Source organism: Butyrivibrio sp. FC2001, from assembly GCF_000424125.1.
Taxonomy (GTDB): domain Bacteria; phylum Bacillota; class Clostridia; order Lachnospirales; family Lachnospiraceae; genus Butyrivibrio.
On the sequence record NZ_KE384134.1, the window covers coordinates 156981 to 214651 of the forward strand.

Annotated in this window: 57 protein-coding genes (2 of these 57 cut by a window edge); 6 read left to right on the forward strand and 51 right to left on the reverse strand. The window is 39.6% G+C overall.

Annotation, left to right across the window (positions count from 1 at the left end; translation table 11 throughout):
• From ychF to G601_RS0119785, 11 genes are all read right to left on the reverse strand, one after another.
• Positions 1-694 carry the 5' portion of a redox-regulated ATPase YchF gene (gene ychF / locus G601_RS0119735; RefSeq protein WP_026492056.1) on the reverse strand. It extends 404 nt beyond the left edge of the window, so only the first 694 of its 1098 coding nucleotides appear in the window; its start codon is at positions 692-694; its stop codon lies beyond the left edge, outside the window.
• 115 nt (positions 695-809) lie between these two features.
• Positions 810-1940, reverse strand: a complete 1131-nt coding sequence (locus G601_RS0119740) for a tyrosine-type recombinase/integrase (RefSeq protein ID WP_026492057.1) — start codon at positions 1938-1940, stop codon at positions 810-812.
• Positions 1941-2022: 82 nt separating this feature from the next.
• A complete protein-coding gene (locus G601_RS0119745) occupies positions 2023-2226 on the reverse strand; it encodes an excisionase (RefSeq protein ID WP_026666358.1) in 204 nt (67 codons plus the stop codon).
• 61 nt (positions 2227-2287) lie between these two features.
• The gene (locus tag G601_RS0119750) at positions 2288-3043 is read right to left on the reverse strand and encodes a helix-turn-helix domain-containing protein (protein WP_026666359.1); all 756 of its coding nucleotides are present in this window, start codon (positions 3041-3043) and stop codon (positions 2288-2290) included.
• Between the two features lie 32 nt (positions 3044-3075).
• On the reverse strand, positions 3076-3396 hold the full coding sequence (locus G601_RS0119755; RefSeq protein WP_026666360.1) for a hypothetical protein: 321 nt from the start codon (positions 3394-3396) through the stop codon (positions 3076-3078).
• Positions 3397-3591: 195 nt separating this feature from the next.
• Positions 3592-4500: a plasmid recombination protein gene (locus G601_RS0119760; protein ID WP_026666361.1), complete on the reverse strand. Its 909-nt coding sequence runs from the start codon at positions 4498-4500 to the stop codon at positions 3592-3594.
• 143 nt (positions 4501-4643) lie between these two features.
• Entirely contained in the window at positions 4644-4841 is a 198-nt protein-coding gene (locus tag G601_RS0119765) for a hypothetical protein (protein WP_026666362.1), read from the reverse strand.
• Between the two features lie 286 nt (positions 4842-5127).
• Entirely contained in the window at positions 5128-5457 is a 330-nt protein-coding gene (locus G601_RS24310) for a M48 metallopeptidase family protein (protein WP_207638074.1), read from the reverse strand.
• An 85-nt stretch (positions 5458-5542) separates the two neighbouring features.
• Entirely contained in the window at positions 5543-7864 is a 2322-nt protein-coding gene (locus G601_RS24315) for an N-6 DNA methylase (RefSeq protein ID WP_081673639.1), read from the reverse strand.
• Positions 7861-10248 carry an EcoAI/FtnUII family type I restriction enzme subunit R gene (gene hsdR, locus G601_RS0119780; RefSeq protein ID WP_035791180.1) on the reverse strand — a complete coding sequence of 796 codons (2388 nt, stop codon included), beginning with the start codon at positions 10246-10248 and terminating at the stop codon, positions 7861-7863. Before hsdR ends, G601_RS24315 begins: the two co-directional genes overlap by 4 nt.
• Before the next feature lie 145 nt (positions 10249-10393).
• A complete protein-coding gene (locus G601_RS0119785; RefSeq protein WP_026666364.1) occupies positions 10394-11074 on the reverse strand; it encodes a recombinase family protein in 681 nt (226 codons plus the stop codon).
• A 698-nt stretch (positions 11075-11772) separates the two neighbouring features.
• On the opposite strand from G601_RS0119785, the gene G601_RS0119790 reads away from it, so the two are divergent.
• The 6 genes from G601_RS0119790 to G601_RS0119815 all read left to right on the forward strand — a co-directional run bounded on the left by G601_RS0119790 (position 11773) and on the right by G601_RS0119815 (position 16132).
• Positions 11773-12945: a hypothetical protein gene (locus G601_RS0119790; RefSeq protein WP_026666365.1), complete on the forward strand. Its 1173-nt coding sequence runs from the start codon at positions 11773-11775 to the stop codon at positions 12943-12945.
• 153 nt (positions 12946-13098) lie between these two features.
• On the forward strand, positions 13099-13467 hold the full coding sequence (locus G601_RS0119795; RefSeq protein ID WP_026666366.1) for a hypothetical protein: 369 nt from the start codon (positions 13099-13101) through the stop codon (positions 13465-13467).
• Between the two features lie 14 nt (positions 13468-13481).
• Positions 13482-14384: a DUF5688 family protein gene (locus G601_RS24320; RefSeq protein WP_051206092.1), complete on the forward strand. Its 903-nt coding sequence runs from the start codon at positions 13482-13484 to the stop codon at positions 14382-14384.
• A 63-nt stretch (positions 14385-14447) separates the two neighbouring features.
• Positions 14448-15389 (forward strand): AAA family ATPase, encoded by a 942-nt coding sequence (locus tag G601_RS0119805; protein WP_026666367.1) that lies wholly within the window; start codon positions 14448-14450, stop codon positions 15387-15389.
• A 9-nt stretch (positions 15390-15398) separates the two neighbouring features.
• The gene (locus G601_RS0119810; protein WP_026666368.1) at positions 15399-15758 is read left to right on the forward strand and encodes a hypothetical protein; all 360 of its coding nucleotides are present in this window, start codon (positions 15399-15401) and stop codon (positions 15756-15758) included.
• Positions 15755-16132 carry a hypothetical protein gene (locus tag G601_RS0119815; protein WP_026666369.1) on the forward strand — a complete coding sequence of 126 codons (378 nt, stop codon included), beginning with the start codon at positions 15755-15757 and terminating at the stop codon, positions 16130-16132. The genes G601_RS0119810 and G601_RS0119815 overlap by 4 nt, the downstream gene beginning before the upstream one ends.
• A gap of 519 nt (positions 16133-16651) precedes the next feature.
• Here G601_RS0119815 and G601_RS0119820 read toward each other — a convergent pair.
• The 40 genes from G601_RS0119820 to G601_RS25505 form a co-directional block, all read right to left on the reverse strand.
• Positions 16652-17158 (reverse strand): nitroreductase family protein, encoded by a 507-nt coding sequence (locus G601_RS0119820; protein ID WP_026490262.1) that lies wholly within the window; start codon positions 17156-17158, stop codon positions 16652-16654.
• A gap of 392 nt (positions 17159-17550) precedes the next feature.
• Positions 17551-19086 (reverse strand): methyl-accepting chemotaxis protein, encoded by a 1536-nt coding sequence (locus G601_RS0119825; protein ID WP_026492061.1) that lies wholly within the window; start codon positions 19084-19086, stop codon positions 17551-17553.
• 166 nt (positions 19087-19252) lie between these two features.
• A complete protein-coding gene (locus G601_RS26340) occupies positions 19253-19399 on the reverse strand; it encodes a hypothetical protein (RefSeq protein WP_155834582.1) in 147 nt (48 codons plus the stop codon).
• Between the two features lies 1 nt (position 19400).
• On the reverse strand, positions 19401-19544 hold the full coding sequence (locus G601_RS26345) for a hypothetical protein (protein WP_155834583.1): 144 nt from the start codon (positions 19542-19544) through the stop codon (positions 19401-19403).
• Positions 19544-20074, reverse strand: a complete 531-nt coding sequence (locus G601_RS24325) for a CD1107 family mobile element protein (protein ID WP_196808932.1) — start codon at positions 20072-20074, stop codon at positions 19544-19546. The genes G601_RS26345 and G601_RS24325 overlap by 1 nt, the downstream gene beginning before the upstream one ends.
• A gap of 218 nt (positions 20075-20292) precedes the next feature.
• Positions 20293-21132, reverse strand: coding sequence for a nucleotidyl transferase AbiEii/AbiGii toxin family protein (locus G601_RS0119845; RefSeq protein ID WP_026666370.1), 840 nt, complete (start codon positions 21130-21132; stop codon positions 20293-20295).
• Positions 21129-21722, reverse strand: coding sequence for a type IV toxin-antitoxin system AbiEi family antitoxin domain-containing protein (locus G601_RS0119850; RefSeq protein WP_026666371.1), 594 nt, complete (start codon positions 21720-21722; stop codon positions 21129-21131). Before G601_RS0119850 ends, G601_RS0119845 begins: the two co-directional genes overlap by 4 nt.
• Positions 21723-22407: 685 nt before the next feature.
• On the reverse strand, positions 22408-23853 hold the full coding sequence (locus G601_RS0119855) for a hypothetical protein (protein WP_026666372.1): 1446 nt from the start codon (positions 23851-23853) through the stop codon (positions 22408-22410).
• A gap of 2 nt (positions 23854-23855) precedes the next feature.
• On the reverse strand, positions 23856-25796 hold the full coding sequence (locus G601_RS25495) for a hypothetical protein (RefSeq protein WP_051206096.1): 1941 nt from the start codon (positions 25794-25796) through the stop codon (positions 23856-23858).
• A gap of 164 nt (positions 25797-25960) precedes the next feature.
• Positions 25961-26746, reverse strand: a complete 786-nt coding sequence (locus G601_RS0119865; RefSeq protein ID WP_035791182.1) for an ADP-ribosylglycohydrolase family protein — start codon at positions 26744-26746, stop codon at positions 25961-25963.
• Between the two features lie 5 nt (positions 26747-26751).
• Positions 26752-26928: a hypothetical protein gene (locus G601_RS27475; protein ID WP_330368883.1), complete on the reverse strand. Its 177-nt coding sequence runs from the start codon at positions 26926-26928 to the stop codon at positions 26752-26754.
• Positions 26913-27440 carry a vWA domain-containing protein gene (locus tag G601_RS24330; RefSeq protein ID WP_330368884.1) on the reverse strand — a complete coding sequence of 176 codons (528 nt, stop codon included), beginning with the start codon at positions 27438-27440 and terminating at the stop codon, positions 26913-26915. The genes G601_RS27475 and G601_RS24330 overlap by 16 nt, the downstream gene beginning before the upstream one ends.
• A gap of 117 nt (positions 27441-27557) precedes the next feature.
• Entirely contained in the window at positions 27558-28670 is a 1113-nt protein-coding gene (locus G601_RS0119875; protein WP_026666375.1) for a macro domain-containing protein, read from the reverse strand.
• A 15-nt stretch (positions 28671-28685) separates the two neighbouring features.
• On the reverse strand, positions 28686-29255 hold the full coding sequence (locus G601_RS0119880) for an HNH endonuclease (protein ID WP_026666376.1): 570 nt from the start codon (positions 29253-29255) through the stop codon (positions 28686-28688).
• Between the two features lie 23 nt (positions 29256-29278).
• Entirely contained in the window at positions 29279-29824 is a 546-nt protein-coding gene (locus G601_RS0119885; protein ID WP_035791184.1) for a hypothetical protein, read from the reverse strand.
• A gap of 4 nt (positions 29825-29828) precedes the next feature.
• Positions 29829-30785, reverse strand: coding sequence for a hypothetical protein (locus G601_RS0119890; RefSeq protein ID WP_026666378.1), 957 nt, complete (start codon positions 30783-30785; stop codon positions 29829-29831).
• 47 nt (positions 30786-30832) lie between these two features.
• Entirely contained in the window at positions 30833-31033 is a 201-nt protein-coding gene (locus tag G601_RS0119895; protein WP_026666379.1) for a hypothetical protein, read from the reverse strand.
• Between the two features lie 307 nt (positions 31034-31340).
• Positions 31341-32429 carry a PDDEXK nuclease domain-containing protein gene (locus G601_RS0119900; RefSeq protein WP_026666380.1) on the reverse strand — a complete coding sequence of 363 codons (1089 nt, stop codon included), beginning with the start codon at positions 32427-32429 and terminating at the stop codon, positions 31341-31343.
• Between the two features lie 654 nt (positions 32430-33083).
• Positions 33084-33623, reverse strand: a complete 540-nt coding sequence (locus G601_RS24335) for an SGNH/GDSL hydrolase family protein (RefSeq protein ID WP_051200940.1) — start codon at positions 33621-33623, stop codon at positions 33084-33086.
• A 25-nt stretch (positions 33624-33648) separates the two neighbouring features.
• Positions 33649-34227: an HD domain-containing protein gene (locus G601_RS0119910; RefSeq protein WP_026666381.1), complete on the reverse strand. Its 579-nt coding sequence runs from the start codon at positions 34225-34227 to the stop codon at positions 33649-33651.
• Positions 34228-34309: 82 nt separating this feature from the next.
• Positions 34310-36160 carry an ABC-F family ATP-binding cassette domain-containing protein gene (locus G601_RS0119915; protein WP_026666382.1) on the reverse strand — a complete coding sequence of 617 codons (1851 nt, stop codon included), beginning with the start codon at positions 36158-36160 and terminating at the stop codon, positions 34310-34312.
• A 7-nt stretch (positions 36161-36167) separates the two neighbouring features.
• Positions 36168-36851, reverse strand: coding sequence for a hypothetical protein (locus G601_RS0119920; RefSeq protein ID WP_026492065.1), 684 nt, complete (start codon positions 36849-36851; stop codon positions 36168-36170).
• Between the two features lie 202 nt (positions 36852-37053).
• Positions 37054-38730 (reverse strand): vWA domain-containing protein, encoded by a 1677-nt coding sequence (locus G601_RS0119925; RefSeq protein WP_026666383.1) that lies wholly within the window; start codon positions 38728-38730, stop codon positions 37054-37056.
• Positions 38727-39494, reverse strand: coding sequence for a hypothetical protein (locus G601_RS0119930; protein ID WP_207638075.1), 768 nt, complete (start codon positions 39492-39494; stop codon positions 38727-38729). Before G601_RS0119930 ends, G601_RS0119925 begins: the two co-directional genes overlap by 4 nt.
• 35 nt (positions 39495-39529) lie before the next feature.
• Complete coding sequence (locus G601_RS0119935) at positions 39530-39940, reverse strand: hypothetical protein (RefSeq protein ID WP_026492068.1); 411 nt, start codon at positions 39938-39940, stop codon at positions 39530-39532.
• A gap of 238 nt (positions 39941-40178) precedes the next feature.
• Entirely contained in the window at positions 40179-42758 is a 2580-nt protein-coding gene (locus G601_RS0119940; RefSeq protein ID WP_026666385.1) for a heavy metal translocating P-type ATPase, read from the reverse strand.
• 62 nt (positions 42759-42820) lie between these two features.
• A complete protein-coding gene (locus G601_RS0119945) occupies positions 42821-43129 on the reverse strand; it encodes a metal-sensing transcriptional repressor (protein WP_035791220.1) in 309 nt (102 codons plus the stop codon).
• 117 nt (positions 43130-43246) lie between these two features.
• Positions 43247-44776, reverse strand: a complete 1530-nt coding sequence (locus tag G601_RS0119950; RefSeq protein WP_207638076.1) for an extracellular solute-binding protein — start codon at positions 44774-44776, stop codon at positions 43247-43249.
• A 66-nt stretch (positions 44777-44842) separates the two neighbouring features.
• Positions 44843-45730, reverse strand: coding sequence for a carbohydrate ABC transporter permease (locus tag G601_RS0119955; protein WP_026492072.1), 888 nt, complete (start codon positions 45728-45730; stop codon positions 44843-44845).
• Between the two features lie 13 nt (positions 45731-45743).
• Positions 45744-46658, reverse strand: a complete 915-nt coding sequence (locus G601_RS0119960; protein ID WP_026666388.1) for an ABC transporter permease — start codon at positions 46656-46658, stop codon at positions 45744-45746.
• On the reverse strand, positions 46651-47757 hold the full coding sequence (locus G601_RS25500) for a GGDEF domain-containing protein (protein ID WP_051206100.1): 1107 nt from the start codon (positions 47755-47757) through the stop codon (positions 46651-46653). Before G601_RS25500 ends, G601_RS0119960 begins: the two co-directional genes overlap by 8 nt.
• Before the next feature lie 105 nt (positions 47758-47862).
• Positions 47863-48738: a sensor histidine kinase gene (locus G601_RS0119970; protein WP_026666389.1), complete on the reverse strand. Its 876-nt coding sequence runs from the start codon at positions 48736-48738 to the stop codon at positions 47863-47865.
• Positions 48739-48755: 17 nt separating this feature from the next.
• A complete protein-coding gene (locus G601_RS0119975; RefSeq protein ID WP_026666390.1) occupies positions 48756-50042 on the reverse strand; it encodes an erythromycin esterase family protein in 1287 nt (428 codons plus the stop codon).
• A 22-nt stretch (positions 50043-50064) separates the two neighbouring features.
• Complete coding sequence (locus G601_RS0119980; RefSeq protein ID WP_207638077.1) at positions 50065-50784, reverse strand: hypothetical protein; 720 nt, start codon at positions 50782-50784, stop codon at positions 50065-50067.
• Positions 50785-50830: 46 nt separating this feature from the next.
• Positions 50831-51598: a hypothetical protein gene (locus tag G601_RS0119985; RefSeq protein WP_026666392.1), complete on the reverse strand. Its 768-nt coding sequence runs from the start codon at positions 51596-51598 to the stop codon at positions 50831-50833.
• On the reverse strand, positions 51576-52505 hold the full coding sequence (locus G601_RS0119990) for an ATP-binding cassette domain-containing protein (RefSeq protein WP_026666393.1): 930 nt from the start codon (positions 52503-52505) through the stop codon (positions 51576-51578). The genes G601_RS0119985 and G601_RS0119990 overlap by 23 nt, the downstream gene beginning before the upstream one ends.
• 114 nt (positions 52506-52619) lie before the next feature.
• Complete coding sequence (locus G601_RS0119995) at positions 52620-53303, reverse strand: response regulator transcription factor (RefSeq protein ID WP_026492080.1); 684 nt, start codon at positions 53301-53303, stop codon at positions 52620-52622.
• A gap of 166 nt (positions 53304-53469) precedes the next feature.
• Positions 53470-54219: a LytR/AlgR family response regulator transcription factor gene (locus G601_RS0120000; RefSeq protein WP_051200941.1), complete on the reverse strand. Its 750-nt coding sequence runs from the start codon at positions 54217-54219 to the stop codon at positions 53470-53472.
• A 55-nt stretch (positions 54220-54274) separates the two neighbouring features.
• Entirely contained in the window at positions 54275-54481 is a 207-nt protein-coding gene (locus tag G601_RS0120005) for a hypothetical protein (RefSeq protein ID WP_051200942.1), read from the reverse strand.
• Positions 54482-54575: 94 nt separating this feature from the next.
• On the reverse strand, positions 54576-57671 hold the 3' portion of the coding sequence (locus tag G601_RS25505; RefSeq protein WP_051206102.1) for a starch-binding protein. Its footprint extends 855 nt past the window's final position; only the last 3096 of its 3951 coding nucleotides appear in the window; its start codon lies off the right edge, out of view; its stop codon occupies positions 54576-54578.

A 57671-nucleotide genomic window follows, 5' to 3' on the forward strand; every position in this document is an offset into this window, starting at 1 on the left:
CGGACTTTGCTGCAAGCTCACGAACTGCTGCCACATACTGGTTAGATGCACCATCATCTGCAAGGTCATCATCCTTGACGTTAGCTGCGTAGATAACAGGCTTCCATGTAAGAAGGTCATAGGTGTTCATAAGAGCCTTCTCGTCCTCATCATCAAGCTCAAGCTCTCTTGCCATCTTACCTGACTCAAGAACTTCCTTAATCTTATTAAGAAGCTCAAGCTCCTTAGCAGCTGTCTTGTCCATTCTTGCAGCCTTGGTGGTCTTTGCTATTCTTCTCTCAAGCACTTCGAGATCAGCAAATACAAGCTCAAGGTTGATTGTATCAATATCTCTTGCAGGATCAACGCTTCCGTCTACGTGTACAACATTAGGATCCTCGAAGCATCTTACAACGTGTACGATTGCATCTGTCTCACGGATGTTTGCAAGGAACTGGTTTCCAAGGCCTTCACCCTTGGATGCACCCTTAACAAGTCCAGCGATATCAACGAACTCGATTGTTGCAGGTGTAACCTTCTTGGAATGATAGAGGTCACCAAGGAGCTGCAGTCTCTTATCCGGTACAGCAACGATTCCCACATTAGGGTCGATTGTTGCGAAAGGATAGTTTGCAGCAAGTGCTCCTGCGTTTGTAAGTGAATTGAAAAGGGTACTCTTTCCGACATTCGGAAGTCCCACGATTCCTAGTTTCATATTTATCTTATCTCCTTTAAAAGTGTTGATTTTACAAGCATTTCGAGCCATCACCTTTTCAAGGTGTTACAATTGGTGTTACACAGAAAAATAATATATAAGCATTTTTATGAACTTATATAACTTTCAATGCTTCCTCTACAAGCTCGATTTCTTTTTGCTTTTCATCCTCTGTAGTTGTGACGTACAAATTCATAGTTATTCCAATATTAGAATGTCCAAGAAGCTTCTGAAGAGTTTTTGGCTTCATTCCCGCTTCAATGCATCTGGTCGCGAAAGTATGCCTTAGGATATGCATTCCAAATGAGTTAATGTTAGCATTTTTGCATATTTTATACAATGCAGTATCATAAGTGCTATTCTTTATCGGTGTTCCCTTCCGGCAAAGGAATACAAATTCTCTCCACTCCATCGGAATCACTTTAATTGTACTATTCTTTAACTTCTGGTCTTTTAAAATCTTTATAGCTTCACTTGTTAGCGGAATTGTTCTGTATCCAGATGCACTTTTAGGCTCTCCGATTCGCCATTCCTTTGTAGAATGCCTATACTCCATAGACCGGCTAATTGTTAGCACCTTCTTTTCAAAATCAATATCTGACCATTTTAGTCCGACAAGTTCTCCTGTTCTCAGGCCTGTCTGTAAAATGAATCTATACTGATTTTCGTAGCTCTGATCTCGTGCATACTCTAGGAAGCGTTTCTGATCAGCCTTCTCCAAGGCTCTTTTTTCTTCCGAAGGTTTTCCTATATCACTACGCACTGACTTTTTGCAAGGATTATGGATTATAATATCATTTTCCTTAGCAAACTCCAGCATATTGTATAATGCTATTCTAGTCTGATACATTGTCGATGTCTTATATCCTTCTTCAGCCATATCGCTAAATATCTTCTGGCAATGAATAGGTTTAACCTCAACAAGAAGCATTTTTCCTATAACTTTGCTGATATTATGATGATATCGTTCTCTATAATTTCTCACTGTATTGGGTCTTACCGTTTTTTCTTTTATAGAAATCCAGTAATCAAAGAAAGCATCTACCATCATTGAATTTGCTTCTGTTATGCTACTGTGCTCATCTATGTACTTCGCTTCATCAAGCCATTTCCTACATTCCTGTAGTTTCTTAAATCGCTTTACTCTCCTTTTCCCTAACTTATCTACAAAGCCTGCATTATAAAGACCATCTTTCTGCTGAGTAATACCTACACCCAGCTCTTTACCTTTTAAGTCTTTTCCCATAATAAGCTCCTTTCGTGAAAAAGAAGCCTAAATACAGTACCTTATATAATACCATAAATAAGCTCCTTTGTGTTACATTTATTCAATCTACTTCTATGTTTTCGTTTATATACTTTTCAAATGCTTCTCTTTTAACTAGTTTTTTTCGTCCAACATAGAACACGAAAGGGCAAGATGGTTTCCTTAATAGTTCTGATAATTTATTTTGACCTATATTGCTTATTAAAGCTGCTTCATCTATAGTCAATAATATTTTTTCACTAATTCTTATATCTTTATAATTCATAAATCAATATCTCCTAAATAATTTTTATTTAGTAGACAATTGATTTTTTTCATCTTAATAATTATTCTTCGTTTCCGTATATTACGTCTGCAAGTACCCCTTCATCTGCGCGAGCATTATAGTGAACATCCGGATTTGAAATCAGCATCAATTCCAAACGCTCTCGTTCACTTACACTAATTGCTTCCTCTCTAGTTACCTCTAATGAGTTCTCACAATACAAATAAATCTTAAACTGCTTTTTATCTGCATCATCCTGCTTAATATAAAGACTTCTAAATTCATTCAAATAGCTAAATTCATCCGGCAGATCCAAAAGCTCATTTTCCCATGAATATCTTGCACTCTGATACCCTCTGGATTTCGGCGGCGTGAGTAATGCTGGTATTCTCCACACATTCCCAACTCTTTCTGCGGCTCTGAGTTTTCCTCTCCTAAGCCAATTCCTTACTGCTGTTTCTCCAACCTCATAAAGAGAAGCGTATTCAGCTGTTGATAAATACTGTGCAGTTGTTGTTACCAAAACAAAACTCTGGTCAATAGGAGCACCTCTAGGCGATCCATCTTCATCAAGCGTTACGTTGTAATGATTAAGATTGAGTACAAAACCACTATAGCTGTATTCAGTTTCATACTCCCACCCTGGTTCGAGCTTTTCAAAAAGCTTTGTCTTTTCAATGTCTGCAATAAACCTGTTTGCAGTATCATCAAAAACATTAATCCAACCAATCGAGCGAGTCATGCTATGTTCTGTGCTCTTATGTACAGCATCTATCGTAGATTTCACATCAGCAATAACCTCCAACTTGCTGAGCATGTACATCGCCTCCTTTCCACTTGAATATCTTTCTAGATATCGTATTTTTCAATAATAGCCTTTTGCATCGTTCGAGTAACGTGTCTTTCGATCTCCATTATAGCTTCTTCAACCCTTCTGCGTTCATTATCCAAGTACTGAGCATAATCAATATGCAGAGGACTATTTTTTGTGTATGCTTCCTGAATTTCTTCAAGCTCATTCTTTAATTCATTAAAGAATTTGTACGTTCTTTCATGAATACCCTGAAACTGATTAGAAGTCTCGTATACATCATAAACATCACTACACAAAGGATCGTAATTTTCAATTGCCTTATTTACCTCATTAGAACTCATGTTTTCTGAACTCATCTCTGTTTCCTCCTTCCTATAATTTTTAGTTGTTACCTACACCTATACTCAATTAGCTATCCCCCTCAGAGATTGAGCACTTTGGGTATATCCAATTGGTAGGGTACCATTCCCTCTACTGTGATAATATCATCCATTTTGTGTTGTGTCAACACATTTGAATATATATTATTCTTTTCGTCAATTTTAAACTACTTAAATTACGGAAAAATCCATTTTATTCCGTTCTCTTTGTCCGACAAGCATTTCTGATCTTTTTCCATTCCGCATTACATTCTTATATTCCTGAATTGCCCTTCTTCCAATATCAGACTCCATAAATGCAGCCAGCTTCGATTCTTTTTCTCTAAATTTCTGTTCCTGTTCTTCAAAAATACGTTCCTGCTGGCGAAGGGCGGTTTCCCGACTGATTAAATCGCTTTCCATCTCCTCAGCCATTTTCTTACGTTGCTCTAGTTCAGCTTTTTCACTTTCGATTTTGAGTCTCTCCACTGTCGATAAAGACTTCTTTTTTGTTCCATCGCCATAAGGCTTCCCATAAATACTCATTGTCAAATCATCAAGTTTTTTGTTGAATTCATAAAATGATTTCTTTGATGGAAAAAACTTTTTGCTGTTAAGTTTTCCTTCGACAATTGGTACAACGAACAAATGCACATGTGGCCGGCTCATGACTCGTTCTTTAGTTTCTGCATTTACATATTCGTGTACTTCGTCATAATGAATGTATTCCTGTAATACTTCTATCTCAGGATATTCTTCCTTCAGTATTTCAACGATTCCCTTAACCCACTTATACGTTCTTTTTCTGTCCAAAATTTCATCGTCATCAATTGGCATGGGAAGAACCCCCTCTATTGCATACGCAACCACACGATCAACTCTGCGATTTGCGCCAGGGCGGCTATCAAGCCGCTCCAAGGTATCATCAAGCAATTTGCAAGTATCTTCGTAAGAGCGTCTTAATTGAGCGTTTTTATATGTCAATTCTTTGTTTATATGGATGTTACTATGAGTTCCTTGTAAACGCATATTTTTATCACAATGTCGAATCAGATGCTTCGGTTCATTTTGTTTAAGCTTCTTAAAATTCAGAGCACTCACTGTCCTCGCCCCCCTTTCTTTTTTGGTTTTGTAAAGCTATTTTATGATTCAAATAATTCATTAGGCACTATTAGTCACCTCTTATTGGTGCTCATTAGGCACCTCCGGAAGGTGTTGCATTTAACACCTTTGTACCAAAGGTATTAAATGCCGGGGTGCACCCCTGGACCCCCTTGCTCACGCTGAACAGCAAAATCATTCTCCCTAAGAACCTCAAGAACAAATTCTTTGTTCTCAAGAATCATCTTCTTAAATCTCGCTTTTTCTCTTTTCACAGTCCTCTGTTTTTTCTTCAGAGCATTCAACTGATTGATCTCTTTTTTACTCATTCCTAAAGCCATAATTCATCACTCCTTTCACTATTAATTATAGCAAAACGTCAATTCTAAGCCGTTTTCGGAATTCCCTCATATATGAGCAGATTTATTTTTTGAACTATGCAAAATTTCCTCATATATGAGAAGAACCCAATAAGTCAAGACTTTTTTCATTTTTCTTTACTTTTCTTCATAAAGTGTGGAAACGTTTTTTATATTTTTGTATCAAAAAAGCGAACACCACTTTTAGGTATTCGCTTTCTTAAATCTGATTCATTATGCTATTTTCATTTCCTTATTCCGTCGGAAGTCATGCTCCAAGTCGATCTATAATTTCATCACCATTTTTATCCAACCATCTTATAGCTTTCCTATAATCCGGCATCTCCTCCGCTATAATTTTCCAGAACTCAGTAGAATGACTCATCACTTTACGATGTGCAAGCTCATGAATAATAACATACTTTCTAACATAAGGAGGAACAACCATCAACAAACAATTTAAACTAATATTGCCTCTATCGCTACAGCTTCCCCACCTTGTTTTCTGTGCCTTTATAAAAACCCTATCAAAATCAATCCCCATTGATTTTGAATAACGAGAAACCTGTTTAGGAAGTTTATCTTTTGCTTCTTTCATAATAGATATAATCATATCTTCAGTATACCTACTATCACATAATCCAATGCAAACATTTTTATTGACATTTACATATTTTTGCATACTAAATCCTTTCGGAATTACCTTCTACAGCTGTCAAAATAGATTCGAGTTTTTCAACAATACGCACTTGTTCCTCCAAAGGCGGCAAAGGAATAATTAGATTTTCAACTTGTTTCAAATAGAATCCTTTTTGTGCTGTTCCAGTAGCATTTACTACCATATATTGCTGAATATATGGTGAATCCAAAACATATTTAAGGTACTTATTATAAATTTCAGTAGAGATAACGGATACACTTCGCTGAAAAGTAACATTAATATCTTCATCAAAAACGCAACTTCTCCCTAACGTACCTACAATAGTAAAGAAAATATCACCTTTTTGAACACGAGTACGTAAATGCTCCTTGTCATAAACTTCCTTGCTTAAGTATCTTGCATTCTCTATATCTACAATCCTATTATTGTTAATATTTTGCGCAGACAACATAAGCCATTCCGTTTTATGTCCAACACCTGCCGGTGGGTTGTGATCACCATCTACAATTTTTGTACATACATCTCGTAATCGAACCCATTTCCAGGTATTAGGTATCTCAAAAGGAATATCGTCTTCATCTATCTCTGCAAGAGGCTTTTCCTTGCGGATAATTCCTTCTTTTATTAGAGTGTTCTTTCTTTCTTGTATTCTTTCACAAAGTAAATCTACGCTTTCATCACTATCAATCTGTTCTACGAGTTTCCCCTGCATAGCATATTGTAAAATTGATTTCCTGATCTTATTAGGTAGATCAGTTACAATTTCAGATAATTTAAAGCAAGAATGTAGCATACTATTATTGCAACCAATAGAATCGCCTGTTTTTAAAGAATTTTGAATAGCTGATATCAAATTCTTTATATCTGAAAACACCGCGTCCATCGATTTCGATACACTCGATATAGTTTCTTCAGGAACTAATACTATTTCTTCATCTTCTGGGAATCCACATAAATCCAGATTAAATTCCATCCTCTCTATTTCATCAAATGTAAACCTTTTCGCCTTCCATGTCTCTGCCATAGAAGGATCTTCTTTCTCATCCTTTATTTCTCGACGATTATTCCACCACTTATCTATAATATCTAAATCATCTCTGCTAATCGGATGTGTTTTATTGAAATGTTTTCGACCTTCTGGCATATCCATACGATAAAACCATACTTCTTTTGTCTTTCCTGTTTTTTCAAAAAACAAAAGATTTGTATTAATTCCTGTATAAGGCGCAAATACCGAACCTGGGAGCCTGATGATTGTATGAAGGTTGCACTCAGTCATAAGTAGTCTCTTCAAATTAGTTTTTGATTGATCCGTGTTAAACAAAAGGCCATCTGGCAAAACAAGCCCACATCTTCCATTCTTTTTTAGGCAATATATTATTCTAGCCACAAATAAATCCGCAGACTCAGAGGAAGATATTTCATCTGGAAAATTCTTAAGATCCGCCTTATTAAATTCCCCACCAAATGGAGGATTCATTATTATACAGTCGAATAAATCATCATCCGCAAGATCTAATACATCCTTAGCAAGACCATCTCCATGAACAATATTAGGATCATCAATATTGTGAAGATACATATTGGTAACGCAGAGCATATACGGTAGTTGTTTCCATTCAATACCATAAATAGAATCCTGAATGGTCAAAGCATCATCAACTGATTTTGCTTGTTTCTGAATGTGAGATACCGCATCTGCTAGAAAACCTCCCGTACCACAAGCAAAATCAGCTATTTTCTCACCTATTTGAGGGTTTACATGATCAACAATAAATTGTGTTAATGCTCTTGGCGTGTAGAATTCTCCAGTTGCTTTGCCACCATTTTGAAGTTCTTTCAAGAGTCTTTCATAAAACTCATTAAAATCATGTTTTTGTGAGGCAACATCAAAATCCACATCAGCTATTTCATTTATAAGCTGTCTTAATCTCACTCCATCCTTCATATAGTTCTGAGATTCAGCCATGAATGATCTTATTATTTTAGCTTTGCTGTCTTCAGAACTGAATAATATTTTCTTTCCACCATATTCAACTTCAATACCTCTTAAATATGGAAATAGCGTATTATTTACAAAATTAATCAGCTTATCACCTGTAATTCTGTTTGAATAATCTTTAGAGCCATCTTCGTTACGAGGATCTGCCCAATCCCTAAATCTGAATGGGGCTGGAATTACAGGTGCATAATCCCCCTCAAGTTCCCATTCTTCTTCCTTATAATCAAATACCTTAAGAAACAAAACCCATACAAGCTGAGACATATACTGAGCAGTACCGCTTATACCCGCGTCACCAAACATGATTTTTGTAGTCTTCTTTACTAATGCGTCACCGTTCAAAATATTCTTTCCTCCATATTATCAATTACCTTTTCATAAGCTTCCTTACTTCCAAAAGGTTTAATGGCAGTTTTGGGAGTATATCCCTTTAATGCAAATGCAGCCAATGAAAAGATTTTAATAAGCCTTAAATCTGTAAAATCTGTATGGCGATAACATTCAATTACTATATCCATAACTTCTTTTTGACTTGTTTCAAGCGTAACAATATAATCTTTTGCTCTATTTATACGTTCTTCCTTGATAGGCACAGGAATACCATAGCCATAAAATGATATAAGGTCATAGTAATCCATAGGTATTCCAAAATCTGCCATAAGTTTTTCTGCGACAGATTCGTTTAATAGGAGAGTATTAATTAGAGCTTTCTTATCAACGGTCTCTTTCCATCCTTTTTTAAATGATTCATAATCCGGATAGAGATCTACAATATTATTCTTTACGCATTCTTCAATATTTTCTTCTTTGACAAGCTTCATATCCTCGTCAAGGTACATAACTTGATGTCCAGCAACTTCAACATTTACTCCCTTTATTCTAAATACATCACGCTTTTTCTTTTTCTTCTTTGCAGTTAAAGGAATAGAAGTGCCACCATCAATTATTTCTATATCTCCATCAAAGTCAGGATCATCAAATTTCAGATAATTTTTACGAAAATCCATGAGAGTAAAGTGAGTCTTGCTCTTTTCTTCCTCGCCTACTTTATAATTCTCTTTGATTCTAGTACCACGACCGATAGTCTGCTTGAACTCAGACATAGAGCCAATAGTTTTATCAATTACAATCAATTCTACAGTCTGTGTATCAACTCCAGTGGATAATAGCTTACTTGTTACTGCAATTACAGGATACTTCTGAGATGGAGCCTTAAAACTCTTAATATGACTCTTTCCAACAAGATCGTTAGCTGTTATCCTCATAACATATCGGGAGTCCTCTTTTACAAGGTCATTATTCTCATTCTTTAAGTAATTGACCATTGCTCCTGCATGTTCTTCCGTTTCACAGAAAACTATAACCTTCTGATATCTGTCTGTCGCCTTAAGATAATCGCTAATCTTCTTGGCCACCAGTTTTCTTCTATCATCAATTATAAGTTTTCTATCAAACTCCTTCTGTTCGTATCTACGCATTTCCAAAGGCTTACCGTTAATATCAAGTTCGCCTTCTTTTGGCATATACCCGTCTCTATCAACGTCCAGTTCATAAGTAATCACCTTGTAAGGAGCCAAAAATCCATCGGCGATTCCCTGTTTAAGCGAATAACTGTATATGGGCTTACCAAAATACTCAATATTAGAGCCAAATGCGGTTTCCTTCGGCGTAGCAGTAAGTCCGATTTGAGTAGCCGATCCAAAATATTCAAGCATCTCATGCCAACCGCTTTGTTCACGTAATGATCCGCGATGACATTCATCAACAACAATCAAATCAAAAAAATCTCTCGGCAGGTTCTTATAATAATCCTTTCCATTGTCTTCAGTTTCAATGACAACATCACCTTCGCTATCGTCAGAACTACCAGATTTCATTTGATGATAAAGCGAAATAAATACTTCATAAGAAGTCAGCTTCTTTATCTCTTCCTCGCTTTTTAGAGTGTATTTTTCACCAATCTTCACCATTGTTTTCTTGAATGCTGTAAAGTCATCAAAGGTTTGGTCTGCAAGCGCATTTCTATCTACTAGGAAAAGGATTTTCTTCTTAACTTCCTTAACATACAATCTGTAAATAATCTGCATAGCTACAAATGTCTTTCCGGTACCTGTAGCCATAACAAGAAGTAATCGATCTTGTCCCTTCGCTATTGCATTTATACACCTGTTTATTGCGTTTCTCTGGTAATATCTAGGTTTTCTACCGTCCGGGCTAATATAATATGGACTAATGATCAATTCCGTTTCATCTTCAGTAATATTCTCGCTCTTTTTATATCTTTCCCATAATTCATCAGATGTAGGAAAATCATCCATACCAAACTCACAATTTTTTCCTGTAAGTCTATCTTCTTCATGGAACACCTTACCATTTGAAGCATAAGCATACGGAACATCCAGAAGCTCAGCATATTCCAATGCCTGGGCTACACCATCATTAACGTCGTGATCATATCCTTTCGCTTCAACAAGCGCTAGCGGAAGATTATTCTTAAATAAAAGTAGATAATCTATTTTCTTTTGTTCCCCACGTTTTACACTTCCATCAGGTTCAACAAGAATTTGTCCGTCTGTAAAATAATGTCCCTGACCTTTTTTGCCATATTCCATGACAATATGATCCCCATCAGAATTCCATTTCTTTTGAAGAGCTGGAGTAATGTACTTAAGCTTAGTACTCTCTTCATTCTTAATTTGTTCATCTAAATCTTCAATAGGTTTCATGAACATTCCTCCTTAAGGCATTTTTTGTATTTCCCAGCCTTTCTCCTGCGTAATACTCCCGCATAATACCATAGTACAATTTTATAAGTACAATTTTATAAGTTCAATAATATGGACTCTTTATTACTGCCTTCTGGTTTACTGGTTATTTAGCAGCCAACAGTTCTTTTTTATATTTGTAATATGTATTCTTATCTATTCCAAGCATTGCTATCAGTTCTTTGTCTGTATTACCTCCACCAAAAGCCTTGCTCAATTTCATTATTTTTTTCTTAGAGTTTTCAGCTTTTTTTGTACGAACTATAGCTCCCGGCATACGTCCAATCTGTTTTCCTTTATTACGAGCAGTCTCAATCCCCTGCTTTGTACGCTCAGAAAGATCATCACGTTCCTTCTGCGCTTGTTCAAATGCAATACGTATCTGCTGTTCTGCAAGGATAAGCAGATATTTATTTACGCCTTCTAATATTACATCCACATTTGTACCAGTCATAGGAACCATTGTCTTTGTAGCATCGCGATACACACTGGTATTGATATAAGGTTCATTAATGTATATGAGATTTACTCCGTTATCATAGAGTTCTTTATACATTTCAAAACCTTCTTCAGCATTTCTGCTCATTCTCGAAACAGAATCAAAAATAATAGTATCCCCAGAATCTACTCTATCAAGTAATTTCTTAAGTTCTTTTCTTCCTGTCCTTTTTGTACCAGTAAATACTTCCTGATAAATCTTGGCTGAAGGTTCCATAGCCATGATGTTACGTATCTGCCTATCAATATCCTGTTTTGCTGTTGAGATTCTTGCATATCCGTATATCATCACAGACCTCCTTTTTCACCTGCCTAAATATGAATCTTAACGACCGTTTATTTTCATATACCATTTTACACCTTCTAAAGGCCGTATTCAATACCATATCAGTATATTTTAGATATATCCTCTAATTTCATATATTTTATAAAACAAAACTCATATACGACTTGCAAAAGCAAACTAATGGCCAATTGACACGAGCCTCTCTGTGGCATGATTCATCTGCAAAGCGGCAACCACGCCTCAGGCCTTGTTTGCTTTAGGCAAATAGCCTATCATGCCCCATCCTCATGTCAATCGCCATATAGTTCATTATTTCGATGTATAGAATTTCCCCAAAACTCTATACATCACTATTTTCTTTCAAAATACGACAAATACTAGCCCTTTCTCCCTTCTGCAATCGTCACTCTCAGCATCTGTATAGAACTTCAGATCAAAGTCTATACATCAAAAATCCTGATATATCAACGCGTTCTGCGTTTTGTATAGAATGTATAGGATAATTTTAAGCCATTTATATACCTTTTATTAACATTTACATATAGTGCGTTATGCGTTATATTATGTATATACGCGCATGTAAAGCCTTATTCTATCTATATATTAGATGCTACGTCATTCCGAGTTTGCAACGAGTTTGAGTTATGATTTTATGCTCGACATCGATGCACACTGTTTTTTTGCAATATAGGAGCGAACCAATGAAAAATTTGAAGCCAAAAACATTACAATTAAACTCAACAACAAAGACACTTTCTGCGACTTTTTATACAGAACAGTTACCAGATGGAGAAGAAGCTTTATACAACAATCTTCAGGCTATATCCCCCACCGATTTAATAATTATCGCCATCAAGCATTCAGGCACTGGTGGTGGAAAAGACCATTATCACGTAATTATGAAAAAAGCCGACAGAAATGGTTCTTTTAATGTCAAAAGTTGCCTTAACAAACTGCACATCCACTTCCGCCCAATTGAAGACAAAGCGTTACTGGCTAATCACGGAATCGAAACAACCGGCAATTTTTCTTCTTGTCTTTCTTACATTTTGCACCAGTCTTATTCAGCCCAGAGACAGCACAAAAAAACTTATAGCATCAGCAATCTTATTTCAAACATAAGTACAGATGAAATCAAAGGAATCTTAGAAGGATATTCTCCAACCTCATCCAAGCTTACTGCAGATGATATGATAGATGCAGCACGTAATGCCGGATATAATCTTTCAGATTTTGAGAAGATGTTAGACGAAATGAATATCAAAGGTCTCACACAATCAATGGAAACAAAGATGCGTAATGCATATTACGCAGGTGCGGAAAAAGTTGTCAGAGAAGGACGAAACGTCAATCGGTTATGTATTTTCATAAGATATGATAATAAAAAAGACAATCTAGACGCTATAGAAGTTGCTGTCAAAGAAGCTCTCTCTGAAAAAAACACAATCCATATTGACGGGAATAGATATGAAACAAAAAGTATTACGCCTACGACAAATGCAATTATCTTTGTAAAACCTTATTATTGGAGCGAAATTAAAAATATCGTTAGTAAACTCAACAGTACAAAAGTAGAATTACTAAGAAGCAACAGCATTTTTGATCTAATAGATAAAAAAACCATTTGGTCAGGTGAATATATTGTTTATATTTATGATCTTGGTAAGGATTATAATGTGTTTCCGCATTGTTTCGATTGTTCAGTAAAAGATGGCAAACTTTATTGTACAGCTACCCCAAGCAATATCAAAGATTTCAAAGAGCCAGCAGAGATAAGAAAAAAATATGACTACTTCAAAGAAAGATTCAACGAAGCCTTTTCTAATTATTCAAACCATTCAAACGCAGAGTTTTTCGAAGGCATCAATGACTAATGTATATAACAGACCTTGGCATCTTGCCAGGGTCTTTTTCTTTGTATATTCTCTTTAGATCATTATCCCAACTCATCACTATATTATCTTTTCAAAGGCGTCTAATGGCAGTCGTAGCCTGCCTCAATTCCGTATAAAAAGGAGGTAGCTATTATGCCAAGAAACAATCATGCACCAAATATATCAGATTCTATGACTGTAGAAATTAAGAATTATCCCACATCACTTATTCATGACCATACATCCGAAGATGGTTCGATTTTTAAGTCCTTGTCATTCCGTTGGAAAGAGGCGTGGGCTTCTCTCATTCTTCCTGAAGAAAATGTATTCCAGAGCATTACAAGAAAAGGAGAATACATTGACGGTCGTCTGGACGTTATTTTAGGCGATCCCGAAGAAGTTCGCACAGTTAGCGTGCTACAGGAAGACAATACATACAAACCAACTCCAATGTTCAACCGCACAATTTTATCTGCCATAAATAAAAGCAAGCAGGAGTACCTGCGCTCAATCGCAGTATAAGGAGATCAAAGACTATGAATTACGAAGAATTCAAAAGCGAAGTTAAAAACCATATCCTAGAATACTTACCGGAATCATATTCCAATGCAGAGGTTTCCATTCATACTGTCATTAAAAACAATTCCATCCACCTCGATGGTCTCACCATAAAGAAACCTGAATCAAACATCTGCCCCAATATCTATCTCAATCAGTTCTTTGAACAATATGAGAATGGCAAGAATTTTGAAGAAATCATGCAAGCAGTAGCATCTATACGCTCAGGAAGTTGTGAGAATCCTTTCCCTGAGGTGAATGATTTCACTTGTCTAGATAAAGTCAAAGACAAAATCCACGCAAAGCTGGTAAACAAATCCCGTAACGAAGAGTATCTTCAAGGAAAGCCTTTTACCGCCATAGAAGATCTCGCTGTAATCTATTACATCGAGGTAGAAAAAACCGAGAATGGAACCGCAAGCATTGTTATCACTGATAATATGCTCTCGCTCTATGGAATTTCATTATCCGAACTTCATAACATTGCTCTTTCCAACATGAACAGCAAGGATGCAAAGTTCCTTTCAATGGCCGAGATGCTCAAAAGTATGATGCCCGGAGTTGATGATGCTTTGGATTATGCTGATATTCCAATGTATGTACTTACAAATAACGAGAAACTCAATGGAGCTACTATGTTACTCGATACCGATACAATGGATGAAATTGCAAAAAAGATAGGAATGAGTTTCTTGATATTGCCAAGTTCTATTCACGAGACAATCCTTGTTCCTGCTTCTATAGCAGAATCCAGCGGATTAAAAAACATGGCTGAGATGGTCATCGAAGTAAATAGGACTCAAGTCGCCCCAGAGGATATACTTTCTGATCATGTATATCGTTACTCTTACGCCTCTCACAGTCTTGAAATTGCAGCTTAACCACATCTAATGCCGGAGCAGATAGCATTATCTGTTCCGGCATTTTTATTGGAGGAAATCAAGATGAATAGTAATAACTTTTATGATCCCAGTTATAAACCCACCTGCTCTGCTGAAAAATCTTCCGTATTTGACACCCCAAAAAGTATCTACGATTATCTCAACTCACATCTATACGGGCACAGCGAATACAAAAAGGTAATCTCAACATTCATTTGGAAAGCAATCAATAAACACAAGCCTGGTACTATTCTAATCGCCGGCGAATCTGGTTCTGGAAAGACTGAGCTTATGAGAATACTCTCGAAAATATATGGCACTAATATCAATATTGTTGACGGTTCTACCGTAGTACCTCATGGATTTAAGGGAACTAATCACCTTAGTGCACAGCTATCCGTCCTTGACTTCAATAATGAGATATTCCCGCCTATTCTCGTAATAGATGAGTTCGATAAATTTATAGATCGTGGTGCCGGAACTTGGTCAGAAACAGGACTAGTTTCTGAATTGCTTAAATTCTTGGAAGGAGGCCTATATAATTGTGGAACTGATGATAAACCTCGATACGTCAGAACTGATAACCTGAGTGTGATCTTACTTGGAAGCTTCTCTTCTGTCACAGACCATACCCAACATACCACAATAGGTTTTGGGTGCAACGAACAACCATCTCCACGTACTCGCTCGCTGCTAACAAAAGAGCAAATACTTTCAAAGCTAACCCCTGAGCTTCAGGGCAGAATAAGCCAAATACTAATACTTAACAATTTCACAGAAGATGATTATCTGAAAATACTTAAGAACTCCAGCTATTCCCCCCTCGCAAAGTTTGAATGTAAATATGGCGTAAAGTTCAATGTGTCAGAAAATAAGTATTATGAAATGGCTCGTGAGGCTTTTTCTTCAATGACCGGCGTCAGAGCAATGAACAATATGATAGAGGAATATCTTGACGAGGAGCTTTTCAACAATCCTATGGTAAAAGAAATCACTATAGATTAGGAGGATCTTATGCAATTAAGTTATATGGTCACAGCTGATTCATTTTCTCAACACACACGTATCATTCCAAGCACCAATGAAAACCCTGATATGCTACATAATATTGCCGTACAGCTTCCCGCCATCACTCATCCGGGAGTTATTTTTTCCGATGAAGCACTTCAGCATAAATATGATAGCTTGTCTGATGAAGAATACGATTTTCAATTATATATGTGTAAAAAACTCGGTGAATTGTGGGAAAATCCTGCAACTGGCAAAGGCTTACATTCTATTTCCATTTTCGAGCTTTTAACTAGATTACTAGACGCTTACATTGAAGATGCCAGAATAAAGCACATCATCAAAAATAGTGAGGATTCTGAATGAATAAAGTAAACTCAATAGAGGACATACAAGAATTAAAAAAGAAGCGAAACAAGCCATGCCAAGATCATCTCGGAAATACATATCCTTCAATCAAAGATATGTGTGAACATTACAACATTTCCCCAGAGACCTTAAAGAGAAGAATCCGAGTATATCATTTGTCACTTAAGGAAGCTCTTACACGTCCTGTAAAACATACTGGTGGAATGCGATGCGAAGATCATTTAGGGCATATCTACAAAAGCAAAACTAAACTGTGCGAACATTACAATATTAGCCGCAAGCTTTTCGAATATCGGATAACTCACGGCTACACTTTGGAAGAAGCCCTTACTCTTCCTCCAAAAACAAATAAACCTGACAGGAATACCTGACAGGTTTTACTTTTTTCTATCCATCTTCTTTTCCATTTTCTCTGTATTTAGACTTCCTCTTGGTGTTACATTTACTGTTACAATCCAAAATCAAATATAAGGATTTATAAGCATTTTCATCCACTTCGAAATCGACCAAGCACTCTTCAAAGCCACTATTTATCAGCATTTAAGAAAATATAAGCATTTATATGAAACCGGTAATTAATTACGATTCCTAGTTTCATTTTTTATATATCTCCTTCTAAAAATGCTTTATTTAAGCCATTTGTTATCTCAGCTCGTATTACCGAGTACCACGCCGGGCACCATTTATCTATTATGACATAAAAATAGTCCTGACACAGCGAATATATATTACCATGTCAAGACGGATTTGTAAAAACATGCAGTGACTTTTCCGGCACAGCGCTGCATTAATTAACGCGGAATTTTCCGCTATACTCCTCTTCAGGAGTAAATACGGCGGCAGGTTATGACTCCTGCTTTACAATCGCCCTAAGGCTACGCCGCAATTTTTTATAAAATAGTTACCATTGAATCAATTGGATTCCTTTTTTTATCGCTAGATACACCTTTGAAATCGCTAGCGCGAAATCCCAAATCCAGGAAACAAATAGGATAGATGTTTTCTGGCAGGTCAAAAACCTTCTGTGTTTTAAGAACATCATTCACTCCAGCCCAACATGTATCCAATCCTATATCTGTTGCTGCCAGCATCATATGTGTTGCTGCAATAACACCATCTGTCAAATAGCTATTTCCACCCTGAAAATTACTTGCAGCATTTTTATCGGAACATACTAGAATTACCATCGGTGCTCCATAACGGCATGGATGAACACTGTCCATCCTCTGAAGAGCTTCTCCACTTTTTAGTATATACACTCGTTGTGGTTGTTTATTAAAAGCTGTTGGTGCTAAGCGCCCCGCTTCTAGAATATATTTCACTTGATCTTCTGTTGGCTTTGTATCGCTGTACTTACGAACAGACTCTCTCTTCTGAATAACTTTATTAAATTCCATATCTATAATCTCCTTTGCTACATTGATTCTGTTATTTAAAAGATATGTCAGTTATTCAAAAAAACCAAAACTCCACAGTAACATAGCAAATTTCATGAATCTCGTTCCTCCGGCGAATTTACTAAGTATAAGTTAAATAACTCATCCTCAATTATACGGGATGAATTTTAAAAATGTCAGTGAAAAATTTCTTACTTTATGCACGAAGATGATGAATTCTTTGATGAGGTAGACTGATAATAATACTCTGCATACCTCCGCTTTGCATGGTCCGGTCTTGTCCGGACCTTTAATTCAAGGTTGCGCCGACAAGGCGCAATTTCCTCGTATTAAATAAAAAAAAACTGTGCCCTCTTTTTTAGAAGGCACAGTCTTTTGACACTCACATCTTTTTAATTATTTAGAAGACGATTAATCTCATCAACCATGTCATTGATTGCACTAGCCTGCTGTGCAACATGCTCAGTATTTGTAGCATTATTTCCAGCCATGGTACTGATAGCCACAAACTGCTCGTTCTCACTTCTGATACTCTCTGCGATATTCTGGTTAATCTCAACAGTTTTTTTGATGATTTCTGACTGGCGTTTATGTGCCTCATTCATCTCTTCAATTGCATTAACCGAATCATTCAGCATTGTAGTCATTTCACTTATGTCGCCAAATACTGTCTTAAACTGTTCATTCTGTTCAGCAAGCTTATTGGCATTTATCTCAACCTGTCCTGTAATCTCTTCTACGTTCTTCTGAACTCTTTCAATTATTGCACCAACGTCCTTAAGTGAGCTCTGCGTGTTTTCTGCAAGCTTACCAACTTCAGTTGCTACAACAGCAAATCCCTTTCCAGCATCACCCGCTCTTGCGGCCTCAATTGAAGCATTAAGAGCAAGAAGGCTTGTTGATGACGAAATACCCTGAATAAGTTCAAGCGTTGTTCCAATTTCTTCTACTGCCTTTAGAAGTCTGTCTGCAATATCTGTTGTAACTGCCATAGAATCAGAAACTTCAGAATTTATTCCCTGAAGATCATTTAATGATTTCTCATTTTCTTTTGACTTCTTAAGAAGGTTGTCAGATGTCTTCTCAACAGTCTCAACATTTTCTTCTACAATGCTTGCGCAATCATTAAGCTCTGACAAGTTTGCCATACTCTCATCTGCTTTATTACCAAGAATATTACTGTTTTTAACAAGCTCATCACTTGTTGCTGATAGCTCTTCTGCTGAAGCGCTCTCACTTGATGAGATATCCAAAAGAGTCGTTCCTGCAGTTACCATCTTGGAAGATATTGAACGAACAGCATCCATAACACCTGTAACACGCCTGTTGTTCTCTTCAAGCTCATCCTTTTTGGCAGTAATCAAAAAGTGTGAAACAAAAAATAAGAACATTACAAGGCCGGCTAACGAAAGCACAAGGCCTACAACACACATGATTACATCTGTAATAAAGAGTTCGTCTTTTACTGGCAAAAGAGCTGTGCCTCTGACAAACCATGCAATAAACATAGAAACAATACAAATACTGCCGGTAACGGACAGTAGCTTAATATCCATAAAGAATCCGATAAGTATCAGGAAGAAACATAAAAATCCCCAGAATGTTCTGGTCGGAACCATGTAAATAATGTAGTTCCACTGAAGGATAAGAACAACTGAGCAGAAAATCTTTCCTATTTGAAGTTTTCCATCTTTTAAATATCCATCTTCATCAAATGAAGACTTAAGAATCAGCATTCCTGTAATAAAGAAACACACATCCATGATACCGAAAATTATTACTGCGATCCAAGGGATAACCTGATAAAAGCCAATTGTCTTTTCTACTATGAACATTGCTGTAGCAAACATACAGGCCGATACCAGTGCAGTAATACCCCATTTAAAAACCGCAGACAGGTATACTTCAAAAGCAGATTTTTTATTCATTGATAATTACCTCCTGAGATAAATTGTTTATGTTAACTAGATTGTCACAACTATTTTACTAAATTCCGCAAATTCTCATAAGTAAATATCTCTGAAATTATTATTAAAAATCTCTGCGTTGAAATGAATTATTTATTTCACCTTGTATTACCTGTCTTTCCAGCATTTAATTGCATGCAGCATTTTCGCCCTTCTTCACATGACGATTCATATCTTTCCAGCCACCAAAGGACTGACACATGGTTGCTTCCATCTCAGCTTTCCTTGCCTCGGCAGCTGCCTTCGGGGCAAAAGTGCTTGTATCATATGCCATATCACGAATCCTCCTTCACCTTTTTATTCACTTCTTTAGACTTTTCTTTCATCTCAGAAAGCTTGTCCTTAATAGAAAGAGCAGGCTTGTCAGCCTGCCCTCCCATGCTTTTCGCATATTCAACTAATCTCGATAGTCTGGCCATTACTCATCCTCCCCTGTGTCAGGTTCCTTATCATCAGGCTCATCAACAAATGCCGTTTCTTCAACATCATCAGGAAGATTATCAAGGTAATCCTCATCCTCGTTATAATCAGCATCAGGATCTTCAAAAGTTATAGTTGTCTTTTTACCCTTGACCTTAGTGAAGTAGATATAACCACCTACACCACCGATACCAATGAGCAATAACAATGCCATTGTTCCTGCCGAATTCTTTTTCTCAGGCTTTGGTTCCTCAGGCTCTTCTTCAGGCTCTTTAGGTTCTTCCTTTGACTCTTCAACTACAGGAGCTAGCTCTTCCTCTGCTAATCCCTTTGATGAAATATATTCTTTAACCTGATCATCATCCATTAGAGCTAACAAATCCGATTCATCAACCATATTTAAGAAGTGAACTGTCTCTTCACCCTGGTCATCGCGGTCAATAATGATATAAAAGTAGTTATTCTTTCTATAATATGAATTATAGAAAATGGTAATGAAGTTGTAAGCAAAAACTTCACTACACTTCACCGCACACTTCACTGACTTCTCTATGCTGCCATTTACCGATAAAACAATAGACCAATACTATCCAGGTAACTCCTAGAAGCATTGATCTATGTACATAAATTTTTATAATAATTTTTCCTGTGATAATTCAAATAAATTAATGATTTACATAATTAAGTATATAACACACCTCTTCCTTACACTCGCAAAGTAGACATCGTCCACAATGCGAGCATTTTTTACTCAATCATTTTTCTTAGTATATTTGCACTTCCAATCACGTCGTCCCATTCTAGATCACCTACGTAATAGTTAGTCTTTCGGTAGTTATTCCACTGTTGCCTCATCACTCCGTCATCTGCTATCTTATTGATAACATCATCAATCGTCCCAATCTGCTCTGTAGATTCTCTTCTCTTACATGTAGCATAAAAAGCATTTTTTAGTATAGCGCTATCAACAGTCACCACCTCTTGTTTAAGCAAAACATGTATATCATAGAAATCTCTCATTCTTGTATTAGCTTCCGCTCTTACCATAATAGTTTCAAGTTTTTCGGCTAATAGCGTTTCCAAATTATACGCCCAAAGATCAATTGACCTGTCCTCAATAATAAGTGGCAGCTTATAAGCTATTGCTCTTGGTGTAATCTCGTCACCAGTGGAAATATCTATCTTAATGGTCTGTTTTAACTTATCCATAGTGCATTCAATCATAAAACGAACACCTTCGTACTCGTGGCCTTCCATAATATCCTGCACCTTCGTTATTCGAAAAGCAACTCCATCTTCTATGTCAATCGCCATTATTTCTTCTAAAATTCTTTGTGCTGACTCTTTATTTAAGGGAAGTGATTTTACAGTAGTATCTACATCCATAGTTGAACGCATATCCACGCCAACTAATGAAGACACTAGAAGGCCGCCCTTTAGTACAAAGTTATCTCTATACTTTGATAAAGAAACTCTCTCCAAAAGTCGTTCCATCAGATATATTCTCAGCATTATCTGGGATTTATCACTATTTCCACCTGCCTTGTTTTTTATCTTTGCCTTTACGGCTGTAACACTTTTAATCATAATAATACCTCTGTATATTGTCTCACCTTATCTGAAATCCCCATAATCTCGGAATATTTCATAAGGTTATGAATATTTTTATCACCATCAGTAAAATAAGATGTCAAAGCCATTTGAAATACTTGAATATCCATCTTATTTTTATTCTTGATAATATCGCAAATACAACGTTCTCTGTCATAGATTCGTACTGTATTTCCGGTAAATGTCTGTGCATGCGTTAATCCAAGCTCTAACCACTCCGGTCTTACCGTATGAACTACAACGCCATTATCTTTTAGATGTTTCGCATTATATCCTCTCCCGACAGTAATGACCGGCGAAAAAGGTTCTCTATCAGAAAGATTATGCATGTACAAAGCGGACTCATGTGAAAAAACAATTTTCCTGTTACGAAGCTGCAATAAATACAATCTATCTTCCCAAGCATCAGACGAAATATATACACCAGGTGCTAGTTTTTCCATTTCATTTTTACGGACGTACTCCATAACAGTATACTTTGATACTCCTTCATTTTGAGCATCTATTAGTCGAATATATCCGTTCCGTTCTTCAAGTAGCTTATCAAGGATATTTTCTTCATCCATGCAATCAACCCCTTTCGCTACAATTTTAGAATCTAGTAGCGAGAAAGTCAATACTTTCTCGCTATATAATTATATTTTTGTAGCGAAAAAGCAAATAAAGAAACCTTTTATACCATTGGAATTTTTACAAAATAAAAACTAATTTAGGGGATTTGCTTATAAAAAATTGAATTGATAATATTACACGATGGTGCCCACTAATATAATTTTCAAAAATGAAACCAGAAAACTTTTTTCACCAAAAACGGGCACCATTTCGGGCACCACGAAGACACCATTTTTTTATAAATTATAAGAATCTATAACAAGTTATATGTGAGATGAATTTACTGAGGCCCTAGTAATTATGCGGATTCAAAGACTTTTAATGAGTTATATGGAGATATATAAAAAAGGCGTTCAAATAACGATTCCTAGTTTCATGTTTTTTCTCCTATATCCCATAAATACTGGGTTTTTAAATAAAATTTTTATCGATTTTTGTACCAATTGTACCAGAAATCCACAGTTTTTATTATTAATTTTATCCCCAAGCAAAATCGTCAAAAAAATTCAAGGCTCATACAGCAGCCTCAACCATTGAATGGTTATACTCCCTGTAAAAAAGTTATATTTTACCCTGGCACGGAAATCCTCTAGAGAAGTAATCTACGGAGGATAAGACTCAGTAATAAAAAATACAAACTTAGGATAAAAAGTAATCTGCAATGCTTTCTTTTGAATCAAGTATCTCCTCTGATGGAACGCCGCAAAGCTTTGCCATCTCACATGAGCCCTCAAAAGCCTTCATGTAATCAACTGAATATAGCTTCTCAAGGATCAACATATATGTCTCGTACTCCTTCTGAATAGCAGCAACCAAATCCTGATACTGCCTGTCCAGATTAGCTCTAAGAGTTTCAATGTCATCCAGATATGATTTAATCAGTTCCCTTTCTTTATCTGATAATCCATCTTTAGCAATCTTATAAAGCGTCGTACCAACAGTATTACCTATCAATGCGCCTACTATAGGTATAGGAATAACTGCCTGACCTATAAAAGATGAAATAGCACTGATTGAAGCATCCAAACACAGCATTTCAGCATTACTAATGAACTGAGTCTCATCAAGTTCACCCTTACGATATAAATGTGCTTGCTCTGCGACTCCGAATGATGCAGTCACAATCGCATTAGCCATCGCCGCTGGTGTAGCAGTATAGTTTGTGAGTGCATAAATACTTGCTCCTCTAATTCCACCCTTAACAGTTCCTACACCTGCATCTTTAAAGATTTCTTTCCAGTCATCACTGGAAAAATCTTTTATATTCTTGCCTTCCTTTTTCTTTTTCACAATAGACAAAGTCAGTGCTGTTCCACCCTCGAGTGCAGCAGCAACACCAACAACTTTAACTGCTTCATTTAAAGTCGGTGTAGCGTCTTTACGAGCCTGATTTCTTAGTTCAGAATCTGTATCCTTTAAAGAATGCTTTTCATTTTTTATCGTTATTTCTATCTGTTCTCGCTGAACCTCTTTATATTCAAGCTTTGATGGCTCAACATCACTGATACGAATTTCTCTGCTCTCAAAAAAATCATGCACCATTTTCCACTGTTTCAAAGAGAACGTACCATCTGAGGTAGGCATCTTATTAGCTTCATCTTTAGATATTGATAAAAGCTCCTGAATTTTCTCATACTGATCTTTGGGGATTTGATACTTTCCACCATTACTTATGTAATCAGGATATTTCTCTAAATGAGCAGCAATAGCCCTCAAGGATAAATCTGACTGATAGAACTTTTGTTGAAGCTCCACACCATCACGTAACAAATCCGAAACACCGTTATCATTAAGCCAGGTGTACTTATCAGGATTACCTAATATATTTTCTCTGGCATTTCCAATTCCAACTTCTGCAGCCTCTGCAATAAAGCCATGTAATCCTTTTTCCCCACCGCGATTACTGCTTATAAGATCATTTATCTGTGAAAATGCCTTATCCAAATCAGCCATAGAATCCTGCAAATTCAAGTCCTGATTTTGCATAAACTCAACAAGTCTGTCTAATCTCAGCTGATTTAAATAGTTCACCCAAGAAGCAACCGCCTGCTCTTGGTTACTTTTTATAACTTTTTCAACAGCCATAATCAATCAACTCCTTTTTCGAGTAAAGAGGCCAATGCTTTCGTTTCATTTACCAAAGAGCCCAACTGCATCTTTAATTCTTCTGATAGAGATAAGAAATCTCTACCAAAAGCATTAAGAGCCTTTCCATATAGCAGATTCACACTTTCTCTAAGCTGTTCTGTTTGCTCTAGTAAAAGCTTTATCTTCTCATCAGTTTCTCTCAGACTAGCTGTGTTATTGAGAACCGCCTGAATTTCCTCTTTCTTTTCTTTTTCTATTTTAACTTTTTTGTTGGCAAACAGAATAATAGATGTGAGCAATGATGCTCCAGCAATTCCCATTCCAATAGGTCCAGCCAACGCCAAAAATGCGTGCCCTGCTACCATTCCACCACCGCCAGCAGTTAATGCACCGCCACCAAGCCAGGCAAGGGCAGCATTTGTAGCCGCTGCTCCTGACAATGTTGAAATAGCTGTACCTGTAAAAGCTGTACCAAAGGTAGTTGCTATCCACATAGCCGCACTAGGAGCGATAGCTGCAACAACTGCTCCCCCTGCTGCTCCGGCTCCGGCACTCATTGCAGATCTTTGTGCAGATTCAAGCTCTTTTTTAGCAAAGTCACATGTACTCTTAAAATTCTGTCTTAAAGTAACGATATCATTTATTGATGCATCAAATTCTTTTGGATGATTAGCAATGCTATTAACCAGATTTTCAACATTTTTAATCAGATCAACCGATCGTTCACGCTGAATATAAAGTCCAGTACCTTTATCACTCATCTGTGTATAAGCGAAATTGTACTCCTCAACAGCTTTTTCAAGTTGCTCATTCAATGATAGCTTCTTATCTGATGATCCATCAGCAGAATCCTTTTCCGGTTCTACATCTACCCTCTCCGTATATCTTCTACATTCATCTTCAAAAAGACCTGCCATGAACTCTTTTGATTTCTGTTGCTTTTCCTCTTCAGATAATTCTTTTTTATCTTCATCTTCTTCATCAGAATCCTCATTACCTACAGTTACCAATTCATCATTGATAATCGCCAGAATAAATTCCCTGGCCTGGGTAAGAGGGTTATCAGGAAACAGTCCATCCAAGCCTTCTTTTTCAGCAAGATTTTTAGGAATACCTCGCTTATATTCAGAATCATATGGATCTTCCATCCATTTATCACTGCCCATATCACATATTCCGGCATTTTGAGCCATACAGGCAACCATACTTTCTCTTAATCCAGTTGTCCCCTGTTCTTCAAAATTCGCATAAATCTCAACAACATTCCCTTCAAAGCCAACATCCATTCTTAAGAAATAGATTACTCCCATAGGAATACCTTCTTCTTCACGGACCGACTTAACAATACTATAGATATAATCGTATCCCCTTTTTGTCTTTCCACTTTTTGCCTCAATCAATCCTTGATTCTCGGCTAAGCTTTCATGAATATCATCAATTACACCCTGTACATTTTCAAAGTCCATGTTCTTTCCTTTTTTAGGTCTAAAAAACATGGCAACATTTATGGAATTTGTGGTCTGCGCAACATAAGATATCTCAATCTTCTCAAGGCCAAACATCTCCTGAAAAGTCTTAATGAGAGCTTTATCAGTAACAACTTCATAATGATCCGGGACTAACAGCTTTGTCTTTATACCCTTAAATCTAAGCACTGTATGGCCTTCAATTTCAAAAGGATTACCAGATAACTCTTCTACAGAGTTTTTTACTTTTTCTGCTCCTGCAGCTGCTCCTTGAGAAACCCTTTCTGCACCAGCTTTGGCCCCCTGCGAAACTTTCTCAACACCCTTTTTCGCACCCTGAGTTATCTTTTCAACAGTTTTGCTGTCTCTGACATTTTTCCCTGTTTCTGTAATAATCTCTCCAACACCCGATCCCGCTTCTACAATCTTGTCCTTGGCTTTATTAAGATTCTCAAGAATATCATCTTTTTTCATGATGATACACCTCCTATGTATACTCGCTACCGCTAATGGTTTTCTTGATAATTCTAATTATACTCAAAGAGCTGTACTAAAATTTGTACAGTTCAAAAAACACAGTCCTAAAGTCTCCTTGCCCTTTGATCTAACGCTAATACCAATTATACCAAATTACGTTTTTATGTTCTTATTATTTCCAACAGATACTTATCAAGATATTCCTTCAAAATCCCCTCAGCATCCACACCCCCGAATCCGCCATAGAACTCCTCTGCCACGCCACCCGCGATAGCTCCAAAGGTATCACTGTCGCACTGCAGGCTATAGATATTTCGGATGAAAGACTCATAGTCTGAACTTTCATAAAAACACCGCATAGCCGCCGGCACAGAACCCTGACAACTCTCATTCCAAACATATCTAGAACGTATCTCATCAAGGCTATATCCAATACTATACTCATACTTGTTAACCGGATACTGCTCCAACACGTATTCGTAAATCTCCTGCCTGGTCTTGCCGTGCTTTGCCATCCAGATACAAGTAGCCGTAACTACTGCGCCCTTGATTCCTTCAGGATGATCATGAGACACAACTGCTGTAGCCTCAGCCATACGCTGCATCTCATCATAGCCTTCATAGTACTCACCAACAAATGCGACTCTCATAGCGGAGCCATTGCCCCAGCTATTGTATGGTCTGTGATCTTCATCATTGATCCAGCTATAGAACCTGCCACCATAGCCGCAATTAGGATACCTTCTGCCAACCCTGACCATAGTATCAGTCAGGTTTAGTCCTTCTACAATAGCCTTCTTAATAGCCAGCATCATAACTGTATCATCTGTAAATCCCATTGGAAGGCCGCTTACAAGCGGCACTTTCTTCCAATCAAGATCCAATGGTCTGTCAAATTCGTACTGTGAGCCAAGGATATCTCCAAGCACTGCACCTTTTACTGCCATCGCTATTACCTCCTTGCCTTTCTGCCGCTGCCACGTTTCTGATAATCTGCGTTTATCTCCTCGTCCCAATCACTATTATCAAGACAGCCTTCAACCTCACACAAACTATCAGCCATCATTACTGAGCAAACTGCCTTAGAAACACCTGCGTACACATTGGCTGTACCTATATCATCACACACATAATTAACAACCCTGTCCCTGCGGATACCATACTTCTGAGCCTCTGCATATGCGTCAATATTGGCACCGATGAAGATAAACTCCCAGCCATATTTTTCCGCTGACGCTTAACCATTTTCTCAATCTTGTCCCTGGAATACTTGCAACTTGCATTTTCCATACCATCTGTAGTAATAACTACGATAGTTTTCTCAGGCCTGTCTTCTTCTCTCGCATACTTGTGCACGTTACCTATATGATGAATAGCGCCGCCCACAGCATCCAGAAGAGCTGTACAGCCCCTTACGTAGTACTGCTTATCGGTCATCTTCTCAACTTTCTCAATCGGAACTCTGTCATGGATCACTTTACATACATCATCGAAAAGAACTGTCGAAACAACTGCCTTCTCCCCAGTCTTCTTCTGCTGCTCCATCATGGAATTGAAACCGCCAATTGTATCTGATTCAAGACCACCCATAGAACCTGATCTATCCAAAATATAAACGATCTCTGTATATCCTTTACTCATAATTTCTTTACCTCCTGGCATCTATGCCACCTCCCTGCAGTGAGGCGTTCGTTATCTGATGATCAGATGATACCAATTGACCATAGAAAAAAGGTCAACCCGAAGGCGACCTTGTAATCATCCATTTGATAGCGGGTCTAAGCCGTAATCAAACAGTACAATATCTATTTTTAATACATTGTAGTCCTCATGTTCTATGAAATATTCCACCACAGCATCTGTCTGGGATATAGGCGATAAAGCGTAGCCTGCCAACTTGAGGAGATCCACAGTCTCATCCATATTGAGACGAAGCCCCACGGCCAGTGCCAAGACCTTCTCTTTAGAAGGCTTAACCTGTCCTTTTAATAATTTGGAAAAATACTGTTTCGATATATTCGCAGCTGCGTATACCTCCGAATTCTTGAGCCCTTTCTTGTTAATCAGCTTCTGCAAGTGCTTCTCAAAAGAATCCTTGTATATACCTTTAAGGACATCATCCAAGGATTTTAATGGCTTAACTTCCTTGTCTAAAGAAACGCCAAGCTCCCGTGGTGAAAATCCTCGACGAGCACTAACAGATGAATCCCGAAAAACCTCACCACTATAATCCAGATCCTTATCAATCTCTTCTGAATCTAAACTTCCAAGATTACTATCAGAATAATCAGCGAATTCCTCAGGAAGGCCTTCATATCTGTACTCATCAGAAAGTGCACTGCCTACATAATCATCATCAATGAAGCTTATGACTTCCTCTCCAAGATTGCCTGATATCTTCACCGCCTTGTCGCCGAACACAACAAGGAATATCTCTATATCATGCTCTTCAAGGAATCTGGTAAAAGAATCTACCGCTATCTCGATTGCAAGCCTTTGAGGGAATCTGTAAGTACCTGTAGCAAGAAGCGGAAACGCAATAGACCTGCACTTATTGGAAACAGCAAGCTGTAACGACTTATCATAGCACTGCCTAAGGAGCTCAGCTTCACCGCTGCTTCCTCCTTCCCACCATGGACCGCTTGCATGAATAATAAACTTTGCAGCCATATTGAAAGCTGGAGTAATAGCTACTTCGCCAGGATTAAGTCTTCCGATCTTCTGACGCTCTGCAAAAAGCTTATCTTCACCGGCAGCCTTATATATGGCAGAATCAACGCCATCGCCAATAGCAACTTCTGGGTTTGCTGTGTTAACTATGGCATCTGCTTTTACTTTTGTAATATCATTTCTAATGATTTGAAATGGCATGAATTATACCTTCTTTTACTCATTTCTCAGGCTCATGGTAATTCTTTCCTTTATCTCATCAGATGTTTCCTGACAAGTTTTCATTAATTCAAGCAGTTTCTCATGGTTATTCCAATGTTTTTCCCATAACTCTTCACCTACAATTTCTACAAAATCAAGCTTTGTAGGTGCATACTTTCTCTCGTATACTTCCAACTTCCGGCATCTTTCATTTATATCCGTGATGCCTCTTGTTTTTGGAGAAAGTAAAGCATCGCTATACATCCATTTTTTCCATTCTTTATTACCTTTGCTTTGATTGCACTTGCCACAAGCAGGAACAAGATTATGAATTTCTGATATATAGCCTGTAGGCCCCTTGTCAACTATTAGTGGCCTAAAATGATCCCATTCTGTGCAAGTATCGCCACAGTAAGCGCAACATATACTCTCTCTTGTCATTCCAAGAGTAGCAAGAGCATCATCAATTTCATCTTCAGTTGGTTCAACAACAGGAATAATTCCGTTAACAAACGCATTTGTAATACTTGATGTTCTTCCAGTAATCTTGACCGGAGTAGGCATTCTAAATACATTCTTTTTCATAATTTCCTTTTAGATAAATCCCATTAACAATCCTTTTGATTAATATAAATCACATATGTCCTCTTCGATATAAGCAAAAGAAGCATAACTATCATAAATGAAAAGCAGTAAATAAACAGAGATAACACCGCTATAACATAATTATTTTTAATAACTATAACGATTATAGAAAAGATTGCCGAACACAGAGATAAAATATTACATGTCATAATTGAGACAAATGTCTCATTAACTACCTGCTTTTCAAGCTTAATATCACTGTTAAGCTTTCCAACAAGTATAGCTGCAAATCCAAACAGCACTGTAAATATAAATGCAAATACTGTAGTTAACACTCCTGCAAGCTTTTCATCTATGCTAGATTCAAACCCAAAAACAATTATCGCTCCTAAGACTATTGGCATAATTACAAAACAAAGAATATCCCAAAGCGATATCCTTTTTGTACTGTCGTTTCTATAAACTTGGAATTGACTTTTTATAATTGAGAAAATCCTAACTTTCTTATTGCAAAACAACATAAGTATAACAATACCAATAGCTATTATACTTAAAACTGCATCTTTCAATATGTTATACCTCCTCAGATTTAAGAATATCATCATAGTATTCATCTGAAAGCTTTGCTAATTCTCCAGCAAAGTCATGAGAGTTTTTATAAGCTTCATACAATCTAGCTGAAATATCATGAGCTCCAACTATATTCTCAAATTCACACCATCGGATTTTTTGATGTCGTTTACCACCTACACGTAATCTAATTTCCGCGTCATTATAATCTACTTCATCATTAAGCTCCGCTTTAATTAAGGCAAATGCTTTCGCTTGATCAATTTCCTTAGCATGAAATCTATTAATAATATCAAGGATCATTCTATTCTCCTGTTCTTCCAGGTTTAATCCTACTTCCCTTATAATATGTTTTCTTCTTGATCCATTAACATTATCAGCCACATCAGAAGATAGCTCTTGTTTTATAAATTGCATTGTGATTTTTGTAGGAGTAATATCATTTACTTCATCTACCATTGGAACAATCAAATCCATCTCAAGTTTTAAGCCTTTACTCTTAATAGCATTGTTTGCTGTTTCCAAAAAAACACTCTTGCAGCCAGATCCATTTTGTCTGTGGAAAATAGCTATGAATCCATCATCACTCTCGTAAACGAAAACATGATACTCATATAACGCAGCTGCATCAGAACCGTAATTGTATTTTTCTCCAGTCTTTTTCATTACTGTAATCGGTTTTCCCTGTTTACCTGCATTTGGCATTATATGCCATATCTTAACTCCGTTTTTTTCTCGAAACTCTATCTTATTTTCTGCCAAAGCAATTGCTCTATCTGAATTTTCGCCAATTGCAAGGTTACTTGTGTATTCTTTATATGTATCAATAAATTCAGAAAAAGAATAATTTGGTTCTTCACCACTCCTTATCGCTTCACGTTGCTCCTCAATCAATGGATTGTTCCTTTGTAAATAACTAAATCTACACTTATATGCTGTAAGAGTCTCTATTCTAGCCATTGTAATATTCTACCGTCCTATCTGTAATGTAATATTTGTATATATACTTATAAATCAAACGTCCTTTTGATAAGATTGTCAATTTCCTTTGAATCCAAGCTTCCATTATCACCATCTGAAGTAATGATAAGGTTTTTACCCTCCTGAATTCCATGAGCATTGTAGTAGTATTGTGATAAACAATCCAAAGAAATATCATTAATCTTTGGCTTGATAGTTAATTCTTTTAATTCATCCCAACTAAACATTTTCCACCTTTTTGCATAATTACAGGGTTCTGTCGCCAGAACCCTTTAATTATGCAGCTATATTTATTCTGCTCATATTTAACGTCTCCGCAGCGGAGAAGCCAGGAGCTGCGCCCGACATAACTTTTCTGTTCATATATAGCATAATGCTATTCATTATTCCCGTCAACGAATCACACACAAATATTTTAACGTATCCTTTTTTACGTTGAATAGCTTATTTCCTGATAATACTATACTTCCACAACATAATACAAGTCATCATCCTTCAACGACATCTTATTTCTTACATTGTCTAATCCTAAGCTCAATCAATATTTCCAAACTCTGCTTCAATTTCTTCAATCGTTGGCATACTTCCTTTAAATTCTTCTGGAATCAACTTTGATAATTCGTAACTGGATACTCCAATAGGTTGGCTGCTTGATTCCAATGCATATTGAGCCTCTACTTTATCAAGGTCCTTGCATATCAATAAGCCAACTGTAGGGTTATCTTCCTCTGATTTAATCTGATGATTTACTGCTACAACATATGTGCCAAGCTGTCCCGCATACGAAGAATCAAACTTGCCCGTTTTCACTTCCAAAACTACATAGCAATGTCGCTTGGTGTTGTAAAAGAGCATATCAATAAACTTCTCAGTATCACCTACTTCAATTCTGACTTCTCGACCCATATATGCAAAGCCTGTACCAAGTTCCATAAGGAACTTCTCGGCCTTGTTTATAAGCGCATCTTTGAATTCTTTCTCATCATATTTTTCTCTCAATGTTAAGAAATCAAATCTATATGGATCCTTTGTCATAGCCTGAGCAAGATCACTCTGCTCTGCCGGTAATGTTAATGCAAAATTTGTTACCGCCTTACCTTGCCTCTCATACAGATCAGTATCAAGGAAGTTCAAGAGTACATCCCTTGACCAATTGTTTTCCAATGTTTTCTTCACATAGAACAGTGCCTTTGCGGAATCTCCTTTACACTTATCTATGATAACTTTGTTATGCCCCCAAGGAATAAAAAATATTGCATTTTCCAAATCGTCCCCAGCCTGGGGACGATTTAATTCATTTTCAGAATCGTCCCCAAGTTGAGGACGATTTAATATTTCTGGATACATCTCATAAAAATATCGCATATATTTAAGATTTGTAGGCGAAAACGATTTGATATCCGGGAAAATATCTTTCAAATCTTCACTAATAGTTTTATAAAAGCCAGATCCGTAATTATTTTTTTCGCTCAATCCAACAATATCCCTACCAAGAGACCAATAGAACCTGAGCATATCACTATTAGTTTTCACAGCAGCTTTTAGCTGAGTCTGTCTGAAACGCTTTGATACTTCTGTAATCCAGTTTTTATATTCATTATCAATTTTAATAAGGTTGCTCATATCTCGCCTCCAAATATTTTTATCAAGCAAATTCAATTATACAGTATTGACTATATCATGTGTAAAAAACAGCTACCTCTTTTGAGGTAACTGATCCAAAAATCAACCCCCAGGTGAAACTATCACTCCTAGGCTTACCAAGCTTTAATGGCGTAGGGACGCTTCTATGTACCAAATTTGTGCCAGCTATTTACCAGCATTTCCTTCTTCACGTGAATTTACGTGAAATTATGTAAAGTTAAGATTTGGGAATTGTTAGGAAAAATGAAGATATATATAACCAGGCGTGACAACACGTGAAATGGGCTAGTATGGTCCTTGGGGACGGGGTTAGTGGGGCATAAATACCTCATGAATATGCCATAGTTCTTATCTACACATATCAAAGTTTAATTTTCACTTTTTTCCAAATTAGCCGTATAAAGATTAGCTGATGCTTGTTTTATCTCTAATAGCATTCCTTTTGCTACCAATCTATCAATAATGAAGTTGTAAGCAAAAACTTCACTACACTTCACCGCACACTTCACTGACTTCTCTATGCTGCCATTTACCGATAAAACAATAGACCAATACTATCCAGGTAACTCCTAGAAGCATTGATCTATGCACATAAATTTTTATAATAATTTTTCCTGTGATAATTCAAATAAATTAAGTATATAAAACACCTCTTAGCGTCTCAAATATAGTTTCCGCCGCAAGCTTTGACCCTGCAGGTGATGCGTGTCTTCTATCCTCAAAATAAAGATCCACAGCAGGATTCTTATGATATTCCTCCCACCATTTTTCACCCACAGGAGCCACGAGGCAATCGTGTTTCTTTGCTAATTTTCTATACCTTGCTGACATTTCAGGCTGAAACTCTTCATTATTCTCTTCAGTCCAGGTCATATAGTAGCAGGGCACAGCCTTTGTCTGCCTGATCCATTCCATGATAGTATCAGCCGCTTTCTCCATATCCTCGAACTCACCCATAGGATGTGCCACATGCTGCAATATTACGAAATCATAGTCTCCGAAAAGGATGTTGAATCTGGTCTGCTCATTCTCAGCATGGTAATCCAGGCCCATTCCGCCCTTTGTAAGCATAGTTACCTGCATATCAATTCCATTCTCAGCACAGATGTCTTTAAAAATCTTTGGCATATCATTAAAGTAAGTGTGACTGTTTCCAATAAAAAGTGTTCTCATACCGTTCCTCTCCTCCTGCATTACGTTATCCAGCAATATCCTCTTTTTCTGAATCAATCTTCCTTAACGTATCATCCAGTATTTCTTTCCTAAGTGCCACAAGCCATTCAGAAAAAGCAACCGTATCAAATGCGTATGTTTTATTGAGCTCGTATTCATTGTCCGACCATGTATCTATCGGCGATTCATTATGCTGAATAAGGGCCTCAAGCTTATCCAAAGCCTTATATAGCTTTGCTTCCTTTGTTTCCTGCGCCTCCATTTCTTTATAAAGGTCAGCCATATCCTTTGATAACTCTTCCGGAAGAGACTTAACCCATTTATTCAAAAGAGAATCTTCAACTTCTCTGTCGTCATCTGTCTTAATAAAAGTAGGAATATCCCCGGTAAAGCATTCACCGAGATCATGGATGAGACACATATCCACTACCTTGTCTATATTAAGGTCCGGAAACTCATGTCTCAAAAGAAATGCCATGAGTGAAATTCGCCAGCTATGCTCAGCCACGCTCTCAGTTCTGCGATTTGTGGTTGTGCAATGGCGCGTTGTATCTTTTAACTTCTCAGCAACATGTAAAATATCCAGGTACTCTCTCGCATTCATACAGCTCCTCCTCTTTTATAATTCCCAACAACAATGTTCTCTATAAATTAATCAACGTATACCACATAATTATATAATTGTATTATTTATCAGTCTGAAAGCTGTCTACCAGCTCCTGAAGCTCGACATACCTGTCCATCTTTCTCTCTATCTCGGCGTCGACCTCTTCCTTTTCCTTACTAAGAGCCATAAGCTTCGGATAGTCAGTAGCTGATTCCGCTATCTGTGTTTCAAGCTCAGCGCTCTTTTCCTCAAGAGCTTCGATTTCTGCTTCGATGTTGTCATATTCTCTCTGCTCCTTAAAGGAGAGCTTTGTCTTCTCTCTGGGAGCACGATACTTTCCCTTTGATGACTTATCCTCTGAAGACTTATCATCGGTATTTGACGACTTTCCACCACCATTGGAAGCACTCTTGGACCCAGATACGTCCGCTGCTAAAGCTCCTGCTTCCTTTTTATGAATAAGATAATCCGAGTAGCCACCCTCACTCTGATACAGACTACCGTCCTCTTCAAAGGCGAATATTCTTGTCACTACTCTGTCAAGAAAATACCTGTCATGGCTTACAGTTATGATAATTCCTGCGAAACCGTCAAGATAATCCTCCAATATTCTAAGAGTCTGAATATCCAGGTCATTTGTAGGCTCATCCAGGATAATGACATTTGGCTGCTCCATAAGGACTCTTAATAGGTACAGCCTTCTCTTCTCACCGCCTGATAGCTTGGAGATAGGCGCATACTGCATCTCAGGATTAAAGAGGAATCTGTCACACATAACAGACGCAGAGGTAAGTCCGTCTGTCGTTCTGATAAACTCCGCTGTATCCCTTATGTAATCAATTACTCTCTTACTTTCATCAAGTGCTTCATTTTCCTGACCAAAATAGCCTATCCTGATGGTCTGTCCGATCTCAACAAGGCCTGTATCCGGCTCAACCTGCCCCACGATACATTTCATGAGAGTTGATTTACCACAGCCATTAGGTCCGATAATACCTATTCTGTCCAACTTGTTAAAGGTATAGGAAAAATCCTTAAACAGGGTCTTTCCCTCATATGCCTTGGAAATTCCATCAAGAATAATGGTCTTATTGCCCATCCTTGTGAGAAGTGAAGAAAGCTCTACCTGCCTCTCTTCCTCAGGACGCTGTCTGTCGCGCAGCGCTTCAAATCTCTGAATGTGGGCCTTTTGCTTGGTGGAGCGGGCTCTTGCACCTCTTAGCATCCACGCAAGATCCTTCCTGTAAAGGGAAGCCGCCTTCCTCTCCGCAGCCTGCTCGTAATCTAGGCGCTGCTGCTTTAGCTCCAAAAATCCCGAATAGTTGGCCTCATAGCGGTAAACGCTGCCCTTATCTATTTCAAGTATCTGATTTGTCACCTCATCAAGGAAATATCTGTCGTGGGTGATCATGAGAAGTGCTCCCCTGAAATGCTGAAGGAAATCCTCAAGCCACTCGATCATATCGGAATCAAGGTGGTTTGTAGGCTCGTCCAGTATAAGCAGATCAGAAGGTGTCATTATTGCCGCTACAAGAGCAGCTCTCTTTTTCTGTCCGCCTGATAATATCTCAGGATTGCACTCGGGATCATCGATTCCAAACTTTGCAAGGTTGGCCTTGATTTCACCCATCTTATCCCAATGGTCACCGCCTGCGTAGATTCTACCGGCAATATTTTCCAAAAGAGTTTTATCCATATCAAATACAGGATTCTGTGGAAGATATGAAATGCGAAGGCCGTTACTGATTATTACCTGTCCGCTGTCAGGTGTGGTAACTCCTGCAATGATTGAAAGTAATGTTGATTTACCTGTTCCATTGGTGCCAACGACACCTATCTTATCCGTGTCGTTTATACCTACAGAAACACCGCTGAGAACAGGCTTAGACATATATGATTTAGAAACGTTTTCTACATTTAAGATATTCATGCTCTTATTATAAAACGGTTAACAGATTCTTATCTATACAAACCTGAGCTGCAAAGATCTTTTCTACTGAGCCCTCGAAAAGAACCTTGATTCTTCCCTCGATAACAGACTTAACTATGCCCTGTCCGTATTTCTGATGAGATACTACACATCCCTCAGGAATAGTGTTTTTAATATCATCATCTGAAAGCGCAGGGAGCTTAGGAAGCTTAGGCATAGCCACGTATACCTTCTTAACCTCTTCCTTCTTTTCCTTATATGCATCATTTGCGCAAAGGCCATCAAGAATAAAGTCAAGATTCTCGTTAGTAAAGAATACTATAACGTGAGCAAGCTTTCTCTCAACGCCCTCTTTCTGCATAAACCTATTGCCATTTCTTATGAAAAGTATAGCTCTGCTCTCAACTGACTCATACTGTGCAATAAGCTGCTCGATAATGCCCTTATCACGCTCTGTCAGTGCAAGATCAAGGCCTGCTGCCTCTGCTTTTCTCTTGATAGCAGAATAGTCTTTTTCAGTAGCATAGAGAACATAACGGCTGTTCATTACAGTGTCAACGTGAAGTGTAGAACCGCTCTTTGCAAACTGCCACAAAAACTTATCTCTGGCATCTGCTCTCTCATACATGAGAAGACCCTTCTCCTCGATTTTTTCACATACCTCTTCATAAGTGTACAATAGATTGTTCATGTTTCTTTTTCCTCGCTAAAAATAAAGTCAAGGAATTATTATACACTTTAACTTTTCTAATTCTATTGTCAAATTCTCCAAAATATCTCATGAAAGTAAAAGAAATTTTTAAAAAATATAAAAGGAAAACTGCGGCTTTTACAACCGCGGTTCTCCTTTAGTTTTTCACATAGGATGTTTTGTTAAAAACTCCCAAAACACATTACAGATTTACATTGAACAGGTTTCTCAGCTGGTTAACAACATCATCACTGTTAGCCTTGATCTGAGCTGCCTCATTGATGTTGGAGAGCTTCTCAAGATCTCCTACATTGTTGAAGTTATAAGCAATTGTGTAAACCGGAATCTTAAGTCCGCCTACAACAGGTGCGATACGATCCAGTGAATATCCTGTGTTCTGCTCACCGTCTGTAAGAACAAACAGCATCAGCTTTGCATCCGGAACTGTCTCAGCATAATCCTCAAGCATCTGCATACCTGTAAGCACTGCGTCGTATGTAGCTGTTCCACCGCCTGCAGAGAGGTTCTTAACTTCACCTGAGAAATAAGCTCTCTGTGTGGGATCAAACTGAGCTATAGGAAGATTGATATTAACCTCACTTGCATAGCTTACAAGTCCGATATAGTGGTCTGAGCTGATATATGTTGATGAGTTGATAAGTGACTGCTTAAGTGAGTTAAGAGGCTCACCATCCATTGATCCTGATACATCTGCTACGAAAACAGCAACGATAGGCTTACCACCGTTCTTATTCTGCTTCCAAACCTTCTGGGCTGCGATATAATCAGCACCTGTCATTCCTGTGTCCTGGGAAACATAGTCGTCATCCTGGTTAAAGCCCTTGTCTGTTGCAAGCTTCTGCATATCACCTGATAAGCAGAAATCGACGAACTGCTGAGCTGCGTCTCTTGCGGCTGCATCTGAGTTCCAGTCAAAGAAATATGCGGGGTGATCATGTCTGAGTCCAACAGGTGTATAAACGTACTTCTTAAGCTCGGGAGTGTTTACATAAGCCTGCTTCTCCATTACCATCGCATTGATGATTCCCTTTGCAGCCTGAGTTCTGAGAACACCTGTGGTATATGCTACCGGCGGTGAGGTCTTCTGATAATCAAGGAGTGCATTGGTTGCTGTAGCTGATAACGGATTTGATTCATCAAACGCATAGAGCATGGATGAAAGGATATTAAGTCCTGTTGCTGATGTGTAAGGGTTTGTGTAAGCGAACTTAAGCTCGTTTGCATTAGCTGCTTCAAGAACTCCCTTTACGGTTACATCACCGTGGGCTTCTGTGTACTTGTCGTAGATATCCTTCTGCATAAGGATTCCTGCAGTGTTACCTGCAAGTCTGTCTGTGAGAAGCTCGGGCTTAAAGCCGTTAGCCTCTACCATCTTACCAAGCGCTTCATTTGAAGGAACATAGATGTCAGGCTTATAACCGCCGTTTGTCATGTATGTTACAACCTCTCCTGAAGAGATTTTTCTGACTGTCACGGAAACGCTCTTTCCGTCTGCTGTTGCACCGGACTTATTGAACTTCTCAGCCACTTCATTAAGCCAGTTATCAGGTGCACTTCCTGAAAACTCGGAAGGTGCTGCGATCTCAAGATTGATCTGACCGCTACCCTGAACTGTGATAGGGAAAGTATCGATATCAGCAAGGGTATCCGCTTCTGAAACCTCGTCTGAATAAATATCCAGAATAGGATTTTCATTTTTTGTGATATCAACCTTTGTCATAAGGGATGTCAGTTCCTTCTTGGCCTCGTCCTCCGAAAGTGTGCCTACTGAAGCATCCTTGCGCACGCTGCTGCAGCCTGTAATTGATGCAGCTACCAGGGCTACTGTAAGCACTGTTGATAATAATCTTTTCTTCATGAGTAAATTCCTCCCTCTTCTATCTGTGAAGTAAGGGCGTTTTTATACACCTCTACCTCATTTATGCCGCTGCCACTGTCGCCCTGTGAGTTAAGAAACTCAGTGACTGCAACAATAAATTCTTTTGTGGTCTTTAACAGTCTGTTATTGTCCTCAGCGCAGTTCTTTGCTGTGAGTTCAACAACGTCCAGATCGTTCTTTGTGTTAGGACTTGAAACTGTCATTATGTTAAGGAGCTTTCTGACATTTCTGCAAATATGCTGCTCAACCTTATCAAGAATCTCTTCTGTATCTCTAAGTGCGTCAGCCCCGTTGCTATCGAGAAGATTCTTAAGACGAAGCTGATAATCATCCATCTGAACCATGGTCTCTCTTACACTTGTAAGTGCCACGTTCATCTCCCCGGCTTCGCTGGGATTTATCTGTGAAATAGCCTTCATCCAGTTATCACTTTCAGTCATAAGGCTGTTCTTTATCTGAACAGGATCAAGGTTCCCCTTTACCTTAAGGACAGGTCCTGTATGTGAATCGGCTTCCTCAATGGCTGTCTGCTTTTGAAGTGCCATATATGATGTTGCGACCATTATGAGAAATACCAGAAAAACAAGTGTCCCTGCTCCCAGAAGAACCGTGACAATTCCCGAAATGGTCCTGAATAGCCTGATTCCGGCATATACGATCACGGTATCCCTTGTAGCCACCACAATGATTTTAAGGATGAGCGTTAAAATAAGCACCGCCGCTCCAACCTTAAACCTAGACATATTCTGTTTGAATTTCCCCTGTAAAATATCCTTACTCATTTCAACTCCTTAGCTGCGTTTTCAAGATCACTGCATCTCTTCATGATATCTGCCATAAGCACCTGCCTGTCGGACTCAGCTAAAGTCCTGACCGAGACACTTATTGCATCAGTTATACCGGACAGTTGTCCACGAAGGCTTTCAAGTGACAAAAGCTGTTGCTCAATTACCTGCTTTGTCATGACATCCGTCTCTTCGATCTGAGCAGATGCATCATTCATGGCGCCCTTTAATGTATCTATCATTGCTCCCAGATACTGCAGTCTTGGCATCAGGAGCCTTAGCTGCATATCGTCGCCATCCTTCGTCCATCCAGATATCTTCTGAAGTATATCTGAAAGCGATCCCTGAATTTCCATTATATCACAAGGAAATTGTCTGATTCTTGCTGCAAGCTGTTTTTCCATACCTTATCTCCCGGATCATTTTACCTTCTAAACAATGAAGGTTTCCCCAAGTTATAAGTATACGTCATCAAAAGCGGTATTTAAAGCTAAAACAACGTAAATCTGCGACTTTCTTTAATACAATCATAGGATATATTCTGCAAAAATATTAGGCATACATTGGCAAAATACAAAAAGCTATTTCACCAACATATGCCTATTCTGAAATTAAACGCTATTTATTTGTTCTTTATAACTATTATGTGATCACTCCAACATACTCATAGCCAGCATCCTCGACTGCTGCCTTGATGGCTGCCTCATCCACATCCTTAGAGTTTGTGATAGTAACAAGATTGTCGTTGTGGGATGCAACTGCGCTGTCGATACCATCAATTGCCTCAAGCGCCTTCTTTACATGAGCCTCGCAGTGCTCGCACATCATTCCTTTTACTGTGATCTTCATTTCGTTTGTCTCCTTTTCATCTTCAATATTTATATCTGCGCCAGCACTATCAGTGTCTGTCGCTTGTGATATCAATTTTCCTGTAATCGCATTTTTAATAACCTTATCCCTTGAGCCATCATAGGGCTTTATCCAGTTAAGTCGAAGGGCATTAGATACCACGCAAAAGCTTGATAATCCCATGGCTGCTGCCCCGAATATGGGATTGAGCTCCCATCCGAATGCTGCCACATAACAGCCTGCAGCAAGGGGAATTCCCAGGACATTATAGAAAAATGCCCAGAAAAGATTCTCGTGAATATTCCTAAGGGTACTCCTTGAAATCCTAATTGCTGCTGCCACATCCCTGATGCTGCTCTTCATAAGAACCACATCAGCGGCATCTATTGCAACATCGGTTCCGGCGCCGATAGCTATTCCAAGATTAGCTGAGGTAAGAGCCGGTGCATCGTTAATTCCATCACCTACCATGGTCACAGTGCCATGCTCCATGAGCTCTCTGATGACCGCTTCCTTGCCGTCAGGCTTAACGGAAGCCACAACCTTATCAACTCCTGCCTGCTTTGCAATCGCAGCTGCAGTGACCTCATTGTCACCTGTAAGCATTACCGTGTGAATCCCCATCCTCTTAAGCTCTGCGATGGCGCCTGCTGAATCCTCCTTTATAACATCAGATACTCCGATGACTCCAAGAAGATTACCCTCCTTTGCAAAAAGGACGGGCGTTTTTCCGTTCTGGGAAAGCTCTGTGATTCTCTGCTTTACATCACTGCTTACCTTGCCCGTAACGCTATCAATATATTTAAGGTTACCACCATAAATTGCAGCATTTTCAAGCTTGCCCTTAAGTCCGTTTCCGGATAGTACCTCAAACTCTGTGGTCTCTGCTAAGAGAACCTGATTCTCTTCAGCATATTCAGTTATAGCCTTTGAAATCGGATGCTCGCTCTTAAGCTCAAGAGCGTATGCAGTCTCAATAAGCTCATCCTCAGAGGTTCCGGGTGCAGGAATGATATCCGTCACCTTCATTTCACCTGTGGTTATTGTACCTGTTTTATCAAGGGCTATGATCTGAGTCTTCCCGGCCTGTTCTAAGGAAGCAGCTGTTTTAAACAGTATTCCTGTTTTGGCTGCAACGCCGTTACCAACCATGATCGCCACGGGAGTTGCCAGGCCAAGGGCACAGGGGCAGCTTATTACAAGTACCGAAACAGCTCTTGCTATAGCATAACCAACACTCTGACCTGCAAGGAGCCATGCGAAAAATGTCACAAGAGCGATGCCGATTACAACAGGAACAAAAACTCCCGAAACCTTATCGGCGATCTTGGCAATCGGAGCCTTAGTGGCTGCCGCGTCACTTACCATTTTGATAATAGCTGAGAGCGTTGTATCCTCTCCTACTCTTGTGGCCTCGCAGACCATGTAGCCTGAAGTATTGATGGTTGCTGCGGATACGCTGTCTCCCACTGCCTTTTCTACAGGGACACTTTCTCCTGTAAGCGCTGACTCATTTACCGCGCTTTCTCCCTCGGCCACGATACCATCCACGGGTATACTGTCGCCGGGTCTTACTACGAATCTGTCACCGACCTTTACCTTTTCAATGGGCACTATCTCTTCAGTGCCATCTCTTAAAACAACTGCCGTTTTCGGTGAGAGGTCCATCAGCCCTTTAAGTGCATTGGTGGTTTTTCCCTTTGACCTTGCTTCAAGCATCTTACCAACTGTGATCAGTGTGAGGATCATGGCTGCTGCCTCGAAGTAGAACTGATTCATGTAGTACATTATCAGCTCCTTATCACCGGCAAGCACCGCTCCTGTCATGGCAAAAAGTGCAAACACACTATAGCCAAAGGATGCTGTCGCACCAAGAGCTACCAGGGTATCCATGTTGGGAGACCTGTGAAGCAGCCCTTTAAATCCGCTTATGAAAAACTTCTGATTGATAACCATTACCATAGCTGAGAGCAAAAGCTCATACAATCCCATGGCTACATGGTTGCCGTCAAGAAATGCCGGCAATGGCCATTTCCACAGCATATGTCCCATTGAGACATACATCAGCGGAATCAGAATAATGACTGAAGCGATAAGCCTCTTCTTCATCTTGGGTGTCTCTGTGTCCTTAAGAGACTCATCAGAAGCAGACGCAGCGCCCTTATCAGCGCTTCCGGCCTTCCTGCTTGCGCCATAGCCTGCAGCCTCAACTGCAGCAATTATATCCTCCGGACGAGCTGAGCCCTCCACTCCCATTGAGTTTGTAAGAAGGCTCACTGCACAGCTGTCAACGCCATCAACGGCACTTACTGCCTTCTCAACCCTTGTCTGGCAGGCGGCACAGCTCATTCCTGTTACGTTATATTGTTCCATTTTCACTCCTGTCCAAGGAAGCCAAGTCTCACTCTGTTTATAAGAGTAGCTTTAAGAAACGATCACTTCATAAGCTTCTGCAGCGTGCAGACAAGCTCATCTATTACTTCCTCGTTTCCTTCCTTTATGTTATCAACTACGCAGGTCTTCATGTGATTAGCAAGTAAGACCTTATTAAAACTGTTAAGTGCAGAGGTGATAGCTGAAACCTGGGTCAGGATATCAGTACAGTAAGCGTTATTTTCAAGCATTCCTTCAATGCCTCTGACCTGTCCCTCAATCCTCTTTAGCCTGTTCATGAGGTCCCTGAATTCCTTATCATCTCTTTCCTTGGTTTTACCGGTGCAGCAGCATTCACACGCTTCCTGCATCACCTCATTTTTATTTGAAACATCTGCCATAATTCATCTCCTATTGCATACCCCCATAGGGTATCCTTTCCAGCAAAATAATATACCCCAGTGGGGTATATTGTCAATTAGATATTTTTATTTATTTGAATTGTAGTTCTCGTAGGCCTCTGTCTGGATTTTCATGAACTCTTCATAGCCCATGTTTTTCAGGGTGCTCATATAGTCATCCCACTCTTCATTAACGCCGCCCTCAGTTACCCATTTAGCCTGATTGGAGGATACATAGGTTCCTATATCAGTGTATAGCGTTGCAAGAATGCCTAGCTGCTCCGGGGTATAACTCACATTGGGATAGGCCTCCCTTGCATACTGCTTCATATCTTTATCAAGCTCCAGCTTTAATGCATCTCCGTTTTCCGCATCATAGGTCACTTTTTCATCAAAACCGTCTGCCACATACTTAGGTCCAAAATCCCTGAGGGAGTTTATCCATGCAAAAGTATCTGCAGTATTTCCGTCATTTGGCTCCAAAACTCTATAGGTGCCGTTTTTCTCATCCTTGGAGGTACCAATTCCAAAAGGTCCGTAGAAGTTTTGTATGGTGGCATCATCCGTGTAGAAGCTGTCCGCCCAGGCAAGTAAAGGTCCCGGATCCTCGCAGGATGCTGTGATCACGAACTCATATCTGCTGTAATTCCAGTGCTCCGGATCGGAGGAAACATAACGATTACCATCCGGACCCTCCAGGGCAGGGAGTGCTATGTACTGATCTGCATTCGAACCAAAGGTGGCATCTATAGTCCACCCCGGAGCGCAGCCAACTACAGGAGTTTCACTCATAAGCTTGGCATCGCGCATGGAGGAATCCTCCGTAAATATCTCCGGATCGATAAGGCCCTCCGAATAGCACTTATACATCCAGTCTATACCCTCTTTGTAGCCCTCGAAGGTCGGCAAAAATACCGGCTGACCGTCTTTAATTGTCATCATGTAGGTTCCATCTGCCCCTATCGTAGTTCCAAAGGGAAGGCAGAAGGACATGACTGTATCGGCATACCCCTGTGCAAAGGGTATCTCATCATCAGGATTGCCGTTTCCGTTTGCATCATTGTCCTTAAAGGCTTTAAGCACCTCTTCAAACTCCTCGTAATTCTGAGGCACTGACAGTCCAAGATTATCGAGCCACACCTTGTTTATAAACATCTGGTTTGACACTATGGGGCGACAGGGCTTTTTGGAGGGAAGCCCGTAAATATGCCCATCCGCAGAATAAGTAAGAGCCCTCATGGTGGGATCCTCTTCCATTATCTTCTTAAAGTTCGGCATATAATCATCAATATAATCATCAAGCTTAAGGAAGGCTGCTGAATTATTCATGATCTCCGCCTCTGAAAAGCAGATAGATCCCATGAATGCATCGGGCAGATTCCCGCCTGCCATAAGCACAGCCTTTTTATCACCCCAGTCAGGATTAAGAATGGTATTCCAGGTAAGCTCCATCCCCTTCTCCTTTGCAAGCTCATCAATAAAACCGGTGTGGTAATTCTCACCCCAGTCAACCCATCTCACCGTAGTAATCTCATAGGACTTAAGTCCACTCTCCGTTTCCTCCGGCTTCACATTTTCAGTTACGGCATTTCCTTTCCCGCACCCTGACACTGCCATGCACAGGCCCAATACCAATGTTATAAATAACCTTTTCACTTTCATTTTCAATACCTCTAAAAATCGTCAACCCTTTACAGCGCCTATCATTACACCCTTATCAAAGTATTTTTGTAAGAAAGGATAAAGGATCATGATCGGCAGGGTTGATATAACAATCGAAGCATATTTCATCATATCTGAGAGGAGCCTTAGCTCCTGCGCCATTGTTCCGGTGGCTGCTCCAAGAAGAGATTCATTGGTTATAAGTATCCTTCTAAGGAGGAGCTGCAAGGGCATCAGCTTTTCATTCTGAAGATAAATAAGTGCATTGAACCAGGAGTTCCACTGGGCTACTGCTGTCCAGAGACCTACAACTGCCAGGATAGCCTTGGAAAGCGGAAGTATAAATTCCAGGAAAAACCTGATGGTTCCGCAGCCATCTATCTGCGCTGCTTCCCACAGGGATTCCGGAACGGATGTCTCAAAAAAGGTCCTGGCCACAATGATGTTATAGGAGGATGCAGCGAAGGGGATCACCATTACCCAGAAGGAATCAAGGAATCCAAAATTCTTCACCACAAGATACGTAGGAACAAGACCGCCGCCCACAAACATCGGAATCACATAAAAAATGTTTACGAGTTTTCTGTAGGGCAGATCCTTTCTGGACATGGCATAGCCCGCTGAGATGTTGACGACCAGCGCAATAATTGTGCCAACCACTGTGTAGATGATCGTGTTTATATAGCTAAGCCATATCTTTTCCTGCGCAAGCAGCTCCTTATAGCCCCTTATGTCCACCTGCTGAGGGAAAAGCCACAGCCTTCCATTTGCCACATCATAGGGATTACTTATGGAGGCAATGATCACAAACCACAGCGGATATAAAATGGCTATCATCATTATCACTGCTATTATGTAAAACAGTATATTTATAAAGGTATCCTGCGAATATTTCCTTATCTTATGCATAGCTTTTTACCCACTAAAACAGACTGATATCCGTAGTCTTTTTCGCCACAAAATTGACCATCAGAAGAACTATCACATTTACCACCGTATTAAAAAGTCCGATAGCCGTAGACAGGCTGTATTGCATGTTCTGAAGTCCGATCTTATATACATACGTTGAAATTATCTCGCTGCTCATAATGTTCTGGATATTCTGAAGAAGATACACCTTTTCAAAGCCAATCTCCAGGATTCCTCCGGCTCTCAAGATGAGAAGTATCATCGCAGTAGGAAGAATCATCGGGATATCTATATATCTGATTTTCTGAAGTGTGCTGGCGCCGTCAATGGTTGAAGCCTCGTAATACTCCACATCCACACTTGAAAGAGCCGCCAGATAGATAATGCTGTCCCAGCCAAGATGCTGCCATATATCGCTCCATACATACACATGCTTAAAGGCCGCAGAATCCGCCATGATATTTGGAAAGCTCATTCCTAGAAGTCTTGCCAGATTGGCAAAAAGGCCGCTGCTTGGCGATAGGAAAATGATGATAAGACCGCACATTACCATGGTTGAGATAAAATGCGGAAGATAGGTTATCACCTGAAAAACATTTTTTAAAAGCTTATTCCTCATCTGATTACACATAAGTGCAAGGAGTATTGGCAAAGGAAAGCCAACAACTATGCTGTAGATACTGAGGATCAGGGTGTTTTTTATTGTGACGCCAAACTGATAGGAATTAAAATACTGAATAAAATTCTTGAAACCCACAAATTTACTTTCCAGAATTCCAAGCGCGGGAGAATAATTCTGAAAGGCTATAATAATTCCGAACATGGGAATATATGCAAAACATATAAGCAGAATTGCAGAGGGTAAAAGTAGAATTATAAGCTGATAGTGCTTTTTTAGCTTTTCATAAAAATTCCTTAGTCTATTCATCCGCTTTCCCCGAAGAATAAATGGTATACGTTGCTTTTCCCCGTTCCTTTGACTCATAGAGAGCATCGTCTGCCAGTTTATACATTTCCTCAAAGGTCATACCCTTATAGTCACAGGCGATTCCGATACTGCATGAAAAGGAATGAGCCTTACCAACCTTAAGAACATTTAACTCATGCAAAATATTTTTACAACGATCAGCAATAAGTCCCGTGCTCTCAAATGGAATAGATGGGACCATGACCATGAACTCATCTCCGCCAACGCGCCCAATAATATCCACCACGCGGAATTCACGTATCAGGATGTTGGCAAAGGCCTTAAGGACATCATCTCCTGTCTGATGTCCGTAGTTGTCATTAACGAGCTTAAAATTATCAAAATCCAGAATCAGCAGCATACTTGCAGTTCCAAGAGGCTTGTTCCTTATCGCCTCCTTTGATTCATCCTGGAAGGCTATCTTGTTCTTTAGGCCTGTAAGAAGATCTGTATCACTTTTCTCCTTAAATACCTTTTCTTCAGTGACACTCTCAGCCTGATTACCAAAAATAGCGAGCACCATAACAAGCGAAAACATTATGGCTGCCATCATTTCAAAGCAGGCCTGCCAGCTCAGAGTCCCCGGACTTACCAGATGACAGATTGCAAAATATGAAATTCCAATTACAGTTTCAATTAGGAAATAGACCTGAAAATAGTCTGTGTAGAAAGCCGGAAGCGCCAGAATAAGCGCAATAAATATAGGAGTGTGAGAAGCATCAAACTCCCTCATTTCAAGATACGCAGAGGCCATAAAGAACAGATAATAATTTAGAAGTACGATAAGCCTTGTCGTATTAAAAGATAATAAAATCTTGGAAAGCCAGCATTTATATTCAATACGATACGCAAGTAAAACAGCAAACAGTACCCAAAATCTCAGTTCCGGCAGCCTCCCCGGATCAATCGAAAATCTCACCAGCAGATAAAGAACCACTACGATGGTTAATCCATTGCCGAGCTGAAGCAGCATGGCTCTGTTCTTCTCTGCCAGGAGTTCCTTTTTAGTTGAAACAAAATAGTCTATACTATCCAGTCTGTTAAAAAAATCAGAGAACATCGCCATCTCCAAAGTAATCAAATTCAATTAGATTTATTACAATTATAACCCAGGCGTGTTCTCTAATTAGTTATATTTTTATAAAATCAATGTAAACAATATCTGTTAAAAACCTACTTCAATGGCAATTTTGCCATCTTCATAGCTAGCATCAAGACTGCAGTCCATGCGCTCCGCAAAGGTCTTCACTATGGAAAGTCCCAGTCCCGTGGAGTTGCTGCGGGCGCTCTCGACACTAAAGAACCTGTCAAAGAGCTTATTAACGTCAACAGTTGAAAGCTCCTTTGAGGAATTGGCAACCCGGAGCTTTCCCTCATCTGAAAGGGAAATCTCAAGATCACCGTCGCTGTACTTAAGAGCGTTACTTACAAGGTTATTCATGATTCTCTCCACATAGGACGGATAGAGATTCCTTACAATCTTCTCCTCTGTTATATCAACCTCCGGAGTGATTCCTCTCTCCTTAAGTGAGGGATAATAGCCCATGATGCAGTCCTCAAGCATCCTGCCGATATTGACTTCCTTCCTCTCCTCAGTCACCTCGCCACCTGCTATGATAGAGTACTCGAAAAGCTCCTCCGTGAGCTTTTTCATATGCATGGTTCTGCCCTCAATTACCTGGAGGTACTTCTCCAGCTCGGGAGTCATCTCCTTTCGCTGCGCCAGCTCAAGATATCCGCTTATGGCAGTGAGCGGCGTCCTAAGATCATGGGATATGTTAGTTATCGCTCTCTTTATTTCCTGATCACCGTTTTCATACCTGTTATAGGAGTCCCTGAGCTTAACAAGGGTCTCGTTCATAGTGGAGGCAAGCTCCCTCACTCTCCTGTCGCGACTTGATACCGTCAAAAGAGTATTGGTATGGATTCTTGCACGCTCCTCATAGTCCTCTCTGAGCTCCTTAAGTGACAAGCGCATGGCCACAATCTTAAGGAAAAGGAAAATGTTTATGGCGACAAGTATGATAAGCAGGTATTTCATAAGAGGCTCCGTGATTTTTATTTATAGTATATGGGATCTATGGGCGTTACTTCATAGTAATAGACCATAGCATCAAATCTGTCAGTTGCTTTGATCTTTATTCTGTGGCTCGGTCCGAGATCCTGAAGCTGACCATAGCCCTCACCCATCTCTCCAAAGAAGTTATAGTTATTAAGGATCTTGTACACCTTACTATTTTCATCCGTTACCTTGGAGAAATCAAGGCAATATGTTCCATTTTTAAAATCCTTTGCCTGATATGCAAGAGGGTCATCGCTGCAGTAAAAGTAGTTAGCTCTCTCGTAATTATCATCATAGGTACCGGCAGTATGAATATTCACATCGCCCTTATAGAACTCTGTTCCTATGCAGTAATAGCTGTCCCCGAAGATACGGTTTATCTGATCACCCATGGTCTCCTCACCCTCACTTGGAAGAATGGATTTACCACCCTTCATGGCATGGCCATTGTGAGCAGTGATAACAACCTGATCGTAGCCTCTTTCATTTTCTATATTCCAGTAATCCTTTAAGAGCTCAGCCATTCTGAGATCTCTGTTATGACTGTTTTCCTGTGGCTCCTCATCATAATCGGGAGCATCAATGTTTAATACCACGCACTTTGCAAGTACTGCAAGCTGTCTGGCTTTAAGATCTTCTGAAGCTGAAAGCCTCTCATACAGCCCCTGGAAAAATTTTCTCTCAGATACATAGTCAGCTTTTTCTTCAGTCTTTATGGTAAGGAGCTTTGCCTTCTCATCCTCTGTGAAAAGCTCACACCCTTCTCTACAAAGATTCTGCATGTAGACGATTGAAGTCATTCCACCCTGGATATCAACTCCGTAAAACATAAGTGATTCTTCGTAGGGAAGATTTTCGTTATAATTGCGCATCCACTGAAGGAGCTCCACAATTTCAGGTGTACCATAAATTGGATAGCTCTGCTTTCCAACCGCCTCTGTTAAATCAGCATCCTTGTCATGAATAGCATCATTTATCCATGCCGCATCGCCTGCTGCCATCTCAAAGCTAAGAGAGCGTCCATTTCCTTCAGTTACAACCTTTTCAAGAACATCTCTTTTTACTGTCTGGAACTCGTGATTACCATGTGTAGCTTCTCCAATGCCGACAACCTGAACATCTGTGGGAATCTTGAGCTCATTAAAGCTAATGGCAACGTCCTCTATTCCTTCAATCTTCTTTTCAGGTGAAAACGCCTTAGTGTTTCTAAAGCCAACAAGAAGTCCTATGAAAACTGCCATTGTAGCTACGCTTGCAAGTAAAATTATTTTATATCGTCTCACTTTTCTTACCTTCTCTTCAAAATTATTTAAGGTCTCTCTTATCAAGTCCAACTGTGGCTAAAAATACCATCACAAGAATAACTGCGGATGAAACAACAACCTGCGCAAGGCTTCCCGGATTTACATAATCATCAGCCAAGCCTGTTCTTGAAAACCACTGTCCGAAAACTGACATGTTATAAACGATCACGCCCACCTGCTTTGCAGCTCCCTTAAGAACAAATGATAAAAGTGCATTTCCTATCATTGTTCCCATGTAGATGACATTCAGAAGAAAGAATGCAAAGATGCTGACCAGAACAATCTTAAGAACCCTTGTAGTGATGAGCATAAGGGCTGAAATATAGCCGCAAAGTGCAAGGAAAAGAATCAGGTTTGAAGGAATCATTTTTCCAAAATCTCTGGCACCACCCAGGATACCTGCCACAAGATAAAGCCCCATCATAACAGCCAGGGCTGTGAAGTGTGAAAGCAGATGGCTGAAATAGACCTGCTTCTGTGTGAAGCCTGCAGTGATCTTATTTCTGATGACACCATAGCGGTATTCCATATTGGAATAAAGTGGAACAAATATTGTGAAAAATCCCATCATGGCGATGCTTATGAAAAACATTCTTCTGTCAGGCTCCATGTTTCCAAAACGTCCTGTCAGTCCGATGCAATTTGAAGTAAATGCAAAGGTTGCAATAAGAGCGATTATGCATCCTACTATAAAGATAGGATTCTTAAAAATTCTTTTCATGTCAGCTTTATATAAATTGGTCATTTCTTTTTACTCCCCAAATTTTTTAATGCAATTCCTTGTTGTTAAAAATGATAAGTCCTACAACTGTTGAAATGATTACGAGGCCGCCGCATCCTATTACATAGCTCGCAAAATCATAATGAGGTCTCTCCATCAGATATGAGTAAGGAATGAATCTGTCAATAAATCTGTAAACCATAAGCTTTGTGCCTGTAAGCTGGCAGTACCCTTTTTCCGGATAGAGCTTATCAAGTACAAAGGTATCAGTGACCTTAAGTACAAAGGCAAGGAGAAGCCCTATCACATAAGAGAGCTTACTTCCACCAAAGGACATTACCATTGAAGTTGAAAAAGCTCCGATCGCCATGCAGGCCATGGTCGTAACCAGCCAGTAATTAGCAAACTCCGGTATCGAGTAATCCATGAACCCTACTGTGAATGCAAGGCTCATTATCGTCGAAATACAAAATGCAAAGAACGAATATATTGCTCCCTGAAGCATTCCTCCAAAGACTGCGGACAAAAATGCGTCTGTTCTTTTCACTCCCGATATCATCTTGTTTCTGATGCAGCCGTTTGAAAACTCTCTGTCTGATATAAAAAGTGTTGCAGCAGTCACAAGAAATGCTGCTATGGAAGGAAAAGTAAAGGCCACTGTGTCAGCATCCATAGCGGTTTTCAGAAAGAATACATACAGCGCTTTAAAAATTATAAAATGGAATATCTGATAAACAGCAATCACGCCAAGAGCAATTCGGAATGCTCTGCATAAAATTATGTTTCTTGTATCAGCATACAGATTTCTGAACATCCTCTGATCCTCCTAGCAGTGAAAGATAAAATGCCTCAAGACTCTCGTCGCGCTCCTGCATGTTTATGATCTTGCAGCCGGCCTGTTCAAAGTCCTTAGCCACATCTGAGAAAGTGAGCTCTGCATATACATCGGCTGTATTGGAATCAACCACCTTGTAATCAAGGCTCTTCTCTTCAAGTATCTTGGATAAGATTCCCACATCGCTGACCTTCATGCGGACAGATTTGCGGCACTCATCAGCAAGCTCCTTGCTGGTCATCTGTCTTACGATATGGCCCTTATCGATGAAGCCGTAGTTGGTAGCAACCTTTGCAAGCTCATCAAGAATGTGACTTGAGATAAGGAAGGTGATTCCTCTTTCTCTGTTGAGCTTAAGGATAAGCTCTCTCACCTCGATGATTCCCTGAGGATCAAGTCCGTTTATAGGCTCGTCAAGAACTACGAAGTCAGGACTTCCGCAGAGGGCAACTCCAATTCCGAGACGCTGACGCATACCAAGTGAAAAGTTCCTTGCCTTCTTTTTTCCTGTATCTGCAAGGCCTACCAGCTCAAGTATCTCATCGACACATTTGAAATCCGGAAGTCCGAGCATCAGGCACTGCTGAATCAGGTTGTCTCTTGCTGACATATCCATGTAGATCGCAGGAGACTCGACAACCGCTCCCATTCTGCGTCTTGCCTTTGCAATATCCTTATCGTTATTTGCTTTTCCCATGAGTTCGTAGGAGCCATCTGTAGGACGCTGAAGACCTGTCATAACTCTTATAAGAGTAGTCTTTCCTGCTCCGTTTTTCCCAACAAATCCGTAGATAGCCCCCTTCGGGATTTCCATATTTACATCAGAAAGGGCTGTAAACTTTCCGTACTTCTTGCTTATTCCATTAGTCTTAAAAACGTATTCCATAGTAAAACTTTCCTTTCATGCTGTTTAAGTCATTCGTTTTCGTAGCTCTCATCTACGCATATAAAAATACCACCCTCCTGTCAAGAAAGTGGTATAGAGAATGTCAAGATAATGTCAAGATTCGTTATATTGAAAACCAATCCCGTAAATTGTTTCTATATGATCTATATTGTCCAGTTGCTGAAGCTTTTTCCTGACGTTGCTTACATGCTGTTTTAATGATCTCTCGGTGCAATCCGGAGTATCCTCACTTATTCTGTCAAGGATGGTACTTCGTCCAAGAGGTCTTCCGGAATTGTTCATAAGAAGATTTAAGATCGCGGTCTCAGTCCTTGTGAGGCTGACCTTGGTATCTCCGTTTGTCACTGAAAAAAGGCTGTTGTCCAAAGAGATATTTCCAACACTCACAACGCTGCCATCATCTGTGACCTTCTTGTTATCTGTAGATTCCGCCAGGCGAAGGTGAGCCTCAATCCTTGCAAGAAGCTCCGATATAACAAATGGCTTTGTCACATAGTCGCTGGCACCCTTTTTAAGAAGGCTTATCTTGGTATCAATGTCAGACTTTGCACTTAGAACTATTGTAAGTACTCCATCAATTTTGCCAATCAGCTCCTCTCCTGAAATTCCCGGAATCATAAGATCAAGGAGCATCAGGTCCGGCTTTCTGTTTTCCAGAATCATCAGCGCCTCTGTCCCGGAATATGCTCTTGTCACCTCATAGTTTTCGATTTCAAGAGCTTCCTGAAGCATGTTTCCTATATTCACGTCATCTTCTACAACCAGTATATGACTCATTTTGTTCTCCCCAAACTAAATAGTTTCCCCCCTTTTATCCAGAGAATAGAATAGCACAATTCCGATTGCACCGAAACATACCAGTATATATAATTCTATTAAAAGGAAACTGAAATACGTGATTACTACTCTATAAACATAGCGGGCGAGTTAGGTTCTGGGTAAATCAAAATCTGAAGTTCATATAACTGTCCAGAACCTCAGCATATCTGCTTTTTGTAACAGGGATCAGCTCATCATTTCGAAGAGTGATCTCTGTTTTTGTGAGTTTATCTATAGCAGCAATGCTGACAGCTATTGATTCATGACAGCGCACGAAATCTTTTCCCGGGTGATTGTTCTCAAGATACTCCACAAAGCCGATTCGAAGTGTGGGCGTAGAAATAACCGCTCCATCATTCATGTGATATGAAACCACATGATTGCGATACTCGATATAAAGAATCTCATCGAGATGAAGGGTCTGTAAGCCTCCCTTGACCTTTATGGAAATGCTCCTTCCGTTTGAGATGTCCACATGGGAAAGTGCCAGATCCAGAGTTGTAAAAAGCTTCTCTTTTTCTATCGGTTTTAAAATATAATTGATAGGGTTAACGTCAAAGGACTCCAGGGCATAGGAGCTCTCTGAAGTAGCAAATATAATCTGCGCGTCAGGCTGATTCCAGCGAAGCTCTCGCGCCGCCTGAATCCCTGTAACCATAGGCATGACTATATCAAGTATGTAAATATGCGGTCTGAATTTCTCACACTCTTCGATAAGCGCATCCGGGTGATCAAAGCATTTGACCTCAGCTCTGATATTCTTTTCCTTCAGATATTCCTGAACAAGAACATCTACCCTCTCGCGGTCTGTCTTATCATCATCACAGATAGCTATGCGAAGTATTGATTCTGCCGCTGTTCCCTTATTTTCCATAACCCCTCCGAATTTTAATTTTTGTGTCCATTATTTTTCCCCTTAACTTTTTTCACTAATCCATAACCTTCTTGGGCCAGTTACAGATACCCACTTCTAATACAGTTTCTTCTTTTAGATGAAAATCCGCATATTTGCAGTACCAACACCCCCTAATGCTGGGAATTGCATCCTCTCTGGGAGTGTAAGCGGGGCAGATATCCTCAGGCCATACGCTCCCTTCTCTCTTTGGTACTTCATACACATCAGCTTTCTTATCCATTTCGTACCCTCCTGAGAATAATCTACCACAAAAAACAAAACAGACCTAGTAATCACTCATTTAGGTCTGTTTTGCACTGATTCAAATCACAATTTTATTTCTTCTTTTTCTTAGACTTTTTGGTCTTATCCTTCTTAACAGTAATCTTGCAGGTTGCTTTGTAGCTGCCTTCCTTAGTAGTTACTGTAATAGTTGCTTCGCCGCTTCCTACTGCTGCTACCTTTCCGTTTTCATCAACGGTTGCAACCTTCTTATTACTACTGCTCCACTTTACATCCTGGTTTGTAGCCTTCTTAGGCTTAAGAGTTGCCTTAAGAGTTACGGTCTTACCTTTCTTAAGTGTCTTCTTTGACTTGTTCAGCTTAACTCCGGTTACATTTACCTTCTTTGTTACTGTAACCTTGCACTCAGCCTTGAACTGACCGTCCTTTGTGGTAGCTGTTACAACGCAGCTTCCCTTCTTCTTTGCAGTAACAAGTCCTTCTGCTGAAACCTGAGCGATCTTCTCATCGCTTGATGTCCATGTGATGTCTTTATTTGTTGCATTCTCAGGCTCTACTGTAGCTTCAAGCTGGAACTTACCGGTCTTTCCGATCTTAACCTTTTTCTTGTTGAGCTTAATTCCTGTTACAGAAACTGTCTTCTCTTCTGTGTTTACTGTAGGTGTCTTATCCTCAGGCTTGGAGTCTGAAGGCTTTGTATCTGAAGGAGTCTCGTTTGAAGGAGTTTCAGGCTCTACTGTTCCGGGCTCATCAGGATTTGCAGGTGTATCCTCGCCGGGTGTTTCAGGCTTGTCATCTCCGGGATTTGTGGGCTCCTCTTCGCCGTCTGTCTTTCCTTTTATTGCCGCATCCTTTGAAGCATAGCCTATTTCCTTAGGTGTATTGAAGTATACATTTTCTGTATCAACAAGCATCTTATCATCAAGCTGTGAGCTTCCTGCTCTGTTGAAGATAACCTTAAGGTCACCCTTTTCAATGCCTTCTGTAGGTACATCTGTGTAGTACCATCCGTCTTCACCGCTGTACATACGTGTTCCCGGCCATCCGCCTATGAGGTTGTTGTATTCAGGAACGTTTGCCCATACGTATGCGTGAACCTTGCCCCAGTTATTATCATCGTAGTAGTAAATTCTTGTTACAGGAGTTCCTTCAGGATATGCAGGAACAATCTCCTCTTCGGGAGCGCCAAGAGCAGCCTCTTTTGATTCAAAGGTTCTGTCATCATATACGAATCTGTTCTTGATGTTAACAATAGTGAGGTCTGATGTCTGAGAACCCTTACCGCCGTTGTTGAAAATGATTCTGAAGTTAGCACCTGCTGCAGCGGGAACTGTTATCTTCCACCAGCCTTCGCCCTCTTCCTCGCAGGGTGTTCCGGGCCAGTCACCAAAGCTGTAAGCCTCCCAGGTGTATGCTGAAACTGTGTCCCAGTTATCCTTATTATAGAAATAAACCGTTGTGCTGTTAGCTGAAATTCCTGTTTCTTTCTCAGCATCTTCCTTTGTGTCAAACTGCTTAAGAGCCCATTTTCCATCGGCATTCTTGCCCATAAGTGCAAGATAATTCTTAAGTCCTGAGATCTTGAAATCTACAGTCTGAACACCATCTGCATTGAAGATTACGCTGTAAGCCTCGTCCTTGCGATCCTTGGGAAGCTTTAAGTCAGCGCGGATCCAGTAGCCACCCTCATCGTAGGTGTTCTTTCCGGGCCAGCCGCCTGCGAGCTGATCGCCGCCATCGAACCATGAATAGATATTTGCATTCTGCCAAAGATCTGTGTTAAGGAGATAAACAGAAGCTGTTATAAGTCCAAGTGCCTCATCGGTATCAGCTTTTGATGCATAGATATCCTTCTTCTCGGGAGTAATGAAGCCCTCTGCTCCGTCCTTAATCTCATAGCACTCAGTTTTGTCTGTTCCGTTTGTAAATACTACGCTGAAATTATCCCTGGCAACATTTACTCTGAACCATCCGTCATTCTCACTGATAGCATCGACTGTGGTCTCTCCGTCAATGATTGCCTGTACATTATTCCAGTTGAATGAATTGTTGAAATGGATTGTTGTGTAATCTTCTGTTGTTGCTTCTGTAAGTACTACTACTGCTTCCTTCTGTATTACACCATCGATCTTACCGTTTTTAACTGTGAAAAGATCATTTCTACCCTCAACCTTATTCACATAGTTGCCATCGGGAAGAGTTGTATCTCCGCTTATTGCAACAGGGTATGATGCTGTGTTTACAAGTACTGCTCCCTCTGCTGCAGCGTCACCTCTCTCAACCATGATCACGTGCATATCGCCGCCGGGATTTGAGAGGTTCTCGCCCTTGCCGTTCATTGCTGTTCTGAACCTGTTAACAGCTGTTACCTCAGGTGATTTGTAAAGTGCATTACCTGCCTGTCCGATCACGTTATCACCGAAGGGATTCTCAGCTGAGCTTCCGCTTGGTCTTGAGAAAAACAGCGGTGTGCCGTCTTTTCTTGCAGTGATGATAGCCCATGCTTCAAGAGTATCCTGATCATTGATTGCCTGGTAGGACTTATCATTTATATAGTTGTCGTGGGACTCAACCCAGGTTACAAGTCTGTTAGCGTCAGCTGCATAGTTTGCTTCGTCATAGATGCTGTAGCTTACCAGTTTTCCTGCTGAAACATTATCAGAGGATACTGCTGATCTGATTGATCCGCCATAGTTACTTGCTGTTGTGCCGCCAATATACTTCTGATATGCAGCAAGTCTGTCGCCATCGCCCTGAAGAACTTCTCCATATACGAAGAGGTTATCATAGTTTTTGCCGTTGCCTGTCTCAGCTGCATAAGCGTCAAGTGCTGCTGCCATGTTGGGATAGAAGGTATTTCTGCCCTCGTCGCCTGCATAGTTTGAAGGAACCGGATCATCAGGAAGTGCTATATGCTTCGCTGTATCTATACGGAATCCGTCAGCACCGCAGTTTACGCAATCATCAAGATAAGCATAGAAGTAATCCTGGAAATCAGTGTTCTCTGTATCAACATCATAGAGGCCGCCCATTGCGTTGTAGGTTACGCTGGCACGATCATTATAGCTGCTGATTCCCTGCTTATAATCCTTGTGGAAAAGATTGTCCCAGCCACCTGCTGCATCTATAAGATTCTGTGAAATCTCAGAATCAGTAGGAGTTGTGTGGTTAGGAAGAATATCTACGAT

Coding starts and splice junctions, on each gene's coding strand:
- G601_RS0119740 (WP_026492057.1), bottom strand. CDS start 1,940: ATGGGAAAAGACTTAAAAGGTAAAGAGCTGGGTGTAGGTATTACTCAG.
- G601_RS0119745 (WP_026666358.1), bottom strand. CDS start 2,226: ATGAATTATAAAGATATAAGAATTAGTGAAAAAATATTATTGACTATA.
- G601_RS0119750 (WP_026666359.1), bottom strand. CDS start 3,043: ATGCTCAGCAAGTTGGAGGTTATTGCTGATGTGAAATCTACGATAGAT.
- G601_RS0119755 (WP_026666360.1), bottom strand. CDS start 3,396: ATGAGTTCAGAAAACATGAGTTCTAATGAGGTAAATAAGGCAATTGAA.
- G601_RS0119765 (WP_026666362.1), bottom strand. CDS start 4,841: ATGGCTTTAGGAATGAGTAAAAAAGAGATCAATCAGTTGAATGCTCTG.
- G601_RS24310 (WP_207638074.1), bottom strand. CDS start 5,457: ATGAAAGAAGCAAAAGATAAACTTCCTAAACAGGTTTCTCGTTATTCA.
- hsdR (WP_035791180.1), bottom strand. CDS start 10,248: ATGAAACCTATTGAAGATTTAGATGAACAAATTAAGAATGAAGAGAGT.
- G601_RS0119785 (WP_026666364.1), bottom strand. CDS start 11,074: ATGATATACGGATATGCAAGAATCTCAACAGCAAAACAGGATATTGAT.
- G601_RS0119790 (WP_026666365.1), top strand. CDS start 11,773: ATGAAAAATTTGAAGCCAAAAACATTACAATTAAACTCAACAACAAAG.
- G601_RS0119795 (WP_026666366.1), top strand. CDS start 13,099: ATGCCAAGAAACAATCATGCACCAAATATATCAGATTCTATGACTGTA.
- G601_RS24320 (WP_051206092.1), top strand. CDS start 13,482: ATGAATTACGAAGAATTCAAAAGCGAAGTTAAAAACCATATCCTAGAA.
- G601_RS0119805 (WP_026666367.1), top strand. CDS start 14,448: ATGAATAGTAATAACTTTTATGATCCCAGTTATAAACCCACCTGCTCT.
- G601_RS0119810 (WP_026666368.1), top strand. CDS start 15,399: ATGCAATTAAGTTATATGGTCACAGCTGATTCATTTTCTCAACACACA.
- G601_RS0119815 (WP_026666369.1), top strand. CDS start 15,755: ATGAATAAAGTAAACTCAATAGAGGACATACAAGAATTAAAAAAGAAG.
- G601_RS0119820 (WP_026490262.1), bottom strand. CDS start 17,158: ATGGAATTTAATAAAGTTATTCAGAAGAGAGAGTCTGTTCGTAAGTAC.
- G601_RS0119825 (WP_026492061.1), bottom strand. CDS start 19,086: ATGAATAAAAAATCTGCTTTTGAAGTATACCTGTCTGCGGTTTTTAAA.
- G601_RS26340 (WP_155834582.1), bottom strand. CDS start 19,399: ATGGCATATGATACAAGCACTTTTGCCCCGAAGGCAGCTGCCGAGGCA.
- G601_RS26345 (WP_155834583.1), bottom strand. CDS start 19,544: ATGGCCAGACTATCGAGATTAGTTGAATATGCGAAAAGCATGGGAGGG.
- G601_RS0119845 (WP_026666370.1), bottom strand. CDS start 21,132: ATGATTAAAAGTGTTACAGCCGTAAAGGCAAAGATAAAAAACAAGGCA.
- G601_RS0119850 (WP_026666371.1), bottom strand. CDS start 21,722: ATGGATGAAGAAAATATCCTTGATAAGCTACTTGAAGAACGGAACGGA.
- G601_RS0119855 (WP_026666372.1), bottom strand. CDS start 23,853: ATGGCTGTTGAAAAAGTTATAAAAAGTAACCAAGAGCAGGCGGTTGCT.
- G601_RS25495 (WP_051206096.1), bottom strand. CDS start 25,796: ATGAAAAAAGATGATATTCTTGAGAATCTTAATAAAGCCAAGGACAAG.
- G601_RS0119865 (WP_035791182.1), bottom strand. CDS start 26,746: ATGGCAGTAAAAGGTGCAGTGCTTGGAGATATCCTTGGCTCACAGTAC.
- G601_RS24330 (WP_330368884.1), bottom strand. CDS start 27,440: ATGAGTAAAGGATATACAGAGATCGTTTATATTTTGGATAGATCAGGT.
- G601_RS0119875 (WP_026666375.1), bottom strand. CDS start 28,670: ATGCCATTTCAAATCATTAGAAATGATATTACAAAAGTAAAAGCAGAT.
- G601_RS0119880 (WP_026666376.1), bottom strand. CDS start 29,255: ATGAAAAAGAATGTATTTAGAATGCCTACTCCGGTCAAGATTACTGGA.
- G601_RS0119890 (WP_026666378.1), bottom strand. CDS start 30,785: ATGGCTAGAATAGAGACTCTTACAGCATATAAGTGTAGATTTAGTTAT.
- G601_RS0119895 (WP_026666379.1), bottom strand. CDS start 31,033: ATGTTTAGTTGGGATGAATTAAAAGAATTAACTATCAAGCCAAAGATT.
- G601_RS0119900 (WP_026666380.1), bottom strand. CDS start 32,429: ATGAGCAACCTTATTAAAATTGATAATGAATATAAAAACTGGATTACA.
- G601_RS24335 (WP_051200940.1), bottom strand. CDS start 33,623: ATGAGAACACTTTTTATTGGAAACAGTCACACTTACTTTAATGATATG.
- G601_RS0119910 (WP_026666381.1), bottom strand. CDS start 34,227: ATGAATGCGAGAGAGTACCTGGATATTTTACATGTTGCTGAGAAGTTA.
- G601_RS0119915 (WP_026666382.1), bottom strand. CDS start 36,160: ATGAATATCTTAAATGTAGAAAACGTTTCTAAATCATATATGTCTAAG.
- G601_RS0119920 (WP_026492065.1), bottom strand. CDS start 36,851: ATGAACAATCTATTGTACACTTATGAAGAGGTATGTGAAAAAATCGAG.
- G601_RS0119925 (WP_026666383.1), bottom strand. CDS start 38,730: ATGAAGAAAAGATTATTATCAACAGTGCTTACAGTAGCCCTGGTAGCT.
- G601_RS0119930 (WP_207638075.1), bottom strand. CDS start 39,494: ATGTCTAGGTTTAAGGTTGGAGCGGCGGTGCTTATTTTAACGCTCATC.
- G601_RS0119935 (WP_026492068.1), bottom strand. CDS start 39,940: ATGGAAAAACAGCTTGCAGCAAGAATCAGACAATTTCCTTGTGATATA.
- G601_RS0119940 (WP_026666385.1), bottom strand. CDS start 42,758: ATGGAACAATATAACGTAACAGGAATGAGCTGTGCCGCCTGCCAGACA.
- G601_RS0119945 (WP_035791220.1), bottom strand. CDS start 43,129: ATGCAGGAAGCGTGTGAATGCTGCTGCACCGGTAAAACCAAGGAAAGA.
- G601_RS0119950 (WP_207638076.1), bottom strand. CDS start 44,776: ATGGCAGTGTCAGGGTGCGGGAAAGGAAATGCCGTAACTGAAAATGTG.
- G601_RS0119955 (WP_026492072.1), bottom strand. CDS start 45,730: ATGCATAAGATAAGGAAATATTCGCAGGATACCTTTATAAATATACTG.
- G601_RS0119960 (WP_026666388.1), bottom strand. CDS start 46,658: ATGAATAGACTAAGGAATTTTTATGAAAAGCTAAAAAAGCACTATCAG.
- G601_RS25500 (WP_051206100.1), bottom strand. CDS start 47,757: ATGTTCTCTGATTTTTTTAACAGACTGGATAGTATAGACTATTTTGTT.
- G601_RS0119970 (WP_026666389.1), bottom strand. CDS start 48,738: ATGAAATACCTGCTTATCATACTTGTCGCCATAAACATTTTCCTTTTC.
- G601_RS0119980 (WP_207638077.1), bottom strand. CDS start 50,784: ATGAAAAGAATTTTTAAGAATCCTATCTTTATAGTAGGATGCATAATC.
- G601_RS0119985 (WP_026666392.1), bottom strand. CDS start 51,598: ATGTTCAGAAATCTGTATGCTGATACAAGAAACATAATTTTATGCAGA.
- G601_RS0119990 (WP_026666393.1), bottom strand. CDS start 52,505: ATGGAATACGTTTTTAAGACTAATGGAATAAGCAAGAAGTACGGAAAG.
- G601_RS0119995 (WP_026492080.1), bottom strand. CDS start 53,303: ATGAGTCATATACTGGTTGTAGAAGATGACGTGAATATAGGAAACATG.
- G601_RS0120000 (WP_051200941.1), bottom strand. CDS start 54,219: ATGGAAAATAAGGGAACAGCGGCAGAATCAATACTTCGCATAGCTATC.
- G601_RS0120005 (WP_051200942.1), bottom strand. CDS start 54,481: ATGGATAAGAAAGCTGATGTGTATGAAGTACCAAAGAGAGAAGGGAGC.